Origin of the sequence: Paenibacillus sp. SAFN-054 (assembly GCF_051966755.1) — a bacterium.
In the GTDB taxonomy this organism is placed as follows: Bacteria; Bacillota; Bacilli; order Paenibacillales; family Paenibacillaceae; genus Paenibacillus_AQ.
The window spans coordinates 227,800-285,470 of record NZ_JBQCKS010000004.1; the positions used below are offsets into that span (position 1 = coordinate 227,800).

Here is a 57,671-nt window from a genome sequence, read left to right on the forward strand (position 1 = left end):
ATGGACTCGGAGGCCGCCTCGGGCAGCTTCAGAACACTCATCTGCTTTCTTATGTAGGCGCCCTGATCATTTACTTTATCCTGAACGTCTTGTGCATCGGCATCTACTATTACTTTATGGACCCAAGCGATATTTACCGCAAGCTGAAAGGGCTTCTTCAGGAGTCCGTGCTGGTGTATCTATGCATCCTGATCCTGTCCCTTGTGCTGACCATCCTGATCGTAAACAACGGCATGACCGGATTGATTCTGTTCCTCGGGATCAGCATCTTTTTGTCCCATCTGTTCAAAAAGCTGTTCGATATGTACCTGCAGCTTCAGGAAAAAGCCATCCGGGACCAGCGGACAGGCCTCTTTAACCACAGCTATTTTGAAAGCCTTCTCGAAAAAGAAATCCGAACGGCCCGCAGCGAAGGCACGCCTTTGTCGCTCGCGATGATCGATATCGATGATTTCAAGCGCTATAACGACCATTTCGGCCATTTGCAGGGCGACAAGCTGCTGGCCCTTCTGGGTACCGTTTTACAGGAGGTTGCCGTTCAGGCCGGCGTTACCGCCTCCCGGTACGGCGGAGAGGAGTTTACGCTGCTGATGCCCGGATACAACGAACATGAAGCGCTGCTGCTCGTGAACGCTCTGCGCAAAAAGGTAAACGATACCCCGTTCCTCGGCGTTGAAGTCTTACCTCATGCCTGCCTGTCCTTTTCCGCCGGAGTATCCAGCTTCCACATCGACATCCACGATAAAGCCCAGCTCGTGCTGCAGGCGGATCAAGCGCTGTATGACGCCAAAAAGCAGGGCAAAAACACCGCCTACATTTACGGCAGCTCGGTGCCTATGGAACAGGAAATCGAAATTGCCCAGGACGTGCGGGACATCGAGCAGCTGCTCAATCTGTTCCTGTATAAGGACATCAATACGTTCAAGCATTCGAAGCGGGTGTTCCGATATGCCATGGACATGAGTCTCCTGCTCGGGCTTGATGCGGCGGCGCGCAAGCAGTTCGTTCTGGGTGCCCTGATCCATGATATCGGTAAGCTTGAGATTCCTTGGGAAATTCTGAATAAAAGGGATACGCTGACGCCCGGCGAGTGGGAAGCCGTGAAAAAACATGTGAACTGGGGCAAGGAAATGGCCATGACCAACGATAAATTCAAAGCTCTGGCCCCTTATATCGAGCTTCACCATGAACGGTACGACGGCAGGGGTTATCCTCACGGCTACAAAGGGCCGGAAATCCCGATGCTGTGCCGCATGCTGACTGTGATTGATTCGTTTGACGCCATGACTTCGGAGCGGCCTTACCAGACCACCAAATCCGTTCAGGAAGCTGTCGCCGAGCTCCGCCTTTGTTCGGGGACCCAGTTCGATCCGGAGCTGGCCGAGCTGTTCATCGCCTACATCGAGGGCAAATCCGGGCTTGCCCCCTCCCTCGGGGAGCAGCAAGGAGCATGTCCATAAATTCAAAGGGGCTGCACCGCGGCGAGAAACATCTCTGCTGCGGGCAGCCCCTGCTCATTGCTTATCGAAAAGTTTACTGAAAGATAAAAGTCTTAATGATTTCCGTTCATTTCATGGGAGGTCTGGTGCAGTTCTTTGATCATTTGCTGCAGGAACAAGCTTTCCTGGCGGCTGATCCCGTGTTGGTTGTCCTGAATGAGCAATTGCTGGATGTTCTTCTTCAACAGCTCGCTGCGGCGTTCCAATACTGCTTGACTCATAAAATAAAATCACTCCTGGTCGTTTTTTGAACTTACCGGGAAGTTCTTTATCATTATAAAGCGTTATGAAAAATATTGAAAATGTTCAGAAAAAGCCTGATCCTGCCCTGACCCAGCTGAGCTTGCAGGAGGGGAATTCAGCGGTACCAGTCGAAAAGATCCTCCCGAATCCTCCGGTATGCCACCCTATTCAGCAAATTAGCCACCTATAATTTACCATTCCAATTTATATATGGGCGATATAAAGACCCTTTCCCGCTAAATTATCCAGGCATTCCTGCAAATAAGCCTCGTCATGCTCCGGATAGGCCGCCGCGAGATTGAGCGCCGCGAGCTCTTCATCCGGCCACGGTTCGCAAGCTTTGCCCCGGTACGACGCTTCCACCCATAAAGGATCGACATTATACGTTCTACGCTTCATTTCATCCATGATCAACCTGTGGTACCGCACAAGCATCATCGGACTATGTTCAAACACATAATTCACGGTAGCATGCTTTTTGCCCCAGCCGTTGCCGCGCAGCGCGCAGCATTCCCGGTGCTGTCCCAGCAGTTGCGGGCGGGGGAGCTTCGAAATCAACGCTTCATGCCATAATCGCATCTCATCCGCTCCTTTTGATTTGGATTGTCCTTATCCCATTATACCGAAAATCGCGGATTCGAGGGGCTTCTTCGCCCCTGCCGGACAGACCCCGTCCGCGCCGAATAGCCCACACGGGTCATTTTCATCTGCGGGCTGCAGCTATAAAATAATTTCTGGGCTCAAGCAATACACTGTTATTAATTTGATCCGCGTCCCATGCCTGCATATCGGGCATCTTAATCAAACAACTCCGGAAATTTGCAAAAGCAGCACGCGGACTGCTCCATGAATTTTGCAAGAGGTCCATAGAAGGTGATGAACAATGAATAACGATCATAAAATCCGGATTCTTCCGGTCTGGCTGGCCATGCTCCTGATCGGCCTGCTGCTCTACCCGGGCTTGGTATCAGCCCATGCCTATATCGTTAAAGCCACCCCAGCCGAAAATGAAGTGCTCGCGAAGCCGCCGGCCCAAACGGTCATTTATTTCAACGAACCGCTCCAGAAGGCCTTCCATTCGATAAAGGTGACCGATTCGGCCGGAAAAACGGTGAGTGTCGGCGAAAGCCGAATTCCGGACGGGGAAAATGCCGTGCTCGAAGCCGACCTGGAGCCAGCTCTGCCGGCCGGCGTCTATGCCGTCCAGTGGAAAATCGTATCCGCCGACGGCCATCCGGTCGAAGGCACCTACTCTTTTCAAATCGGGGAAGGCGGCAGCGCAGGCCACACCACGACCATCGCCTCCCCAGGGCTACCGGGCGCCGATCTGGTGATCATCCGGTCACTGCTCTATACCAGTCTCGCTTGCCTTGCGGGCATCTTCGGCTTCCAGCTGTTTCTGCTGCCCGCAGGGACCGGAAGCCGTCCAGGATGGTCACCCCGGAGCATCAGGCTGATGTGGGTCAGTCTGTCCGTGCTTGCAGTCAGCTTCCTGCTCAGCCTGCCGCTGCAGACCGGGATCGATGCGGGGGTCGGCTGGAGCGGCGTAGGGTCCAATCCGTCGCTGCTTCTCAAGATGCTTCGCATCACCACCTTCGGCGAGGTCTGGCTCGTGCAGCTCCTGCTGCTGATAGCCATATTCGGATTGGCCGTCGCCTTGCCGAGAATCAAGGATAAGGACAACGCGTACATCGCGGGTACCGTCGCTTTTCTGCTCCTTCTTGGCATGCTGCTGGCGAAGTCCTTTATTGGCCATGCGGCCGCTTCCGAGCACCAAGCATTGGGCATCGCCATGAATTTTCTCCATCTTGGCGCCGCATCGCTTTGGCTTGGCAGTCTTCTTGCTTTTGCTTTGCTTCTACCGAAAGAGGCTTCGCTGCCTGCGGCACCGGCAGACAGAAAACAGGGCTATTTTGCCGTCATCCGGCGGTTCAGCCTGTGGGGTACCGGTTTGGTCGCCTTGATTCTGATCAGCGGCATCTATGCGAGCCTGCAGTACGTGCCTACCTGGTATGCCCTGCTGCATACGTCGTACGGCAAAGTACTGCTTGCCAAAAGCGCGCTGCTTCTGATCATGCTCATACTCGCCGCCTGGAACCTGATGCGCGGAAAGCGTGCGGAGCATCAGCTTGGCGCCGGCGTATGGATCGAGCTCACGGCGGGTATCGCGGCCCTCGTTCTCGCAGCTGTGCTCACCAACATGCCTACGGCCATGGCTTCGCCCGGTCCGCTACACGTGAAGCAGGCGCTTGAGAATAACCGGACTATTTCGCTTCACGTTACCCCCAACGTGACGGGCGTGAACGATTTTGAAGTGATTGTTCAGGATAAGGACGGAAAACCGGTCCAGGGCATTCAGCAAATCAAGCTCACCTTGACCAGCCTCGACATGGATATGGGCAAATACGAAATCGTCATGCCGGGAGGAAAGGCGGAAGGCTTCAAGGCACAGGGCCTGATCAGCATGGCGGGCAAGTGGAACGTTCAGGTGCATGTGCTGACCGACAAGCTCGAGTCGTGGGATACCGATATCGTCATTCATGTCGGCAACCATTAATGGCATAAATATTGAATTTTATTAAAAATTCAAAGCATTGAGCATACAGAATCGATGAATGATTCGATACTAAAGGAGAGAAAACACATTGAACAAAATGATGAAAATAACGAAGCTTATCCCATTCGCGGCGGCAGGTTTGCTGCTGTTCTCGGGCATCGCCAGCGCGCACGTGAGCGTGAAGCCGGCAACATCCCAGCCCGGTGCCTGGGAAACCTATACCATTAAGATCCCGTCCGAGAAGGAGATTGCGACGACGAAAGTCACGCTGAAAGTCCCTGAGGGGGTCGAGCTCATGCAGTATCAGCCGACTCCGGACTGGAAAATCACGACCGAAAAGGACAGCGCCGGCAAAATCAGCAGCATTACGTGGGATGCGACGGGTGCCGGCATCAATGCAGGGCAGTTCCAAATGTTCAACTTCGTCGCCCATAATCCCGAGAAAGATATGGACGTTGCCTGGGATGCGTTCCAGTATTACAAGGATGGCAGCATTGTTGAATGGACCGGTGACGAGGGCTCGGATGCCCCCCATTCGATCACGAAGATTACGACGGCTGAGGGGCAGGCTCCGGCAGAATCCGGCCACAGCCATGACGCGGCTGCCGGTGAGCAGGCCAAGGGGCAGGCGGGCAGCGAGTCAGGCACTGCCGAATCAGCGCCTGCTGCAGCAGACAACTCGTCCACCAGTGGCGTACAGACAGCAACGCTCGTCGTATCCATTGCCGCTTTAGTCCTGTCCATTATTTCTTTGATCACCGTTTTTTCCAAGAAAAAGCATTGATATTCAAGGTCGTTCAAGCCCGTGCCTGGTCCAGGCACGGGCTTTTTCATGTCTATTCATCACGGACAAAACACTCACATCCGATGACAAATCAAGCATGATGGGATGCGTCCTGCAATATATTTTAAAAATGTATGCAGCGTCCAAGGTGTAAACAGCCTGTCAGAATCTCTTACGAAGGGAGGTCATCCACATGATTGAATTCAAGGGGGTAAGCAAAGCTTTTGGCAGTTTTGAAGTTCTCCGCGATATTCATCTCCGGATCGAGGAAGGCGAGGTTGTCGTCATCATCGGTCCTTCCGGCTCCGGAAAGAGCACGCTGCTCCGCTGCATCAACCGGCTGGAGTCGATATCCTCCGGCGAGCTGATCGTCAATGAAACGCCGCTTCATGGCAAGAAAGTGGACATTAACCGCTTCCGCCGCGATATCGGCATCGTATTCCAGCATTTCAACCTTTATCCCCATAAAAAGGTGATCGACAATATTACGCTGGCCCCCATCAAGGTACTGGGACTCAGCAAGCAGGAGGCCGAGGAACGAGCACTCTCGTATTTGAAGCGTGTCGGCATTGCCGACAAGGCGCAGCAATATCCTTCGCAGCTCTCAGGCGGACAGCAGCAGCGGGTAGCCATTGCGAGGGGGCTCGCCATGCAGCCGAGGATCATGCTCTTTGACGAGCCCACCTCCGCCCTCGATCCGGAAATGATCGGCGAGGTGCTGGACGTCATGCGCGCTCTCGCCCACGAAGGCATGACGATGGTGATCGTCACGCATGAGATGGGATTCGCCCGCGAAGCCGCAGACCGGATCGTGTTCATGGACAACGGGCAAATCGTCGAGGAGGCGACGGCATCCGCGTTCTTCAAGGAGCCGCGCGAGGAGCGTGCACGCCTGTTTCTCAGCCGCCTGATCAAACATTAAGAAGCGTAAGGGGACATTCTACATACGGAAAGGGGTACAAAAGATGAATAAACGTTCAAGGCTTGGTGCTTTGCTCATTTTGCTGGCAGTCTGTCTGGTGTTCGCCGGATGCGGGGGCAAAAAGGAAAAGGGAGGGACGCTCGAAGCGATCAAGGAACGCGGCAAAGTCATTGCCGGTGTCAAATACGACACGAAGCTGTTCGGCCTGAAGGACCCGTCTTCCGGCAAAATCGAAGGATTCGATATCGATATTGCCAAGGCGCTCGCCAAAAAGATCTTCGGCGACGAAAGCAAGGTCGAGCTGAAAGAGGTGACCTCCAAGACCCGGATTCCGCTGCTCCAAAACGGGGACATCGACCTGATCATCGCCACCATGACGATCACGGAGGAACGTAAAGAGCAGGTCGACTTCAGCGATGTGTATTTCAAAGCCGGACAGTCCCTGCTCGTGAAGAAGGGAAGCCCGATCCAAGGGCTGGACGATATCAAAAAAGGCGTCAAAGTATTGACGGCAAAAGGCTCCACCTCCGCGAAGAACATCCGCGAAAAGGCGCCGGACGCCACCGTGCTGGAGTTCGAAAACTATCAGGACGCCTTTACCGCGCTGAAAGCCGGGCAGGGAGACGCGCTGACGACCGATAACGCCATTCTGCTCGGCATGCAGAAGCAGGATCCGAATTATGTCGTAGTCGGGGGCAACTTCACCGATGAGCCTTACGGCATCGCGATCAAAAAAGGCGATTCGGAATTCGTCCAGGTCGTGAACGACCTGCTCAAAGAGATGAAGGAAAGCGGCGAGTACGACAAATTATACGAGCAGTGGATGGGCGTGAAACCGGAATAACGGTTCCCGGATAGGAAAGGGCAGGAGCGGTTAACCCCTCTTCTCCCCTTCTCTTCAGCCAACAGCCTATCTCCCTGAAAGGAGAGACACCGCGTGAGTGAGACGTTCGATATCCGGATCCTGTTCGATCACTGGGATCGTTTCCTGGAAGGATTCCTGCACACGATCGAAGCGAGCGCCATCGCCCTGATCGGCAGCTTCGTTCTCGGCACCATCATCGCCATCATGCGCATATCACCGGTCAAGCCGCTGAACTGGCTGGGCACGGCTTACGTGGAATTCATCCGCAACATTCCGCTGCTGCTCGTCGTCTTTTTCTTTTTTCTCGGTCTTCCTTCGCTGGGCATCCCGCTTGACGGCTTCACCTCGGGCACGCTCGGCCTGATGGTGTACACCGCTTCCTTCATTGCCGAAAGCATCCGTGCGGGAATTCAAGCCGTGCCCACCGGCCAGACAGAGGCTGCCCGCGCCACGGGGCTGACCTATCTGCAGACCATGAGGAGCATCGTGCTGCCGCAGGCCATCAAAGTCGTCCTGCCTTCGATCAGCAACCAGTTCATTAATCTCGTCAAAAACTCGTCCATTCTTGCGGTCGTGGCCGGTCTCGACCTGATGTACTACGCTGATTTGATCAATGCGGATACCTTCCTGCCGCTGACCGTCTATACCCTTGTCGCCCTCTTCTATCTGGTCCTGACCCTGCCGCTCAGCATGGCCGTGCATGCCATGGAACGAAGGTTTAGCTCCGCAGACCGTTAATCACCATCCAGGCGAGAATCTGAGGAAAGGAGGTTTAAGGCATGGATTTTGCAGGCGCCTATTCCTGGCCCAATCTTTCCTTTATTTTGCAAGGGTTCGGCATGACGCTACTTGTAGCGGCCCTCTCGATTCTATTCAGCTTTGTGCTCGGAACGCTGCTGGGCATTCTCCGTTATACGCGCGTTCCGCTGCTGAACCGGCTGCTTGCCGTCATCATAGACCTGATCCGGAACCTTCCCCTGCTGCTGATCATCTACTTCATGTACATCGTGCTTCCCCAGCTTGGGCTCAAGCTTCCGCCTTTTTGGGCGGCCATCGCGGCGTTGACCCTCTTCGAAGGCGCCATGATTTCCGAAATCGTGCGGGGCGGCCTCACCTCGGTGGACCGGGGGCAAATTGAGGCGGCCCGCTCTTCCGGTCTCGGATACGCCCAGACGATGCGGTATATCATTCTGCCGCAGGCGCTGCGCCGCATGGCCCCGCCGCTGGTCAGCCAGTTCATCTCCCTGCTGAAGGATACCTCGCTCGCCATCATCATTTCGCTGCCCGAAATCATGCATAACGTGCAGATCCTGCAGGGCCACAGTCCAAATTACGTCATCCCGGCCTTGATTCTGGCGGCGCTGCTGTACTTTGCGGTCAACTATACCCTATCGATCATTGCCCGCAGGCTGGAAGCGAGAAAGATTTGAAGTCAAGAGCAGGCCGAATGCCGGTTGAAACCAGCCCCGTTTATTTCTAGATTGTTCCGAAAAAAGCATGCGGCCGTTCCTGCTGTCCATCCAGAGGACCCGGCCGCATGTCTTTTCATTGGGGCAGCAGCGGCCGGCATGCTTCGATAGTCATTTCTATTTGCGCAGTCTGCGCAGAATAAAAGGGAAACGCATCATGAAAGACGAAATGGTATATCCTGATTGAAGCATCAAGGAGGAGATTAAAAATGTCTTTTGCCACCCGGCTCGAACAATACGCGGAACTGGCCGTCAAGATCGCGGTCAACCTTCAGCCCGGACAATCCTTATGGATAAACGCCCCGATCCACCAACCCGAATTGGTCCGTCTGATTTCGAAGCAGGCCTATCATGCCGGAGCCAAACATGTGCATATCGAATGGCAGGATGAGATCAGCACGCAGATCAAATATCAGCTAGCGCCGGATGAAGCATTCGAAGAATATCCGTCGTGGAGAGCACAGGCCGTACAGCAGTTTGCCGAGAACGGCGGAGCTTTTCTGTTCATCGAATCAGGCAATCCCGAGCTGCTCAAGGGCGTGGATCCGAAACGGATCTCCGCGAATGCCAAAGCCGCAGGCACGGCGCTGACCAAATGGAGGGAATACATGTCCGCCAACAAGATGACGTGGTCGATTATCGGGGCGCCATCGGAAGGCTGGGCCAAGCTTGTGTTTCCGGACCTCGACACGAATGCGGCTATAGAGGCGCTCTGGGAAGCCATTTTCAAAGCCGTCCGCGTCGAGCGGGAGAACCCGGTACAAGCCTGGCATGAGCACAATGACACGCTTCACGCCAAGAGGGCTTACCTGAACGAAAAGCAGTACAAGAAGCTGCATTACCGGGCGCCGGGAACGGACCTTGTGGTCGAGCTGCCGGACAACCATGTGTGGAACGGCGGTACGGCGGTAAACGAAGCGGGCCTTCCCTTCAACCCGAATGTTCCGACCGAGGAGGTATTCACCTCCCCGCGCAGGGAAGGCACGAACGGAGTGGTTTGCAGCAGTAAACCGCTAAGCTATCAGGGCAATCTGATTGAAAACTTCAGCCTCACGTTCGAGAACGGTAAAGTAACCGGGTTCACGGCCGAAAAAGGATACGATTCGCTGCAGGCCATGCTGAACATGGACGAATCCGCGCGCTATCTGGGCGAAGTTGCCCTTGTGCCGCATCATTCCCCGATTTCGGAATCGAACCTGATTTTCTTCAATACCTTATATGACGAAAATGCCTCCAACCATCTTGCGCTGGGCGAAGCTTTTCCGCACTGCCTGAAGGGCGGCACCGCGATGTCCCGTGAAGAGCTGGATCAAGCCGGACTCAATCGCAGCATCATCCACGTGGATTTCATGATCGGTTCGAAAGATATGGATATCGACGGCATTACGGCCGAAGGCCTGATTGAACCGGTGTTCCGCAGCGGCAATTGGGCATTCTAGGCGCGAAACGGACAAACTGAACGTCAAAAGCAATCTTCCTGCCTTGCCAAGGCCGGATGGATTGCTTTTTGTATACCCTCTCATCTCCGGCTTAGTTAGATCCGATCCGGTAAGAGATGCCGCTTGAAGCATGGCGCTTCAGCAGCTTTTCAAACGCCTGCACCGCCGCATTCGCCACCTCCATATCCTGCTGGCTTGTGCCGCCGCTAACGCCGACGCCTCCCACGATGACATCGCCGACACGCAGCGGAATGCCTCCTCCCAAGATGACGACTCTTCCCTGATTGGTCGTATTAATTCCGAACGAAGGGCCCCCAGGCTGGGCCGCCTCGCTCAAATTTGATGTCGGCATCTGCAGTGCCACGCTGGTCCAGGCCTTGTTCTGGGCGATGTCGATCCCCCCGATCCTTGCATGATCCATCCGGTGAAAAGCGACCAGATTCGCTCCATCGTCCACGATCGCGATATCTTCCGCCAGGCCCATCTCCTTCGCCTTCTTTTCGGCAGCCTCCAACAAATACTTCGCGATTTCAAGCGTCAATTTCATGATCTATCTACACCTCCGCCTATGTTAATCCACTATATGGGCATCTTCGCATGATTGTGTAAGAGGCGAATGAATAAAATGCGGATCATTGGTCATTTAACACAATATTTTATATTTATGAAATAACACTATTGATATGTATCGAATATTGCTGTATGGTTAATCCATCACATTTAAGGAATGGAGGATGCCCAAAATATGCCTTCTTCAATAACTTACGTCACCTCACCCGTATTCGAGCTGATCGCAGCCATGTTCCGGATACACGCCCACGAGTCGCTCTTATCCAATAAGTCCAGGGAAGTCGCGGGCAAGCCGCTGGAATTGACGCATTGGGTAGAGCAGAAGCGTGCGGCTTTGCCGAGGGAATTGACCGAGGAGCTCGCAGTATTTTTTGATCCCGAAAGCTTTTTCGGGCTGACGCTGATTCGATATGCGTGGGATAAACGGGTGTTCGAACATATCGATCCATTTTTGGAGACGCTGGAACAGGAGTCCGGGCTGACGCTTCTCTCCTATTTTTTGCAATCCGGTTACGGAGGGAACCTGAGACCCGATATTCACCTGCTCCCGGAGGTTACGCAATTCATCGATTCGAGCCGCTGGCCGCAGTCTGAGAAGTGGAAAATCACCTATCTTTATTTGCACCCGGAAGAAACGAAACAACGTCTGATACGGATGCTGAAACAATTCTATGCCTACTTAAAAAGTGAACTGGAAGAGTTGGCCGTCCAGCAGCAGGAAAGCATGGAGCAGATGAAATCCTTTATTGATGAACACGGAGAGAAGGGGCTGACACAGCTGCTGTCAGGACAGACTTCCACGGACTCTCTGGAGGAAATCGTCATCTCCCCTTCGATTTTTTATTATGACTGCTCCATGAACTCGGAATCCGAAAGCTCGCTTATTTTTTTGTACGGGACCAAGCAGTTCCAGCTTAAATCAGAGCTTGCCGTCGACAAGGGCAGGGTAATCAACGCCTTTAAGATCTTATCTGATGAAAAAAGGATACATATTATACGGCTTTTGCAGCAAAGTCCGTTATACGGCTACGAGCTTGCCCAGCTGCTGGATCTTTCGAGCTCGACGGTATCCCATCATCTTTCATCGCTGGCTTCAATCGGGTTGGTCCGGGCATCCCGGAAAGAAAACCGCGTTTATTATGAGGTACAGTCCCAGGAAATCGAAAAGCTGCTGGAGCAGATCAAAGTTACCCTAATTGAGCAGGATTAAGAAGACGCATCGACCGCCATGGGCCTTTCTTCAAAGGCCTTATTTTCCGAAATGACATTCGATCTATATAAAATAATACATTTTATTAATATAGGAGTTGATTGCAATGCACTTTCCCTTATTCAAAAACCGAATGTTCCTGTTGCTTACGGGCGGCCAAGGGATTTCCATCCTGGGGGACCGCCTCTACTCCATCGCCTTGATGTGGTATATCATTGATCGGACCGGGTCACCGTTATCGCTTGGACTCAGCGTCATATGCATGACGCTGCCCTCCATCGTAATCATGCCGTGGGCCGGTGTTCTGGCCGACGGCCATCACAAGAAGAAAATACTGCTCTTGACGGATGTTTGCAGCGGTGTGCTCATGTTCGTTCTAATGACCCTCACGCTGAATGACCGTGTCTCCATGCTTGCCATCAACCTTTGTCTTGTGCTTGTCTCGGCAATGAAAGCCTTCTTCTCTCCTGCGCTCTCTTCTTCCATTCCGCTGGTGGTTACGTCCGAGCAGCTATCCAAAGCGAATGCTTCCTTTGAGCTCATTCGCCAGATATCGAACATCGCCGGGCCGGCTCTCGGCGGTATGCTGATTGCTTTTATCCCGATATCGGCCCTGTTTGCCATCAACGGGATCTCATTCATGACGGCAGCTGTTTTCTCTGCCTTTTTATCCATACCAAGTACGGAAGAACCCAACAGGCCGGAAGGTTATTTCCGGCGGTTTACAGAGGGGCTTCACTATACTTTTCGCTTGCGGCGCCTCCTTATGCTCATACTGGTAGGCGGTGTCATCATCAACTTCTTCCTCGCTCCGCTAAACATATACTTTTCGTTCATCTGCAATCAGGTTCTGCATGTCGGCCCGAAAGGTCTCGGCTGGATCGAAACGTCCATTTCGATCGGGGCGCTGCTCGGCAGCGCCATCATGGCGAGCGGCAGATTCAAGAATCAAATCCTCCTCGCTGTCGTCGGCCTTTCCATCGAAGGAACGGCACTGATTATTGGCGGTTTGTCATTCACTTACGCCTCCATGATTATTTTAGCCGGGATGCTCGGATTCGGCATCTGCCTGGCGAGCGTCGGCATCGGTACCTCGATGCAGCAAATTGTCGATAAATCAAAATTGGGCCGGGTGATGAGCTTTACATCGATGCTAAACACCTGCACCGTTCCCTTGGGCATTCTAACCGGCTCCATCCTCATGACTCATTTGCCCCCGCAGGCTTTATTGGCGACATCGGGATTCATCGTTCTTCTGTCAGGTTTGTCGCTGCTGCGTCCTTTCAAGGAACATATCTTTCGATCTAAAACTGCCGTTCCACCGGCAGCATCCGACCATGGATAAAGGAAAGCCCTGCCAGCAAGGCAAACGATCTGGAACATTTGTGCAACATATTGCACAGCCTCCGCGTCTAGGACCATGAAGGTCAAGCATTTGAACCCTGACATGCTTGGCCTGCAACAACTCTAACCGTTCGTACAAGCTGCAAGATACAGGAGGAATGACAGATGAAGAAAATGTACAAAGTGTTAGCTACAGCATCCCTGATGGCCATGGCGGCCATGCCGGTCGCGGCAAGCGCGCAGGACGTTCCGGCCGCAGCCGCGCATAACGGACAAGGAATCATTCAAAACCAAGTTAAAGCAGTTCCCGGAACCATGGGCCAAATCACGGACTTCGTGAACGACCATACAGGCAAATTCATTACCGTTACCGGCCGCGGATTGGCTCCATCAGACCAAAGCGAGATCGTTCTGGGCATCACGCCGAAAACGAAAATCGTTGATGCCAAGGGCAAAACCGTAGCGTTGAAAACGATCATGGATGAGAAAAGGGTCGTCAAAGCCTTTTACAGCCCGAACATCACCAAAAGCCTGCCGGCGCGCGGCACCGCGCTGACGCTGGTCGTTCAGGATCACAGCTTTACCGCCATCGACGGCACCGTTTCCGAAGTACGGGACGGCAGCATCCTCGTCAAAGGCAAAGATCTGTATAACGGCAATGAAGATTCGATCATTCTGCATTTTGCCGAAAAGGCTACCATCCTGGATCAGGACGGCAAAGCCATCGAAGCAGGCGCTATTAAGGAAGGCATGAGCGTAAAGGCCTTTTACGGCCCAGCCGTTGCCATGAGCCTGCCGCCGCAATCGACGACGAACTACATTCGCGTTAACTCTAGCAATGAAACAGGTGAAGGTGAAGTGGGAAATGAACTCCATGCAGGAACCGAAGGTGTCATTACAAGCACCGAAGGCGGCAAAGTCACGCTCATCGGCAAACCGCATGAAAAGGGCGGCGTAAACTACGTCATCCTGACCGTGGACGACAAAACGCAAATCGTCGATGAAGACGGAAACGCGCTCACCAAGGACGCGCTGAAAACCGGACTTCATGCCGACGTATCTTACGGCGACATCATGACGATGATCTACCCGGCCCAGACGCATGCCGACAAGCTCGTGGTGAAAAAGGCCGAATCCGTCAAGATCGAGGGTACGATCGCATCTTTCGAAAGCACGTCGAAGGATCAAGTGTATGTCAATGTAGGCTCGGACGACTCGAAGACCAACGACGTGATTCTGAACATCTCCAAAGACACGCAGATCATTGATGATCTTGGCGGCGAAGGAGCCCTGCGCGCAGGCACCAAAATCGTCGCTTACCATTCGCCGATCATGACCAGATCCCTCCCCGGCATCACGAATGCCGAAGTGGTCATTGTCACCTCCATCCAGAACGCGATCCAGCCCCGATAAGCGAAGAACGCTGGATCGCCCATAACACTTTAAGGCACAGCAACCCGGCCAATCCGCATGGATCGCCGGGTTGCTTTTTTAAGCATGACTTGGTTAGCCTTGTATTCGTAAACCTATTTGTTTTCCAGCTTTGCCTGCTCTACTCGCTTTTGCGCGGCTTCATAGGTGTCGATCAGCTTCTGCACGCCAAGGCCGTTGATCTCCTCCACGTATTTATCCCATTCGCTCAAGTTTCTCGTACCCAGCACGAACTTGGAGAAGTTCTCTTCCCTGTACTTCTTCACCGCCTGCCCCGTTACCGACAGCACTTCATTCTCCGCATCCGTAAAGGCAGGCTTCGGCTGCATGGCCGGCGGATCGTATTTGGCTGCTTCCTCGTAGGCCTTCTTCAGATCCGGCGAGAACAGAGACAAGTGCGCGTCATAATCGATCCATGTATATGTCCCGCTCGTCTGCAAACCGGTCTGCTTACGCATCTCCGTGACGTCCGTGAATTCGGGCTTGAACTTCTTCTGCCCGCTCTCCTCGGTGTACGTTTCACCTTCCTTGCCCCAGCTGCTGAGCGTCCGTCCTTCCTCGCTGTAGAAGAAATCCATATACTTCATGACGTCATCCTTATGCTTGGAGGTCGAAGCGACCGTCAAGCCGCCTTCCAGGTAGTGAAAATACGGGTTCTGCGGCTTCATGCCGTCCAGTCCGGCCGGAGGAGCCATGAACTGCAGGCTGTATTCCGGGTTATCCTTTTGCATGGCATTATTGAAAAAGTCTACACGGCTGATATAGTCGATCGTAATAAACGATTGTCCGGTCGACATCACGTCCTGCCACTGCTTGGTTTGAATCGACAGGAAATCCGGCGGGATGAGCCCTTCCTTGTAGAAGGTATGCCACATGGAGACCATGGCCTTGTAGTTGTCCTCCGTCGGCCCGAACTTCCATTTCTTCTCGTCGAAGTTATAGTAGACGTCACTTCCGCTAGCAAAGTTGGTCGTCAGGTTAGCCATCATTTCATCGGGAATTTGGCCGAAGCGCATGGAGAGCGGGTAGCTGTCCGGATACAGTGCTTTCAGCTTCTTCAGCACCTGATGCAGCTCTTCGTAGGTTTTGGGAGCGGCGAGGTTATTTTTCTTAAAAATATCCTCGCGATACAGCCAGATCATGCGGTTTGTTTCCCCAAAGCCCTGATTCGGGAACATATACATTTTACCGTCCGCGGAGAGCGCAGCTTTGGCTTCCTCCGGGTACTGTTCCATCCAAGCCTTCAGATTCGGCATCTGGTCAACATGGTCAAGGATGTTCTCCAAAGCCCCCTGATCCCCGTACTTGTTGGAATCGCGGCGTCCGGACATGTACATCAGATCGGGCAAATTCCCCGAGGCCATGACCAGATTGAGCGTATCGCTCAGCTTGCCGGACGGCGTCTCCACGTTCAGCGACACGCCGGTTTGATCCTTGATCCAGCTCCAGACCGGCCACTCCTTGCTGTATGGAAACGTGGCATTGTTATCGAGCAGCGCCGTTAGAGTCACCTCGGCCGGCGCCGTGGTACCGGTGTTCGCCTCGCCTTTGGGCGGCGTGGAAGCCGCCGGTTTATCCGCGCCTGCCGAGCAGCCCGCTACCGCGAATGCGACGAGCAGCGCCGCGAGCAATCTTGTATACGACCTTGTTTTCCCCATGTGTACATCCCCCTTTGATTTCCTGATTCGATTCCACAACGAATGATTGGCAAGTGCAGCAAACGATCATATTCCCTATCCCTTTACCGCGCCGATCATGGAGCCCTTGACGAAGTACTTCTGCACGAAAGGATATAGTATTAAAATCGGCAGCGTGGAGACCATGATCGTAGCGTACTTGAGCGAGTCCTCCACGACCAGGTTATCCCCGCCGATCTGGGTCACCTGTCCGGAGCTGACGCTGCCGGCAAGAACCAGGTTGCGCAGGAGAACCTGCAGCGGAAACAACTCCTGGCTCCGCAAATAGAGAAGCGGGTAGAGAAAGTTGTTCCAGATGCCGACGGCATAAAATAAAGAGATCGTTGCAAAGACAGGCTTCGACAGCGGCACGATGATCCGGAAAAAGATCCCGATGTCATTCAGTCCGTCCATCCGTCCCGATTCCTCCAGTTCTTTCGGAATCCCGCTGAAAAAGGTGCGCATCAGGATGAGGTTCCAGGTGCTGACCGCGCCCGGCAGAACCATGCCCCAGATCGTGTCCACCAGTCCGAGCGAACGGACAATCAGGAACGTCGGAATCATGCCTCCGCCGAAGAACATCGTGAACACGATCATCAACGTAAATCCTTTATGAAACATCATGTCTTTGCGCGACAGCGCGTAAGCTCCCATCGACGTGATCAGCATCGCGATGGCCGTGCCCAGCAGCGTGTAGACGATGGTGTTCCGGTAAGAGCTCCATATTTTCGGATCGCCCAGCACCAGTTCATACATCCGCAGGTTGAAGCCCTTCGGCCACAGCGTCACTTCTCCCTTCATCACATACACGTCTCCGCTGAGCGATACGGCGAGCATATACACGAACGGATACAGCATGACGGCGGCAACCAGCAGCATGATGAACGTATTGATTACCGTGAACAGGCTGATGCGGCTGCGCCTGCGGCCTGTGGTCACCATAGGCTCGTTCCCCCTAACCGTCGGCTGATCGTATTCGCCGAGAATATGAATATAAAGCTGATGATGCCCATGAACAGATCGATCGCGGATGCATAGCTGAAGTTGCCCTGCTCCATGCCGACCCGGTACACATAGGTGCTTATAATGTCGGCAGTGCTGTATACGGCCGGATTGTACATCAGGAATACTTTTTCGAAGCCGATCTCCAGCACCTTGCCGATATCAAGGATCAGTATGATCATGATCGTCGGCGCAATCCCGGGCAGCGTGACATGCCAGAGCTTCCTCCACCTTCCGGCTCCATCGATGCCGGCCGCTTCGTACAGCTGCGGATCCACCGCCGTCAGTGCCGCCAGGAAAATGATCGTCTCCCAGCCGATGTGCTGCCATATTTCCGAAATGACATAGATGGGCCGGAACAGTCCGGGTTCCATCATGAAATTGACCGGTTTGCCTCCAAACGCCGTAATCAGCTGGTTGATGATGCCTCCCGTCGGGGACAGGAACATGATGACCATGCTGGCGACGATAACGTTGGAAATAAAATGCGGCAGGTAGCTGAAGGTCTGTACCCATCGCTTGAATACGGCGTTTCTCACCTCGTTCATGAGCAGTGCGAGAATAATCGGCGCCGGAAACCCGAAGAGCAGCTTGTAAAGCCCGAGCAGAAACGTGTTGCGCATCAGGATCCAGAAATCCGGATTGCCGAAAAACATGCGGTAGTACTTCAGGCCGACCCAATCGCTCGCCCAGATTCCCTTGAATACATTATAGTTCTTGAACGTGATGACCAGTCCGAACATGGGAGCGTATTTGAAAATCAAATAATAAAGCAGGCAGGGCAGAAACAGCAGCCACAAATATTTGCTTCGCCGAAAGGCCCGTGCCATCTGCCCCCTGCCAAGCCGCGCACGCCGAGGCGTTCTCAGGATCACCCCGGCGTCCGCCAATTCCGTATCCGCCGGTTTCACTTTCACTTCCGCACCTCCCTTGTCGTTCTGAATGGCCTTACCTGTACCGAAAGCATACCGGATCCTTCCGTGATAAATAAATCGGCATGTTTGCGGCGCCATCCCCTTTTTTTCGGGTGAGTGGAAAGGTTGTAGAGAATCCTGAAAAGGTGAATATTGTGTGAACGCGAAAATAAACCTTATGATATAGTCACTCTGAGGCAAGACGCTGCCGTCATCGGTAACCGACCAACAGAATATGGAGGTGTCCACCCGAATGTCGATCATTTTGAAGGAAAAGCTGGGCTTTCATACGCTGTTCACCAAGCTGCTTTCCGGTTTTCTCGCCGTCATCCTCATGCTCGCCGCGTTTAACCTCGTTTCCTTCTTCTATTTGAAGCAGCAGATCCACAGCGAAATCGTCAAGTACAATGAACTCGGCATGAACCACGCCGCACGGGGCTACGAAAACCAGTTCCGGCTGACCCGGGAGATGGTGCTCGGTCTGAATCAGGATCCGCTGTGGACGACATACGTCAATCAGCTGCGGCAGGTGAAGGACAATCAGGCTTACGGCTACGTCAATGATGTGATCGGGGAGATGAAAAGACTGTTCACAAACCCCTTTCTGGGTATGGACAATCTCATGATTCACTTTCAGAAGGACGCCTATGTCGTCGAGAAGGACGGGACAAGCAGCGCAAAATCGATGTTCGGCACCTACTACAGCAGTCCGTCCTATCCGCTGGCTTTTTGGGATAAGCAGTTTGGCGAAGCCTATGCCTTTCGCGTCTTTCCTGCCGCAGAATTCGCTGAGAACACGCTGGGAGCCTCACGTTCGAAAGGAACGCTTCTGCCCATCGTCATCAAGATGATGCCGTATAAGGACATGTACCTGATCGCCATGCTGAACACGGATCGTTTAGCCGGCAACCTGCAATCCGCCATGAACGGAGACTTTTATATCCTGGATGCGGACGGACACCCGCTCTATGAGCCCAGGCACGCACCGGATGCCGAATCCCTGCCTGCGTTCGAATCGCTCGATGACCGGCACTCGTTCGTGCAGACCGGAGACTTTTACTATTTCTATAAAAAAGGGACGGAGACCGGGTTCACCTACATCAGCAAAGTTCCGGTCCAGAGCATTTCGGCGCAGCTCCTGAACCTTAACCTGATTCTGCTCTCGCTCCTCGGCATCGTCGGCCTTCTGATCGTCCTCACGTTCTTGTTCAGCCGCCGGGTCCATCGGCCGATCCGCCTTATGGTCGACACCCTCCGGAAAGACGAACCCGAGCATGCTGCAGGGCCTGTCCGGGAAATCGAGCTGATCAGCCGGCGAGTCCAGCACATGCGCTCAACCCATCAGCGGATCTCTCATGATCTGGCCCGCAAAAATTCCATGCTCCGTCATTACGCTTATACGAACCGGTTGAAAAATATCCATATGAACCTCAGCGAGCTCAGGGATCTTGCCGATGCCAGCAGGCCGTACGTCATGATCGTGTATCAAATCATATTCAAGGACGGATATGCGCAGTATCAGCTGGAACCGGAAAAGGGGAGTTACTATCTGCGGGAGTATATCGATCTGGTCTGGCAGCAGGCCTATCCCGAATCGGTAACGATTCAGACCGAGCCGCACCAGGTGCTGTCGATCGTGTTCCTGCCGGATGAATCTAATGAAACCGCTTCAAGGCTTCACCATCTGCAGGACGTATTCGGTGCGGACCAGAGCGCTTATCTCGTGACGATGGCCAGCAGTCCGGTGCAGCCGGCGGGAACTGCCTTTACGGGCACGTATGCCAAGGTATCCGGCATGCTGAAGCAGCGCAGGCTCCTGGATCAGACGCAGTGGATTCGTCAGGAGGACGCGGGACATGGCAGGGAAGCCCGCTGCTTCAAGACGCTGTGGGAACAGGAATTCCACAACAGGCTGCTTAGCGGAAGCGAGGACAGCATGCAGGAATGGATCCTGAAAAGCCTCGCCGCGCTTGAAAAGAAACAGGCCCCTGCTCTCGAGTACCGCCATTTCGCCAAGGACGTGGCCGATGAGCTCGACAAACTGCTGCGCACCCTTAATTTAACCGCCGCCTATCACGCCGCTCAGGCGCAAGCGCTCGACAGGACCCGCAATTTCTACAGCGGGGCCCAGTATGAGGCCTGGTTCCGGGAGCTGCTGAATCCCGCGCTGCAGCTGATTCGGCGCAAAACGGAGAATCATGATCCCATCACTTCCTTCGTCATGACTTACATCAATGATCATCTGAATGAGGATATCAATCTCGACATGATGGCCGATAAGCTGAACATTACCTCCGGATACCTGTCCACGTATTTCAAGGAGAAGACCGGACAAAATTTCAGCGACTACCTGAATGACCTTCGCATCCGCACGGCCAAAGACCTGCTGCAAAATCTGGATCTGCGCATTCAGGACGTCGCCGTCCGGGTCGGATATCTGAACGTCAATTCTTTCATTCGCATGTTCAAACGACACGCGGGTATGACACCGGGCGAATTCCGGAAGAAGTATGCTTCCTGAGCGCTGCGTGAAGGGATGAACGCAAAAGGGGACTGTTCCCGGGCCATGTGCACACGGGACAGTCCCTCTTTGGTTCAACCACCGATACATTCACGCCTGCAGGTCCAGCCTGGCATATCTTCTTCTTCCCCGTTTATACGTCTCTTCCACACGGATCTGCCCGTCTATGAACGTAAAAACCGCGATGTCTGCCGGGGCACCGGGAAGCAGCCCGTCCCGGCCGGGTAGCTGCATAAGCCGCGAAGGCGCCGTGGAAGCCATATCCCATGCTTCCCTAAGGCTGCAGATGCGGGCGGATACCATATGCCCGATGCCGGAGGCAAGCGGCAGGGCCGATCCTGCCAGAAGTTCCGGCTGATCGGTCAGATGCAGCCGCCCCTGCCCGCTCAGCGTGACACGGCCGCCGACGGGAGCGACATAGGATCCCGGCGGCATGCCGCCAAGGCTTACGGTATCGCTGACGAGGATCAGCTTGTCGCCCTTCGCCTTGCGGGCCACCTTCAGGAAGGCGTCCGGAAGATGGAAGCCGTCCGCGATCACGCTGGCCCACAGCCGGTCCTCGGCCAGCTGATCCCAGATGTAATGGGGATGCCGCGGAAGCACCGGATGGGCGCCGTTGCCGAGATGTGTGGACAAACACGCTCCAGACGCTGCTGCCCGTTCAATCTGGTCGCCGGCGGCTGAGGTATGTCCGATGGCCACCGTTACGCCTTCGGCCGTGCAGCGGGCAATGAAGTCTTCGCTTCCCGGCCACTCCGGAGACAGCGTCACGATCCGAATCCGGCCCCCCGAGGCCTGCTGCCATGCTGCGAATCGTTCCGGATCCGGAGCTCGGACATATGTCCGGTTATGAGCGCCGCGCGGACCGTCCTCCGGAGAGATGAATGGACCCTCCACATGGATGCCCGCAATGCTATGCGCCCCATCCGCGCCGTGGCCGTGCTCTTGTTCGAGGCGGAGGCATGCCCTATGGATCGTTTCCAGGCCATGGGTTATCGATGCGTCATGGCCTGTAATAATCGTGGGATAGAACGAGGTAATTCCCTCCGTCCACAGACGCTCGACAAGCGCGATGACGTCTTCTTCCGCCAGATCGGGAGCGTTCATGTCCAGTCCGCCGTATCCGTTAATCTGCAGATCCACAAGACCCGGAGCGATCCATGGAAGCTCCTCAACATCCTCTGGGTTCCAAGGAGCTGCCGACGTTAACGGGCTGCAAGCCGTAATGACGGCTCCGTCGATCCTCAGCACTATGGCCTCGCCTGTCCGGTAATGCCTTCCTCGCAGCGTAAAACCGGACGGCTGATCACTGATTTGTGAATCCATCATATCCCGCCCCCTTGTCATTCCTGCTGATCGGTGACCGATCGAGCGGTACGATTGCCAAACAGAGTTCTCCCTCAAGGAACGTAAGACCCTCGCCGCTGCGGCTGGCGGCCAGTTGGCCTGCATGCCTTCTGCGCGGGTTCCTGGATTCGGCTTTACCTGTTCACACCCGTATCCTGAGGGCACGAATCCCGGTCCAGATACAACCGGCAGTCCGCATGCGTTCTGAGGATGGAAGCCGGGCATGCCGTGGATACCGGCCCTTCAAGCGCATCCCGGACCGCATTCCGCTTGGACGCGCCGGGTACGATGCAGAACAGTCTGGCGGCAGACAGCAGCGCCGGGATCGTCAGGGTGAGCGCCTGCTTTGGTACATCGATCAGACGCTCGAAGCATCCGTCATGAACCTGCTGCTGCCGGCATAGGAGGTCCAGCTCAACGCATTTCATCGCATACGGATCTTGAAAGTCGGCAACGGGCGGGTCATTAAAGGCAATATGGCCGTTTTCGCCGATGCCGAGACAGACAATGTCGACCGGCGCCTCCCGCAGCAGTGCGGCATATCGCTCGCATTCCTGCTCCGGGTCGGCGGAGCCGTCGATCAAGTGCACCGCGCCGGGCTTCACCCGGCTGAATAAGCTTTGGTTCAGAAAATGGCTGAAGCGCTGCGGCGCATGCGGTTCCAGCCCGATATATTCGTCCATGTGAAAAACCGTGACCCGCTTCCAGTCGATGTTCTCTTCTTCCGCCAGATCCCGGAGAAACTCATGCTGGGAAGGCGCTGCGGCGAACACCATCCGGACCGTCCCCTGCGCATGCAATATCTCTCTCATGGCCGCCGCCGTTTCCAAAGCGGCAGCCCTTCCCATCTCGTCCCTGCTGGCGTACTGCCGCGTCAGCAGCCGATCTTTCATCCACTGTCTTTCGGGTGACGGAGCTCTCATTCTAAGCAATCCTCCCTTACCAAATCCCTCCTCTAGTTGAAAGGAACAGGATATTAATAAATCTTCTGCCGGTGTTCTTTCATCAAATCGAGAAGACTGTCCAGGCACTGCCTTGTTGCTTCCTCCCCGCCTTCAGAGAACGCATAACCTGCCGGACGCTTCAGCTGCTCTTCTGTCAGTAAGGAAGCGAGCCGGTAATGCGTCTCGACGACAAGCCAGCCGTCATAACGGTCCGCCTTCAGCCTTGCCAGCAGGCCCGCGTAATCCACTTCGCCCTTGCCGATGGCTACCGCCTCCGTCTGATCCTCTCTACATATAGCATCCTTGAGATGAATATGACGGATATAGCCTTGAAGCGCCGCATAGCTGTCCGGATACGGGGTTTCTCGATCCGGATCCCACAGACAGTTGCCGGGATCGTACAGAGCCTGAATCCATGGAGACGACACGGAGCGCAATAGCGCGGCCACCTTGGCCCCATTGGTAGCGAATACCGAGGGATCTGCCTCCAGGATGAACTTCACTCCGAATTGTTCCAATACGGGCACAGCTTGCTGCAGTTCCCGGACAATCGCCGGGGATGCCGCATCCATATCGCCGTCGGCCCAGAAGCTGAACCCCCGGATGAACGGGGCCTCCAGGCGCCGGGCCAGCTCCGCATATCTGCGGAGCATGCGATGATGCGCGGCAACCTCCTCTTTGTTCTTCAGATTGCATTTGAACACCGGCGTGGATAACGCGCAGACCTGCAGCCCAGCGGCATGGATCATGGAGCCGATTTCTTCCACCCTCTGGTCGCTGAGGCGATGCAGCTGCTTGCCGTCCACCGACCGCAGCTCCAATCCTTCAAGGCCGTACGCCTTGGCCATCCGGATCGCTTCCTCGACGTTTTGCGAAATTTCATCTGTGATCACACCCAGTTTGAAGTCTGCCATGGCATGATGCGCCTCCTTCGCCGCTGCTCCGCGCAGCCATATCGAATAATTCCAACCTCATCTTTAACGGGCTTCCCCTGACGCCGGAAGCTTCAGCATGACAGGCTCCCCCGTCCTTCTGCTCTCATTCGCCGCTTCCAGAAAGGCGATCACCTCTATTGTCTCGCTCACCTCGATGGGTACCACCTTCGTTTGAAACATGCGCATTACCGCCTCTAGCATGCTGGCGTAATACGGCTTCTCATTCGCATAGATATCCACGAAATCCGTCCCACCTTCACGATGGAGCAAGGCTCCGAAGCGCTTGTTGCCCTTGCGGTTTCCGCGGATCGTGCCGATCCGGCCATCGGACCACCGGCCAACGGCCAGATCATGCTCCTCGCTGGTCGTGACCTTCACCTCCACGCAGCCTGGGCCCATGCAGCGATACAGCATATCGGCCATATGGATGCCATACCAGTAGAATCCCGGCTGCGTCGGCTGCAGTTCCATCGGGCCGCTGCAATCCGCTCCAATGACTTCTCCCTGCTCTCCCTTTGCAGTGGCAGCAGCCAAATTCTCGGCCCATCGGACCGATGAGCAGCTCATAAGCGGCACCTGATGCTGTTCCGCGATGCGGGCGATGGTCATGGCATCCCGGCTGCTGAGCGCAAACGGTTTATCGATGAATACCGGCTTTCCGTAGGGAGCCACCGCTCCAAACTGCTCCACATGCAGCCTGCCGTCCACGGTCAAAAGCATGATCGCATCAACCGTTTCCGCGACGTCCTCCACGCGATCAACCATCCGTACGTCATATTCATCGCGAATTCGGGCCGTATAATCCGGAACCCTGCTGATGCTCAGCGGAAAATCCGGCGAACCTCCGGGGAAAGCAGTCGTGACGGTTCCCCCGGGAACATGAAACGGGTGAGCGGTTCGATTGAGCATCTCCGCGAACAAGGGGGCATGCGACGTATCCAGGCCGATCATGCCGATATTCAGCTTCTTGGCTCTCATCGCTTCACGCCTCCCGCATTCAGCCGAACTTCCTTTCCGGTTCGGGCCGATTCGTAAATGGCCAAAATCAGGTCGACCGATTTGCGCGCCTCTTCGCCCGAGATCAGCGGCTCGCGGTTCTCCCTTGCCGCCCGGATCAGGTCATCCACCAATATATAGTGTCCGTCTGCCGAAATGGCGTGCGGATCATCGGTACCGTCAGCTTTCCCGCCAAGCCCGCTGCCCGGAGCTACATCTCCATCCAGCGTCTTCCATACTTTGAACCCGCTGTCTCCGTAGATGATGGACCCGTGCTCGCCATGAATTTCAAAGCGAGCCTCCTGGCCCGGATTGACCGTCGTCGTGCCCTGAATGACGCCGTAAGCACCGTTGGCATATTTGACGACCGCAACGGCCGTGTCCTCCACCTCAATGTCATGAATCAGCGGGGAGGCATAAGCAAACACGCTCTCGACGTCGCCCATCAGCCAGCGAACAATATCCACGCCGTGGACCCCTTGGTTCATCAGCGCCCCGCCGCCGTCAAGCGCCCACGTTCCGCGCCAACCGGCGCTCTTGTAATATTCGCGGCTGCGGTAGTATTTCAGGTAGGCGTCACCCAGCACCAGGCGGCCGAGCTTGCCTTCATCCACCGCCTTTTTGGTCAGGAGCGCTAATTCCGTCGTCCGTTTCTGGAACACGGTGGCCAGCTTCACGCCGTGCGTCCGGCACGCCTCGATCATTACATCCATATCCTCAGCCGTAATGCCCAGCGGCTTTTCGCAGAGCACATGCTTTCCTGCTCTGGCAGAAGCCACCGTAACGTTCCGGTGCAGCCCGCTCGGCACGCACACGCAAACCGCATCCACTTCCGCCTCCTTCAGCATTTGCTCCAGCGTAGTAAAGGTGGGCGGAGATCCAAACTCCTTGGCTAAGGCTTCGGCCTTCTCCGGTACCTCGTCAACAATCGCCGTCAGTTCCGCTTCCGGATGGGCCAGAATCGCACGTGCATGGAGCGGGGAAATGACACCCGCGCCGACAATGGCAAAACGCATTGTATTCGTCATTGCAACCTCCTTATCGGTGAGTGCACCATGGTTTACATCCCCATTCTAGAAGGGGCACATCCTTGCTGCCAATCCTCCGTTGCCCCGCTTTGCCTACACCTTTGCCTCAATCCGCAGAATGGAAGATGAATCTGTAAAGATGCATACACCGATGTATATGAAGCTTGCCATCCCGATTATCGCAAAAAAAAGAAGATGCATCCGGCATCTTCCCTGCTTCGCTCGCTCTATGCTTGTTTACTGTCTTGTTCTTGGGGCTGCTCCGCTGGGTTCCATCTGGCCGCCCAGCGCTCCATTTCGAGAAGGGCCGTCTTAAAATCCATCCCTTTCTCCGTCAGCGAATATTCCACCGTCACGGGTACCGTCGGGAACACCTGCCGGGATACGATGCCGCTATGCTCCAAATGGCGGAGCGCATTGGACAAGGACTGCGTCTTGACGATGGCCAAGTCCCGGCTGAGCTGATTGAACCTTCTCGGTCCCTTCGACAACTCTGCGATCACTAAAAAAGCCCACTTGGCCCCCAAAATCTGCAACACCGAGCAAATATTCGAAAGGTCTTCCTTATTGCCTTGCAGAGGCTGTTCCATGGGTCTAACAACTCCTTACTTTTGGAAAGTAACTCCATGCATTTGGATAACATCCAAATGTTTTGCGTTCTTACTAAAGGAATGTAACTTCATTATAATGCAATGGAGAGCTCTCCAACACCCCCGAAAGGAATGGTTATCATGAACCGTTTGTTCATATATATTCTGACGCTGGGCGTTTTTCTCACCGCCACCTCCGAACTTATCGTCTCGGGCATTTTATACGTCATTGCTTCCGATCTCCATATTTCCATTGCGCTCGCAGGACAGCTGGTTACGGTGTACTCGTTTTCTTTTGCCGCCTTAACGCCCGTAATCGTGTTCTTCACATCCCGCTGGGAACGCAAAAAATTGCTGCTCCTATCACTCGTCTTATTCATGCTGGGGAGCGCGGCTTCGATCGTTCCTCATTTCGGCGTCATTCTGGTTTCCCGGGCCCTTCTGGGCGTAAGCTCAGGCGTATACCTGGTGACGGCTTTCGCAGCCGCGGCCAAAATCTCCCCTCCGGATAAAGTCGGCTCGGCCATTGGCACCATCGTGCTCGGCTTCAGCTCGGCTATGATTTTGGGAGTTCCAATCGGCATCGCCATCACCAAATGGCTCAATTGGCAATCCATCTTTGCGATTCTCGGCGTACTGAGCCTGTTGATGGCCCTCGTCATCCTCCGGTTTCTTCCGCGCATGCCCGGCGACGAGCCGGCTTCATTCCGCCGGCAGTTCAAAGTGCTGGGCTCCGGCGTCATCGCCAGCCTGCTCCTGCTCAGCTTTTTCCGCGAGTCCGGAAACTCCGTTCTGTTGACGTATTTGACAACGTTCTTGAACGAACTGCTTCATTTGAACGCGGGGACGATCAGCCTGCTGATGCTCGTGCTTGGACTCATCGGCGCGCTGGCAGCCCGCCTGGGCGGCTCCGGAGCCGATCGTTTCGGAACCCGTCGCATCATTCTCGCCAGTCTAATCATCCATGTGTCGGCACTGCTCCTCCTCCCGCTATTCACGGGGTCGCTCGCCGCAGAAATCGTGCTCATCGGGTCTATTATGTTCTCGATGTTCATGGGCGGACCTGCTCTGCAAACCCATGTGATCAAGCAGGCTCCCGAGTCTTCCAGCCTCGTCCTCAGCCTTAACACGTCCATGATTCATTTGGGCCTGGCAGCCGGGGCCGGATCGGGCGGCATGCTGATCGAACGCACGTCGACTGCCCTGTACAATCCATGGCTGGCGGGTATCGTTGTGACGCTGGGTCTTGGGACCGCGCTCTTTAGCTTTACGCTTAGCAAGCGGCGTAACACACAAACCGCGTAAAAGAAGGTGTACCACCCCTCCAGTAGGAATAACCTTCAACGGCTGTCTTTGGCCGCATGCCTTCGAATCGTCCCGAGGTACATCGATCCGTGTCTGCCCCGCCTTTTTCGGATCTATAGGAGGGCAATAAAAAAAGAAGATGCCCTCGGCATCTTCTTTTTCTCTGTCATTCTTTCTGTAACCTTTGCTCATGATTGGTTATCGGACGATCTATTCCGCAATGCGCTCACTCCCTGCGGCCGTCCGCGTAAATCCATGATCCAGGGAAGCTTCTTCAATATCCCCGTAAGCCCAGTGATTGGACGGAGCATCCTTCCACGCCGGTACATTCATGCCTTCCAGCGGACCGCGCTTCAGAATGCGGTTCAGCACCGTCACGGCTTCGGCGCGCGTCAGCGGTTTGTCCGGACGGAACGTGCCGTCCGGCATGCCCTTCATAAGGCCTGCTTGAATCACCAGCTTCAGGTCCTTCTCGGCCCAATGACCCTGGATATCCTTCACATCGATTGCAGCAGGTGTTCCTGCTGCTTCCGCCAGTCCAAGCCAGCGGGTAACAATTGCGGCCATCTCCGCCCGGGTGATCGATTGTTCCGGTCCGAAACGTCCATCCGGGAAGCCCTTCATCAATCCCGTCTTGGTCATTTCCGTCACCGCATCCTTCGCCCAATGGGTGGCCGTCATATCCGGGTAATCCACCGGATTCAGGATCCCGGCTTTGCCGGTACCTATCCGCGACAGCATGGTTGCCATTTCTGCCCGCGTGAGGCTCTTCTCCGGTTTGAATGTGCCGTCAGGATATCCTTTGATATAGGCCCGGTGGCTGCCCTCGGCATCATCTGCCGAAGCGCCGGAGCCTATCGTTCCTGCCTGACCCAGGCTTTGGCCGTGATCCTTCAGATATTGGGCCAGGTTATCGATGTTGACGATGGTAAACGTGCTGAACTTCGTAATGCTAAAGGAAAGCCCCATTCGGTCTTCATCATAAGTACCGATCTCAGGCTTCACGAGAACCCGCTCACCATCGCTGTGCTCGATGAATACAGCCAGATTGGACATGAATTTTTCCCGCTCCGCGGCCCCCGATGGAATCGCGGACGGCTCCAGCGGCAGCATGATCGTCACGGCGCGGCTGCTCATGTTGGTTTCGATCGTCATCGGACGTCCAACCACATAAATATTGCCGCTGCCGAGGACTTCCCGCACCACTTTTTCCTGCTTGGCACGCGCTTCCACCTGCTTGCGTTCATCTTCCTTTTTAATCGGCACGACACGGAAATACAGGTCTTTAGTTAATCCCTTTAAAGATTCAGCAGGTAAATGGATTTGCGCATTTTCCGTATAGATGGCCAGATCCAAGCCTGCGCCTACCAGTTTTTCGATAGCAGCTTTGGAAATGTTGACATCGGTGGACGATACTTCGTCCTTCACGTCCGGAATGAACAAACGAGCCGTCGTCGAGCCGTTCGCTTGAGCCATTTTCACCGTTTCCTCCGCCTGGCTCTGCGTGTAATTGACCGTGTCCTTCTTCGTCTTGTCCGGCAGCGTGGTTCGGGTAATGGTCGTTTTAGCTGCGTTTTCGAACTGCGAGCCTTTGCCCACCTGGACATTTAACGTAATGGTCTCAGTCTCAGGCTGTGGGGTTGGGGTTGGTGTAGGATTCGATCCTCCAGTTCCCCCACCTGTGCCGCCTCCCTGGCCGTTACCCGGCGCAGGCGCCTCGGCTTTGACGATGAGCGTAAATTCCTTCGTTTTCGTGGTGTCTCCCTTTTTGATGGTCGCCTTCAAGATGATGGTCTGATCCCCTTGACCGCTGGCCGGACGCTTCACTTTTCCGGTTACCGGATCGACGTAGCCTTCCGGTTCGCTGGTCCATGTGATGTCGGTTCCATGGTCGCCTTGCTTCGGAAGCACGACGTCATTTAGCACATGATCCTTGTCTTCGCCTTCATGGTAGCCGATGTCGAGGACGGTTTCGTCCAGGTTAACGGCTTCTTGGTCTGTCATTGGCCGTGCGATGACGGTGAGATCGAAGGTTTTGATTACCTTCTCAATTCCGCATATAATCTCGGCTGTTAGTTTGACCGTTTGGTTCCCATCCTCTTCGCTCGGTCTGTTCACGTTACCGGATAGATCAATCACGCTAGGATTGCTCGATGTCCAAGTAACGGTGGAACCGTGCAAAGCGCCGGTTGGCAGGATGACGTCCTGGGTAACGCTGTCCTTCGAGTCACCTTCCTGGTAGCCGATTTCAACCGTGTCTCTATCAAGCTCTACGATGGTCTTGTCGCTAGGGATATCCAGGTTGAAGGTATTGGAGGTTACGTCGTTAGACGCGGGACCCTCGGTAGTAGCGATTTTATCCGCTGCGATCGTGACCGAAGCGTATTTGGAAGCCTCCGTCTTGCCTGCTGGCGTCCCTGTAAACGTAAGCTCCAGCGTGGTATCGTTGATTCGATCGACTACAAAGTCCATGCCTTCAGGGAGATTGTTCACGGTAATGCCCTCTTTAGAGCCATCCTGAACATCTTCCGTAAATATGCCGTTTTTCAGGGTGACGGTTAGTTTGGACCCCGGCTCATCCGTAATCAATCCTGGATTGACTTCGATCGCCGGAGGCGGGTCCCGGAACAAGATCGCAAAGCTGTTCGAAACTACCTCTGCCGGCTCGACCGGATCGACAGAGTACGCGACCGGATCTTCCGTTTGCTCTTTGGAAGACGTAACTTTACCGGACGGTACCGAAAGGTAAGCGTCATAGATGCTATTGTTATTCGCATGACTCAAAGCATTGCCCGTTAGGGAAACTGTGAGCATATCACCGGATACAGTGATGTCATGGATACTGAGTCCGTCCGGAAGGCCGTGTACAGTGACATCATCCTTTGTCAGATCATGGAATGTCCCGTACTTCAGCTGACCTTCGATCACATCAGTAATGCTGCCGTCATTATTGTCCGATTCGCGAATATCCTGTCCCTGCATCACGATATAAGGATCAGGATCGTTAAAGTTGATTTTGAACGTGTTGCTGCTTAGCGGGGCACCGTTGCTGCCCAGGAGCCCATCTGCTTTGACCTGCAACGATGACATGACATCGTTACTATTATCGTTTTGAACAGCACTACCATCAAAGGAGACCCTAATGTTTTGATCGTCCACATAGGTGACCATTGGCGCCAAGCCTTCAGGTAACGGATTGAGTTCAACATCTTGGTTTGTAATTGCTGGACTAAAGCTACCGTTCTCTATTCTGACCTGCAGCACGCCATCAATTTTTCCCGTTTGGAAATTTTCCTCGACAGCTTCGTTCACTTCGGTTTCCGTCACGCGAATCCGGGCCGGGTCCTTAAACTGAATGGCAAAGGATGGCGTAGATAAATCCATCGTAGCGCCATTCACGGCGTTTTTTCCAACGACTACGGAAACGTTGTTCGTTGAGAATTCCTCGCTGTGCTTAGACGCTTTTCCGTCAAAAGATAACGTAATGCTCTTACCGTCGTCGCTGCGGACGACAACAGGCGTTAAACCGCTCGGCAGGTTATTGATTTTCAGGTCATTCCCTGAAATATTGCTGCTGAAGGTGCCGCCAGTAATCGTAATCGTTTTTTGTCCGGCAATCGAACCGTCATTATTAGGCGACTCTGTCAATCCGGTTCCATCCATGTTCAGCTTTGGATTCACATAGGCGGGGATCGTCACCATTTTCTCGGTATACACGCCGCCCGGAGCTTCGATCCGTACCATGGTCGTGACTTGCTTATCCGACGCCAAATAGGTATATGCTTTTCCGTCAATCCCCGTCGTGACGTGATCCTCGACAATACGTACGTTGGGATTATCGACTTTAATCGTCAGCGGGATGTTCCCTGCAGGCGTACCGTTGACGGCCAGCGTGGAAATGTCCAGCTTGACGCGGCGGTCCGCTTCAAGCACAGGCGTAAACGATACGCTTTTCGGCGCTTCCAGGTACGTCTGGGAACCGACGTCGATCGGGCTGTAAGTATTGGAGAAATACCATTTGGTAATGTTATGCTCCTGCCAAGCCGAGCCGGTAGATGCCGTGAATCCGACATACACATCGTCCGACTGTAGAATGTTCGTCAAATCCAGGTTTGTTTTTTTCAGGACGTAGCCGGAAGGTCTGCGATCCGAATTGCTCATCCGCACTTCAAGCGTCTTGTCCTCCCCGTTATAGTCGATCCATGCATGCTGTGTAGCCGTATTTTTACGCATCCGGATGTCCGGGGTATTATCCAGGTTACGGTAATCGCCAACGAAGCCATTCGCTTGGGTGGCTTCTTTTTGCGCTAGATGGTTCACGTTCCCATTGATGTCGACAGCAGCGTGATTCGTATAAATGCTGTCCGAGGCGTTCGCTCCGAGACCTGCCGGGTCGCCAAGGTTACCAATGTCCGGACCGTTGCGGAACGTGTCGAACTCGACACCGACGCTCTTGCCGATTCCGGAATAGCCGAGGCCAAGACCTGCTCCGCCAGCCCCGTTGGAGGTCGTCTGAACGGTAAAGACCAGGCCGTCCGCCCAAGTCCACTGCTTACCGTTTACGTAGAGGCCGCTGCCGCTGTTCATATTGAATTCGAAATACGTGCTGAAGGACTTACTATTGGACAAGGAAATCCGGTTATTGTTAAACACGGTTCCCCATCGACTTTCCGCGCTCGGCGTCAGCTTCAGCACATTGCCCGCGATAGCCGAGTTGCCGTTCATTTTCAGTCTTCCGTCACTGTTAAAACGGTCATATTTAAACGTCAAATAATTCTGTGTGTCTGTTTGCGCATAACCGACAGAAACGAACAAATGACTCGCCTGCAGGCATACCAATGCAATCACTAACAAACAGGCAGTCAGCTTTCTCTTTAACATGTTTCGATCCCCTTTTACTATAAAAATAAAAATTTGTTCGGCGACAATGCGACCTTCCGATCAAAAAATGACTTTTTTGCGCACATCATACTCCTTTAAATGCTTCATAATACCTATCTATAAAGGGAATATAACAGATGTCACTGAACCGATTCTGGACATTTTTTGACATCATTCTACAAATTTAGACTCATTTAGTGGGGAGCTAAAAAATTACCCTTTCAAGAATTCCGATAGAACGCCACGCAGACTCCGTTCCGCAACAAAAAAAGAGAGCGCCCATGGCGTTCTCTTTTCGCTGCATCTGCATCCAAAGAATTTAATGAAAAGAAAAAAACTTCTCCTTAAATTCATCTGGAATCAAGGAGAAGTAAAGTAAAAGTTTTGTTCATTTTTATCTGGCTTTGGTCACGGTCAAAAAAATATTCAATGTTTTGATTTCGTACGGCGTCAAGGCGACCTCGATGTCCTGGCCCGCAAACGGCAGCGCCGACGGGTGCTCCTCCATCAGGTCGGTTTCCTCCGCGGAGTGAATCGCTCCGAGATACGGATCAACCGTTATGGCTGCCTTCGTCCGGATGCCGCCGAATTCGTACAGGCGCACGATCAGCGATTGGCCGTCTTCGGCTTTTTTGACCGTGTCGATCATGACGTTACGGGCATCGATCTTCAGCATGCCGAGCGTATCCGGATGAGCGGATCCGCCAGCAGCGGCAGCCGCCAGCAGCGGCGCATTCAGCTCGCATGCCGCCTGATGCGTTCCCGCCTCGTACCATCCGCCGCTGTGCGGATACAGGGAGTACGTGAACTCATGCAGGCCTTGGTCCGCATTGCCATCCGGATAGACGGCCGATTTGATCAGGCTGAGGCGAATGACATGGTTGCGGATGTCGTGGCCGTATTTGCAATCGTTCAGCAGGCTGACGCCGTATCCGCCCTCCGACAGGTCCACCCAGCGCTGAGCCACCGATTCGAAGCGGGCATAGTCCCAGCTCGTATTCCAGTGCGTTGGACGCTCCACGTTGCCGAACTGTATTTCATACGTTGCCTTGGTCGAACGGATCTCCACGGGGAACGCGGTTTTCAGCAGCTGCTGATGCTCGTTCCATTCGACGCGGGTCCGGAAGTCGATGCGCGGGCTGTCGCGGTACACCGTCAGCTCCTGCTCGATCGTGGAATTCTGATAGCCGTAAACCAGCTTCAGCACGCCGCGCAGCGGGCCGTCTTCGAGCACGGTCAGCTCCTGCAGCGTATCCACGACAGTCATTTTATCCTGGTAATAAATATCGATATCCCAGGCATCATGGGCCATCGGCTTATCCTCGAACACCTGGAGCACGTTGGCCGGCTGTCCCGGCTTCAACACTTCGCGCGCAGCCCGCTTGTCATAGAGGGAGGCGATTTGGCCCGCTTCATTTAAGCGGATGCTGTAGAACGGCGTTTCCAGGCGGTCGGTTCCGATGCTCCACGTATCGGAGCCCACTTCATCATTCTGCGTGCCGCCGGCCGCCAACCCAGCCTGTTCCTTCTCCTCACCGCTCCGTCCATATATCGTTACGTATCCATAGGCCGGCACGTTGTGAACCGACACGAGCACGTTATCCGAATCCGCAGCATCGTCCGAGGACGTCTGAACTTCCAGCTTCACGCCGTCTGCGGTATGCCAGCTGAGCTCAGCGGCACCGTCCAGCACAACCTCCGCCAGGAAGGAACGCGTCCAGCCAAGCGGATTAAAGATGCGGACCGGCGTTCCTTGTTCCGCTGCGCCGGAGGCCGCCCCGCCTTGCTGCCCCAAGCCGGCAAGCCCGTTCTCGATGGCGGCAAGCGCAAGCTTTTCCGATTCCTCGTATTCGATCTTGCTGTCCTCATACACTTCGTGGATGGAAGAACCCGGAATGATATCATGGAACTGGTTGCGGAGCACGATCTCCCAGCTTTCCGCCAGCTGTGCGGACGGATAGGCATGCTCCGGGTTCAATGCAAGCGCGAACGCGTTCAGGAATTCGGCGTTATGCAGCAGCAGCTCCATCCGGCGGTTCATCCGCTTGTTGTATGCTTGCGAGGTATACGTTCCGCGATGGTATTCAAGGTACAGTTCGCCATCCCATAAATGGAGCTGCGGCTGATCCTTGACCTGCTCCTCCAGCTGAACGAAGAACTCCTCCGCTCCGCCTGCTTTGACCTGCGGCGCACCCGGCATATCCTCATAACGACGCACGGCCTCCAGCATGTCGCGGGTCGGGCCTCCGCCCCCGTCGCCCCAGCCATAAGCAAGCAGCAGCTGGTCGTTGATGTCCTTTTGCCGGTAGTTGTTCCACAGCCCCTGCACGGACGCTCCGGTCACGTTGCCGTTATACGTATAGAACCAGCTGCCGTCATTGTCCGGCGTTGTAATGTAGTGTGTCAAAATTTCCGTCCCGTCGATCCCTCTCCATGTAAACGTATCGTAAGGGAAACGATTGTACTGGCTCCAGCTGATTTTGGTCGTCATGAAATAGTCGATGCCGCTCTTCTTGAGGATTTGCGGTAGCGCCCAGCTGTAGCCGAAGACGTCCGGCAGCCACAGAACGCGGTTGTCCACGCCGAATTCGTCCTTGAAGAAGCGTTTGCCGGTCAGCAGCTGGCGCACCAGCGATTCGCCGGAAGGAATGTTGCAGTCCGACTCCAGCCACATGGCGCCGGTCGCTTCCCAGTTGCCGCTCTGCACGCGATCCTTGATCTTCGCGTACAGCTGCGGGAAGTCTTTTTTCATATAGGCGTACAGCTGTGGCTGCGATTGCAGGAACACGTACTCCGGGAAGCGTTCCATCAGCGTCAGCACCGTCGAGAACGAACGCCCGGACTTCTCACGCGTATGCTGCAATCTCCACAGCCAAGCCACGTCGATGTGGCAGTGGCCCACCGCCGTGATCTGCGGGCGCGGTCCGCGCGGAATGGCTTCAAGCCGTGCGTGCAGCGTTTGACGAGCCGCCGCTGCCGAAGCGTAGAAAGCTTCCGAGCCCGGCTGGCTCCAGTCCAGCTGACGGAATGCTTCTTCAAGCGCGGTGGTGAGCTCATGACGCTCCAGCTGACGTTCGTGGAGCTGTTTCACGGTTTGCAGCATATGCAGCGACGTATAATACAAATCGTCCACGTCGGCGTCCAGAATGGCCATGCTCAGCGAATCGATCCGGTGATCGAACGGCGACCGTCCATCCGGCGCGCTCAAGCCGCTCCAGGCATAGATAGCCAGCTCGGCCCGTCCGGCAGCCACCGTTTCGGCCGGGAAGAAGAGCTCCGCGTGATTGCGGTCCAGCGCCTGCAGCGGCTCCCCGTTCAGGTATGCCTGCGCTTCATATCCCGTGCAGTTTCCTCCGCCGGTTTCCCCAAGCTTGAGAAGTCCGATGACGTCCTCCCCGGTCCAGCTGCGGGGGAACTCGATGTCCGTCACAAACCAGGCGTATCGGTCTCTGCCGCCCCAGTGGTCGCCCACCCGAACGACGGCGCCAGACTCGGCATGCCGCCGGGCCTCTTCCAGGCTTTTTACATCCGGAACGATATGCATCCGCTCCAATGCCATACCTTCACGATAACGAAGTCCGGCCAGCTCCCGGATGCGGTTTTCCAGCTTTTGCAGAACAAATCTCATTGTTTTACCTGCTCCCTTCCCGTGCTTTCTCCATTTTTAATATATATAATATATCATTTATGTATAATGGGAAATAAGAAAAACTTTATCGATGTAATTTCATTGAAAAACAGACCGCATACTAAAAAAGACGATCCGCAATATTTCATCATTGCGGATCGCCTTGTTTGCTGAGACTTGTGTCACGACGGTTATTCATGTAGGGCTGAAGATGGCGCACTCTTTCCGTTTCCCGCGAACCGTTCAATCGTCTCAAACGGCAGATGGTCGGTAATCAGCTCGCCATAATAAGCAACCTGAATAACGCCATTTTCGTCGATCAGAAACTCGGCCGGAATTCGGTTGAAATTGGAGCCCTCCTCCGGGATCAGCTTGAATCCCGCCGCTTCCACCAAGGCGGTTATTTCCTCATGGATCCCCGGTTTCGCCAAGGTCGCCTGCGCCTTGGCTTCCGAGGACTCCACGCCGTACGAGCTATATATGTCAGCGGCTGGATCGGCGATCAAAGGGAATGGAGCATCCTGCTGACCGACATACTTGCGAAGACTTGCTTCAGGCGATTCGAATAAGGCGATCACCTCCATCCCTTGCTGCTGCCAATCCGGGAAGCGCTGTATGAATTGATGCACTCTCAAATTGCATAAAGCACAGGCTGAATTGCGAAAGAAAGCAAGCAGCACTTTACGGCCACGAACGTTTTCAAGGGATACAGACTCGCCGTTCTGATCCGTGCTTTGGAATAAAGGGGCTGTGTCCCCGGCTTGAAGCTGGTGATTCATGATACATTCCTCCCGATCAACGTTTCTAGGCATCATTGCCTGAAACCAACTGTATCAGGAAAGCATACCGCACTCTGTGACCTAGTCACCGAACTCTGCTTCCAAGCTGCTTCTCCGCTCGATTCTCACCCATCCGCGTCCGGTCTCGATCCATCCCTGTCGTTTGAATCTCTGCAGCGATCGTGACACAACCTCCCTCACAGACCCGATCTGCTCTGCCAGCTCCTGGTGCGTCACACGTAGCAGCGGATGCCCCTCCTTGGTTCCGCGCAGCAGCGCATTGGCAAGCCGATTCTCCAGAGGTACATGCTGCTTTTCCTGCAGTGATTCGACCATCCGGAGCGTTCCCTCCAGAAGCCCGCCAAAAATCGCAGTGCGAATCGGCTCGTATTCCTGCACCCAGCGCATAAAGCTGCCTTTGAGCACGAACAGCACATCGACATCGGTTTCTGCGATCAGCGAGCCGGGATAATCGCGTCCGCTCAGTCCGCTGAGCACCATTAATGAACAGACCTCTCCCGCCGTCAGCCTATTGAGCACCGATTCATTTCCCTGTTCGTTAATGACTGTAATCCTGGCAGAGCCGCTTAGCAGAAACATGCTGTACGCCGAAGCGTGCTCTGGACGAAAGATGCTGGATTTTGAAGGGAAATGCTGCACGTACGGATGGGCTTCCGCCCAGTCCGCTTGCTTTACGACGCTTAGGCAGGGAAAAACGTCAACCCACCGCTTGTCTGTTGCATTTACAGTCATTTATCATCCATCCTCCCTTAGGGCCATTCGATAAGCTTTATTCGCAGCGAACGAAAATGACCATTCGCAGGTACTTCATATGTAACACATCCGGGACGGACCGACAAATAACGGAAGCGAACCCCTCACGGCAAAAAAGGCCCGTTATCCCTCGGAATAACAGACCCTTCAATCCATACACATGTTAATCTCAGGAAAGTACCGGCCCGGTCGTAGAATTCACGACAAGCTCCGGCTGCAGTACCGTCTTGCTGTACCTTGGCTCGCCTTCCGGATTCTCCAGGATGCGCAGCAGCCTGCTGGCCGCTTCAAAGCCCATCTGTTCCTCATTCTGGTCGATAAACGTGAACGTGCTGAACTCTTCCAGCATCGGACTCGGATTGTCGAAGGTGATGATGGAGACATCCTCGGGCACCCGCAGCCCGGCCTTCCGCGCCAGCGACCATATATGCACGCCGAGCCTGCAGTTGAGGGCGATGAAGGCAGTAGCCGTTCGATTCTTAACACATTGGTAAAGCGCGTAATCGTCCTTGTACGGGGCACTCTGGATGCTGAAATCCGTCAAAATCAGCGCCGGATTGATCAGCGCTCCCTGCTGCTTCAGCGCCTCGTTGTACCCCTGAATCCGCTCCTCCACCGTCACGGTCGGCATCGGCGTATCCGAGCAGATCGCAATGCTGCGATGTCCCTGATTCCACAGATGCTCCACTGCGAGAATAGAGCCCTGCAGCGGATCCGACAGCACGACGTTCGTCTCCACGCCCGGCAAATGGCGGTCCAGCAGCACGAACGGATAATGCTGCATTTTCAGCGCAATAATTTCTTCATTATATACTTCGGCATCGACCGGGAAGATGATCAGCCCGTCCACGTTCGGACGCAGCTCGCGAATCGCTTCCTTCTCCAGTTCCTTGGAATTGTAGGTAAACATCACGATCAGCGAATATTTGCTGTCCTTCAGGGCACTGCGGATGCCGCGCACCATCTGGATCGCAAAAAAGTCCTCGATTGACGGAAAAATGAGTCCGATTTTGGGCGCATGGCCGGCGCGTACCTCGGATAGGACGGCCCCGCGCGTGCTCTGGATGTAGCTTTCCGGAATCCCTTTGACATAGCTGCCCCGTCCAGGTATGCGATATATCCAGCCTTCATTCGCCAGATCCGCGAGCGCGTTCGCAACTGTAATCCGGCTGACCTGGAACTGGTCGATCAATTCCTTTTCCGTCGGAATCCGGTCGTCTTCGATCAGCTGCCTCGATGAAATCAACTGCTTGAAGTGGTTTTGGATCTGGATATAGAGCGGTTCCCGTTCCTGACTCATGAGCTTAATCCCCCAGTGATGTTTTGTCCTTCGCTTCATGCCGGTTTCTTTGTATTCCAGCATTGTTTATGTATGCATTATATCATCTTGGCCATGCGGCAAGTCAACGGACTGGAAACGTTTTCTGCCGCGCAGCTCCCGGGGCGTGCGGTTATACTTCTTTTTGAAAGCGCGCTCGAAGTGATTCAGCGTGCGGAATCCCGAGGCATAGCATACTTCCGTCACGGGCAGCTCCGTCAGCTTCAGCAGCGAGCAGGCGAATTGAAGCCGCTGTTCCTGCAGGAAGATCTGGAAGGGCACGCCGAGCTGCCGGCTGAAGCATTCGCTAAAATAACCCTCGGAAAGTCCCGCATGCCTCGCTACATGATGAAGCGTCAGCGCTTCCCTGAAATGATGCTGGATGAACGTAACGGCTGCCCGGATCGAGGGATGCACTTGCCCTGCCCCCGGATATTCGTGCCCGTCCGCGCCTCCTTCCCCCATGCGTGCCAGATCGATAAGGACCCGCTCCAGCGCTCCCTGAGCTACCCAACCGCTTCCCGGAAGTCCCTGTTCGCTCTCTTCCCACATCCGGTCAAACTCGGCGCGAAAGGCCGTCCACCTCTTAGGTTCCAGATCGTACACCCGTACACCGGAGTTCTGGAACAGCCACTGGAACAGCTCCTGCCGAAGCACATGCTGGGTGAATACCACATCGTATAACACGATGACGCTGCCCGGATCGGGTATGATCTCATGAAAATCGGCCGGTGTCACGAGGAAGAGGCTTCCCGGCGCAAGCCGCAGGCTTTTGCCATTCAGGACATGCACACCCGAGCCTTCGAGCACAAGCGCCATTTCGAAAAATTCATGCCAATGCACTTCGATCGCGCCGTCAATCCGGTGCCTGAAAATGCGAAAGGGATCGGACTCGGACAAGTAGTGCTCATTCATGAGCCGCTTCGGCTGATGTTCGTCCATGCATCCTCCCCCTTTCCTTTTTTCGTTCCTTCTATGGCTTACGCGTTGACGAATGGACTCCCGGCAATGTCCTTGCCGCGGGCCAGCCAAATCCGAAAACCCGGATTATTTTCCGGTATGACCTTCGCTTCCGTGGAAAAATAACGCATCGTGTATCCGCAGCGGCGATATGGGCTTGTATTCGGCTGGGCGCCGTGAATAATGCGTGAATCATGCAGCGAGCATTCCCCGGGCTCCAGTTCAAAATATACGGCTTGGGATTCGTCCACACCCTTAATTTGGGTGGAGAAAGTATTCACCTTGCCATCCACGTCTTCGTAGTCGGAAAAACCGTTGTCATGTGTGCCTGGAATGACGCGCATACAGCCGTTCTCCTTCCAGCTGCGGTCGATCGCCAGCCATACGGTCACGATTTTATCAAAACGGTCGAGGCGGCCCTGCCAATAGGCGGAATCTTCATGCCAAGGCGTCGCGCGTCCCGTGTAAGGATCCTTGCAAATAAAATGGCTCGACCAGAGCCCGATATTCGGCCCGATGATCGGTTCGACCAGATCCAGCACTTCGTCGCTCATCAAAAAATTCAACAGGCGTTCATCCCGAAAATGCGGGGTATCAAGCTCGTCGGACAGCTTATTTCCCTTTTCGGCCAGCTGTTCCTCGAAAATTTGCTTCAGCTCGGTGAATCTCTCGGGGCTAAACAGCTGTTTCTTGTATAGTGCATATCCGTCTTTACGGTAATCCTGAACCTGTTCCATTGTCAACTTTGCCTGATTCATACGCGTTTCAACCTCCCGGCGGGATGTGATATTTGTTACACCTCTAATGGTACGCAAAGCGCCGAAGGCCGCGCTTCGTTTATTGCCGGGAAAAGTGTGCATATTTTCGGATTGTTGCCACGAACCCTGCACTCTAACCACGTGTGAACAAGCCATGTTTACAGGTATAATATACATAGTGACGAATGACAACGGACAGGCAGGAGTTGACCTCATGATTCATATATTAGTCGCAGATGATGATGTACATATTCGGGAGCTGCTCAGGCATGTCCTGCAGCATGAAGGATACGCGGTGGTCGAGGCTGCTGACGGAAACGAAGCGGCCGGGGTGCTGTCCCGGGAACAGATCCACCTGGCGGTGATCGATGTCATGATGCCGGGCAAGAACGGCCTGCAGCTGTGCAGCGAGATTCGGCAGGACTACGGGATTCCCGTCATTTTGCTGACGGCCAAGGATCAGCTGCCCGACAAGGAAAAGGGGTACACGGCAGGCACCGACGATTACGTGACCAAGCCTTTCGAGCCCAAGGAGCTGGTGTTCCGGATCAAGGCGCTGCTGCGCCGCTATCAGATGGTGAATGCGCAGGTCATCCGGCTGAACGATACGGTGATCGACGCCAAAAACTACATGGTGCATTGCGGGGACCATATGTTCATGCTGCCCATGAAGGAATTCGAGCTGCTGACGCAGCTGGCCAGCTTTCCTGATCGCACCTTCAGCCGAGAAGAGCTGATATCGCTGATCTGGGGCGCGGATTTCGAAGGCGACGACCGGACGGTCGACGTCCATATCAAAAGGCTGAGGGAGCGCTTCGCGGAGCTGACCGATGATTTCAGCATCCGCACGGTGCGCGGCGTCGGCTATAAACTGGAGGCGGCCAAAAAGTGAAATCGCTGTATATGCGGATCGTCCTCACCACGATCGCCGTCATGATGCTGAGCAGCGTGCTCGCGTTCGTGGCGGCCAATATCTTTTACCAATACGAGCTTAAGCCCGTAAATGACAGCAAAGTCACGAAGGTGGCAGAAAGCATCAAGCATTTCTACGAAAATAACCCCGTCCAGGAACGGGAGCCTTACCTCGAAAATATAGGCACGCTCGGCTATCAAATCTATGTCGCGGACCCCCGCGGCAGCGGCTCCTTCTACGGAGGGACGTTCCGGAGCGAGGATCTCTCGCCCTCCATCGTCGAGCAGGTACAGGCAGGCGAGGTATACCACGGCATCAAGCATTTCCCTTCGAAGGCGTTCATCACGGGATTTTTTGATAATACGCTGATCAATACGATCGGCGTTCCGCTCCAGAACGGGTCTGAGACATATGCGCTGTTCGTGCGGCCCAATATCGATATGCTGTTCGGCGAGCTGCATATTTTCCTGGCGGTCATCGTCGTGCTGATTATTCTGCTGAGCATTGTGCTTGTTGTGATCAGCACTCGGTTTATCGTCCATCCAATCACGAAGCTGACCGAAGCGACGCGCCTCATCTCGCAGGGAACCTACCATTTGAAGCTGAACGTGAGCCGCAAGGATGAGATCGGACGGCTGGCAAGCCACTTTTCCCAGATGGCGAAGGGACTGGAGCAGCTTGAGGCGATGCGCCAGGAGTTCGTATCCAACGTATCGCATGAAATCCAGTCGCCGCTCTCCTCCATTCAAGGCTTCTCTCAGACGCTGCAGTCCGGCGAGGTAAACGAGGAACAGCGGAAGCACTACTTGTCAGTCATCGAAAGCGAAGCGCGGCGCATGTCGCAGATGAGCAGGCAGCTGCTCATGCTCGCCTCGCTGGATAAGGAAGATGAGGCGCTCGAGAAGACTGTCTTCAACGTCGCCGACCAGATCAAAGAGGTGCTGATGACGACCGAATGGAGCTGGCGCGAGAAGGAGCTCGCGTTAAACGTGCAGCTGCCCGAAGTGAATATCACCGCGGATCAAAAGCTGATGCATCAAGTCTGGGTCAATCTGATGACCAACAGCGTCAAGTTCACCCCGGAAGGCGGCATGATCTCGATCCGTCTGCATCAGGACGAGCATCACTGCTACGTCGACTTCAAAGATACGGGCATCGGCATTTCGGAAGCGAATCTCCCGCATATCTTTAACCGCTTCTACAAGGCGGATAAAGCCCGCAGCCGCCGCGAAGGCGAGACCGGCAGCGGGCTGGGGCTTGCCATCACGCACAAAATTATCACTATGCACGGCGGATCGATTACGGTGGAAAGCCGGGAAGGTGCGGGCACTGCGTTTCATATTACGCTACCCAAGCTGTGACGCGGGCCCTTTCACTCCCAACCGGATGATCAGGCAGCATGAACTCCGAGCCAACGGATGATCCTGGAATCCAATCACAGGGTGAACAACACGCTGGCGCGCAAGTCACCATTGGTCGTTTACGTCGCACTCGTCGTATCTGCCACCGGAGTCCCCGGCTTCCCCTTGAGGCTGGCCTCCCTGGAGATTCGGCACACCAGCCGCATCAGCTTACGGTGCAGCGCCGGAAACAGGATGAAGAAGACGTCCATGGTGCGGCGCATCGGCATCGGACAGATAACGGCCTCATGACGGTGAATTTTGGCAAAGGCAATCTTCGCGAACTGCTCCGGACTCATCGACTTTTGCTTGCCCACCTGCTCGTTGATCTTATCCTTGTCCATGCCGACGGCATCGGCTGAGGCATAAATCGGCGTGTCCACGAATGCCGGGCATAATGCGCTGACATGGACGCCGTAAGCCTCGGCTTCATAATGCAGCGAGGTGGTCAGCCCCACGACGGCGTGCTTGGTGGTCGCATAAGCGGAGGTCATCGGCGCCGGTCCGAGCCCGGTGGCGGAAGACGTGTTCACGATATAGCCAAAGCCCTGCCGCTTCATCAGCGGATAGGCCGCATGCGTTCCGTGGATTGACCCCCACAGGTTGATGTTCATGATTTTATGCCACAGCTCAAGCGACATGTCGCACAGTTCCCCATACATCGCGATGCCGGCGTTGTTGAACATGTAGTCAAGCCTTCCGTAGGTGCGGAATACCCGGTCAACGAGCTCCTGAACGGCCTCGGCGCTGCTCACGTCCAGTTTTTCAAAATGGGCTTCGCCCTGTCCAGCCGCTTGGATTTGCCGAACCGTCTCCCTGCCGCCTTCTTCATTGATATCCGATACGATGACGACCATCCCCCGGGCTGCAGCTTCCGTGCATAGCGCGCGCCCGATGCCGGATGCTCCTCCCGTGATGATTGCTATTTTCCGATCGCTTGCCTGAAGTGTCGTCTCCGCTGCCCCATCTGCTGTCGTCCGTTGATTTTCCATAGCCGTTTTCTCCCCTTCTGAATGTGATCGATCGATTGGTTTTCATGTGGATTGTCGTGTATGCAATTAGAACTTTTAGAACAATCGTTCTAATGTGAATGGCGGAAAGCACGCCGGAACAGGAATTACCTTTTCCGTATGCCTCCCACAAATATGGTCACCGACTGCTGAAACAAACGCTGCAGCGGCTCCCCTTCCATCGTAAGCGTAAACTGGCACAGCGTCCCCATCCAGCTGCCGAACAAGAGCGTCGTCTCCTCCACGTTGTCGATGTCGAATTCTCCGCTCGCCACCCCTTCGCGAAAGATGGCCGCATAGGCAGCCATCGGCGTGACGGCCAATCCCTGCAGCGCCTGCAGCGTCTCGGGCGAAGTGTTCGGATTCATCGCGAGCTCCTGCCCGACCGGCAGCAGTGGCGTCTTGTAGTTGTTCATGACGAAATGGGCCATGCCGTACAGCTTCTCGGTCGCCGTGTTGTACGAGCCTGCAACCGCCTGCCACTTCTCGCCCCAATGCCGCATCGTCTCCAGGGACAGGTGCACAAAGAGCTTTTCTTTATTCTCGAAATGGTAATAGATATGCCCCTTGCTGAATCCCGATTCCCGCGAAATGTCCGCGACCGACGTTCCGGCAAATCCCTTCTTGGCGAACAGCTGCGCCGCCTTCTCGGCGATGACCTGGCGCGTTTCCTCGCTGTTGTAATGACGTTTATTCACACAAAACCCTTCCAACTTTTCAAGCTTTGAAGCTCCTTATTTGAACGATTGTTCTATTCTGAGTATATTTCAAATTTTATCCATCGGCAACCGGAAAGGTGTAACGATTCTGTGTCGGGCCTACATGAAGGGATGTCCCCTCGATTTGCATCGCCTTATCCCATTGAACAGACTTTTCTCCTTTAAAAAAAGAAAAAGCAGCTGCGCGGCAGGCCTCGGAAAGGCCAACCTTGCGCACTGCTTTACCTATATTTGAAGCCGGTACCCATGCCTTAGGAGAATCAGGCAGGTTCACCCGCTTTGTTCTTCCGGACTTCATGAAGCACGGCCCTACTGGACCAGGCTCGTAATCCGTTTGTTTTTCCAGGAGAACCAGTAATACGAATACACGAGTATCATGCTCACGATAAATGCCGCCGGATAGCCCAGCCAGATGCCGCGGATGCCCAGACTCGTATGGTAGGAGAGGTAGTAAGCAACAGGCACCTCGACGCACCAGATGGAAATGACGCTGAAAATCATCGGCCACAGCACGACGCCGCTTGCGCGCATGGTCGCCGCGATAATCTGCACATGCCCGAAAATCAGGTAGCTCCACAGCGTGATCACCAAGAGCTGATGGGCGATATCCAGCGTCTCGGGGCTGGTGATAAACCAGGACAAAATATTTTTCGAGAAAATATAGATGGGGATCATCAGCAAGGCGCCAATGATATAGTTCAGGACGATGCCCGCACGGATGACTTCCTTCAAACGGCCATTCTGCTTGGCGCCGATGGACTGCGCGGCCAGGACGGACACCGTCATGCCCAGGCTGATTGCCGGCATCTGCACGTAGCTTACCACTTGGTTCACAGAACCGTAAGCCGCTGTCGCATTGGAGCCGAACCGGTTCACAAACACGATCACTGCAATTTCGGATAGCGATACGAGAATCATGCTGACGCTGGACGGTATGCCCAAGCGGAGCAGCAGCTTCAGCATCTCTTTATTCATGCCCAAATGCTGGCGAACGGACGCGTCCAGGCGAAGCGGGCTCTTTTTCCAGTGTGTGTACATCAAGAGAAGAATGAACGTAATGACGGTCGAAATCAAATTGGCGTACGCCGCTCCGTAAATGCCGCATTCCGGCAGGCCCAGCCAACCGAAAATCAGGACCGGCAGGAATGCCAGATTCAGCACTGTGCTGACGATCAGGGAGTAAAAGGGCGTTTTGGAATCCCCGGTTCCCCGCATGAATGTCGTATAGACCATATACAGGAACATGACCGGCAGGCTCCAGAACATGATGCGGGCATAGTTCACGGTAACATCCATAATATTGGACGGCGTACCGACCATGCGCAAAATATCTTCCGTGAAAACTCCGCCTACCACCGCCAGCACGATGCCGAGCAGAAAGGTAAAGGTCAGCGTCGTGCCTACGATCGTTTTCAGCTTCTCTTCATTGCCCGCTCCGAACGCCTGACCGATCAGGATGGCGCTGCCCGAACCGATCCCGATCACGAACGACACGAGCAGAAAAAAGAGCGGGAAAAAGGCGGATATTGCCGCCAGGGCGTCAACCCCGATCCAGCGTCCGACAACGATCGTGCCGACCAGCTGGCCAACGGACTGCAGGACATTGCTGAGAAGGAGGGGGATCAGAAAGGCGATCATGGCGCGGTACACGCCTGTCTGGACTTGGGAATTCACCTGGGGCGACGCACCAGGCCTTCGGGAATCGGCCGCATGCTCAGCGGCTTGATGGGACGAACTCATGTAAACATCTCCTTTTGGGCCTATCGATGAACTAAAGAAAGACGGATGGACGACAAAATACTCCTTAATTCATTTTTAATAGACAATTATTTTATGTGTTTGATAATTACTTAGACATTATATTTTAATGTTTATTAAAATTCAATATATAATAAAAAATCCGGAAAGAAATATTCCTCCCGGATCTTGATCTGCTATGAATCGAGCTATGCCACGAACAATTATGAAGTACCTTCAGGAGCTTTAATGGAGTAATGATAACGGAATGGTTCGCCTACGTATGTCGGCTCGCTTTCGCCTTCTTCGCCCCTAATAAACCACCGACCGGTCAGGTCATATTCCCCGAGTTCCGGCATGAACCACACGAGCTTGAAGCCTTCCTCCTCCGTCTGATCCCCTTCGGCTACAGGAGCGTTCAGTTCGATCATCCCGTCATCGTCACTTACACTGTAGCCGATGATTTGACCGCGGTATTGCAGCTGAAAATGCTGTCCTGTCGCTGCTTCGCTGTTATTCTCCTCGACTTTCCGAAGACTCAGCTCCAGTCGCAATTTAGCAGGATCCTCGCTCGCTGGGGGTGCCAATTCGTGTTCCAACCTATCTTGACCTGCGCTACCCTCAATCAGGGGATACCCTTTTACGTTAAACGAGCGCGTGTAGGAACCCAGGGACGTTTCCGTTTCCCCGGCTTGAATAAGCTCGATCTTAAAGGTGTATTTGGCAGGCGTGCTCCAGATGGTGCGAAGAGATATTGGACTTTCCGCCAGTTCGCGAAGCGTGAAAGGCTTGCCGTCGTCATCGAGGGTTACGCCATCGGCGCCAATATTGCCCATGAGGTTTTTGTCTCTATACGTATAGTAGTAACCAATGCCCTCAAAGCTGATATCCCGATCCGGTGTATAGGTCACCTTCACCTTTACCTTCGTGTCCGGATCGATCTTCTCCGAGGTAACGGTAAAGTCCAGGTTATGATTCTCTCCAACCATACGCTCTCCCGTAGGATCTCCTTCAAAATTCAGTTTGAAAGCCAACGCTTCTACAGGAGGATTTACCGGCGGACTCGGTGTGTAGTCTCCGCCCGATGAAGGGCTTGGCGAAGCTGGCTGCGGCGCGGAAGCCGGTTTAGGCTCCATGCGATTTTCATCCTGCTTTCGCTTTTCCTCTTCCTGCGCGAACTGCTTTTTCTGCTCATCCGTCAGCTGCTTCAGCAGCTGTTCTTTCGCCTTGTTTGCCGCTTCCTCCTGCGCCTTCTTGTTGGCTTCTTCTAGCTTCTGCTTCTGCTCTTTCAGCTTGTTCAGCTGATCCCCCAGCATTTTTTGTTTCAGCTCTTCCTGCTGGCGCTTCTTCAGCTCTTCTTCCTGCTTTAGCTTCAGCCTCAGAGCTTCCTGCTGTTTCTTGGCCTCATCCAAAGCGTCCTTAGGCAGCTCGAATGCAGGGATATGATTGAGATCGATCTGCTTGGAAGGATCTTTGATCTGTTTGTTGGCCTCATCGATCATTTTTTGCAAATCGCTATTCGATATCTTCCCTTGTTCCCCTGCCTGTTTGGCGATATTTGCGATCAACGCATACAGGTTCTGCATCATTTTCGAAAGATCTTCCTGATTTTTCAGTTGAAGCATAGCGTTCTGCGCTTCCATCGCACTTTCCATATAATTGTTTATCATTTGTTGGAGCACTCTCTCGTTTTCTTCATTGATCGCCGCCATGTTTTTCAATATAGCCTGAATGATCTCGGGCGACGCGGATGATACGATCGTGGAAGGATCCATATAGGTTATCTCCGGCCGCTCCATGGGCCCTGGAACGGAAGGCAAAGAAATTTGCTGGCCGGGATAAATCAGTACACTGCCGGATGGGTTAATCTGATTGCTCTGATTGCTTTGATTGCTTGGATTGCTCTGCGGGATTGCCTGCACGACGCCTCCGGCAACCATTACCGTAGACTGCCCTGTGACCGGGTCTACATGCACGTAAAACTGGGTCCCTTTAATCTCCAGCTTTTGGTCCGGAGGGCTAAGCTCAAATACATCCTTGGACCGGGTAAGGTCATGGACCTCCGTAAAAGCCTCACCGCGCAGCAGCTGCAGCTTCGTGGCCGAGTGCCCGCCCGATTCGTTCAGCAGCAGCACGGCAAGTTCGCTATTGGCCGCAAGCGTGATTTGATCCCCCTCATCGGGTATGGATAGCGTGATGCCGCCGTTACCGCTGATAATGCGGTCCCCGGCTCTCAGCTCCATGCCTGTATAAGCACGGATTTGCTTGGCCCCGCCATGGCTGATATATGCCGTGCCTTTGATTTCGCCGATGACAATCACGCGGCCATCTGCGGCGGAAGCCGAAGCAGCGCCTCCAAAAGCCGACAGCCCGAGCAGAAGCGCGGCTGCCGAGGCGGTCATTTTAACGCTTAAATGATTCCTTTTCATTCTCATCCTCCTTATCCCCCTACTTATCCCGAATCAGGATGACCCGCTGGGCCTGCAGCCATTCCGTATCCTTGCCGAGACGATCCGCCAGCAGGCGAATCGGAACATAGAACTTATTATCACGCGTATAGGTTCCGGCTGCCGCTTCGAGCACAACTTGATCAGTCCCTTGCTGCAGTACGATCCCGTCTTTGCCAATGGTGGAAACCGTATAACCCAATTCCGCAGCAGCATCTCGCAGAGGCACCATGGACACGCCGTTATTCGGCTCGATCCGGGTCGACAGCCACCGGGATTCATAAGCTATAGCCGTCCCGGTGTTCGGGCGGTTTGCCGGCAGATTTACCATACTCCAGGTACGGGTTCCATTGCCCGTAATCCATCCGCTTAATCCGTCCGCAGCCACACTCACGCCTTCCGGATGATCCAGCCTTGCGCTTTTTTCTGTGCCGTCCGCTTTGCCCGTTTCGCCCTGAAGCGACCCGAGCAGGGTATGTACTTGGCCGTCCTTCATCACGCGAATGACGCCGTTGTGGGAATCCGCTACATACAACTGCTGCTGCTCCTGAACCCAAGCGATGCCTTTCGGGAAACGGAACTGCGCCTGAAGTACCGCTCCATCCTGATAACCGCCCTCGGCGTAGAGGGCCGCAGCGTTGTTCACGTAATCCGGATTCACTCTGCCTGCGATCGTCGTCACTTTGTCCGCGCTGAAATCGATATACCGGATCACCTGATTGCCCGTATCGCTGACGAACAGGTTCCCTTTGTCATCCAGCGCCAGTCCGGAGGGCTCATTGAACAACGCCTGTGCCAGCGCCCCGTCCCGGTAGCTTCCGGCAGCGGATACCACGCCCGGGTAAACCTCGGCCGCGCGATCAGAAACGGCATTTAGCGTGCTTACCTCGCCACTCGCCGTTATTTTACGAATCGCATGGTTCAGCGTATCCGCGACGTAGACCGTGCCGTCTTTGGCGACCGCCACATCTTCTGGAGCCCGAAAGCGCGCTTCTGAGCCCTTTCCGTCCTGTAAGCCCTGTACGCCGCTGCCTGCAATGGTTGTTACCTGTCCCTTCGTGTCGATCCTGCGGATCGCATGATTCCCCGAATCAGCGACGTAGACGTTCCCCTCAGCGTCCATGGTCATACCCATCGGCTTGTTAAAATAGGATTTGCCTGCCTCACCATCCCAGAAAGACCCCAGCGGCCGGCCTGCCCCATCATAACCAAGCGGAAGCTCGAGTCCGGCGAAGATCGATTTCTGACCGTCTTTGATGCTCCATATCACATGATGAACCGCATCTGTCAGCAGGACGCTACCATCCGGTCTTGCCAAGGAGCGCTCCGTGATCCGCCATTCCTGCGGCATCAGATCCAGCCCGCTGCCCGTTCCGGAGGCGGTCGGCAAGTCCGGCAGCGTTTTCACATCTGCCCATGCTTGTTCCGGGCGGCTCCCCTCTCCCAAAACGGCTGTTGGCGCACTCAGTGCCAGCAGCAGCGAAAGGGCGGCAGCTCCTGCCCCTATTTTTCGGCTTCGTTTTTTCTGCAATTCGTTGTCCTCCATTTTCTTAGAATTCCGATCCCTATAGTCCGTTCTAGATGCTAGATAAATCATATATCGGATGTCCCACACGAAAAAGTAAATAATTCCTATATATGTTTGCAATGAATTTAAAAAGCTTAAATTTTTTCGTTTTTTGTGCAAACTTCGACATGAAGCCAAAAAAGGCCCGCCTTAACAGCGGACCTTTAATCAATTCTATGTTAACAAGATAATCGCTGTCAGCTTACAGCGATTCGGCGATGCCCCGGGCAATCCAGACGCCGGCGGCTCCTGCTTGGGCAAGGCCGCGGGTAATGCCTGCACCGTCCCCGCCGCAATAAAGTCCGCGGATTTCCGTCTCCAGCGTCTCGGACAGCTTCGGACGGGCCGAATAGAATTTCGCTTCGACCCCGTAAAACAGGGTATGCTCCGAGGCAATGCCCGGCGTAACCTGATCCAGGGCCTGCATCATTTCGACAAGGCTCTTCATCGTGTTATATGGCAGCACCAGTCCCAAGTCTCCAGGTACGGCTTCCTTCAGCGTCGGTTCCAGGAAACCTTCCTTGATCCGTGCTTCCGTGGAGCGTCTGCCGCGCAGAATGTCTCCGTACTTCTGGACGATGATGCCTCCGCTGGATAAGTCATTGGCCCTTTTGCAAATTTCGCGCGCATATTCGTTCGGCTTGTCGAACGGCTCGGTGAACTTATGCGATACCAGCAGGGCAAAATTCGTATTGTTCGAGCCGAGCGCCGGATCCTTGAAGGAATGGCCGTTGGCAGCCATCGCTCCAGTATGGTTCTCTACCACGACGTGGCCGGAAGGGTTGCTGCAGAAGGTTCTAACCCGGGTGCCCACCGACGTGTTAAAGATGAATTTGCCCTCATAGAGATGCTCATTGATTTCCTGCATGACCACGTCCGACGTTTCCACGCGGACCCCCACGTCCACCTGATTGTTATACATTTTCAGGCGGCGCTTTTTGAGAATCGAGGTAAGCCACCCCGATCCGTCCCGGCCGGGTGCAATCATGATCCGATCCGCCTCGTAAGTCTCCCCGTTTTTGAGTACGATGCCGTGTACCGTATGGGTACTGCCGTCCTTGGTCGTCACGATGTCCTCGACTTCGGCCTTAAACATCATGTCGATGCGCGTTTTCAAATGCTCGTATATGGATTTCAGGATTTCGAGGTTTTGTTCCGTGCCCAAATGCCGGACCTGCGCTCGCAGCAGCTTGAGTCCGGCAGCATAGCCGCGCTGCTCAATGCCGCGGATCACGTCCGTCGTCGGATCGGTAATATTCGTCGTTGCGCCATGCTCCAGATTAAGCCCATCGACATAACGGATCAGATCGATCACTTTCGAGGGTGACAGATAGTCCGTCAGCCAGCCGCCAAACTCGGTGGTAATGTTGAACTTCCCGTCACTGTAAGCGCCGGCCCCGCCGAAACCTGCCGTAATCGAGCAGGCGGGCACGCAGCCGGCAAATTCCTTCCGGCCCCCGGCAGGAGGACACAATTTGATTTTGTCCTCTAGTATCGGACAGCTGCGGCGGTATATATCATGCCCCTTATCCACCAGCAGCACCTTCAAATGCGGCGCCTTCAGCGCAAATTCATAACAGGCAAAAATACCGGCCGGACCGGCTCCAACAACAATGACATCGTATTTATTCATCATGAACCTCCTGAAAATGGTGAGTGGTTTGCACAAAAAAAATCCCTGACAAGTGAATAGGTATGCCAATAGCAGCCTATTCGTAGCCAGAGATTTACGGTCTCTTGTAGAAACCCTCAAACCATATCAATGAGGATATACGAACAATAACCAACATATAATCAACAACACAGGTAAGTTTACCGGACAAAAGCGAATAAGTCAACATGATCACAAATAATAATTCGTGTTTAGCGGTAAAATAATTAATATAGGAATAATAATATATTATTTTATAAGAAAAAGACGAACATTACTTCAAATAAGCTCAATGCTTGCGATCAGAGCGTCACGGCGCCCCCGGATCATTTATCCTTGAATTTCGCTCCGGCCTTGATTACGATGAATGCGTTACCAATTCAAACCAAGACCCATTACAGGAGGTTATCCCATGATCAAACGAATCGGACATTTGGCACTCGACGTGGCGGATATGGAGCAATCCCTGCATTTTTATTGCGGCATTCTCGGCTTCAAGAAGGCATTTTCTATCGAAGATGATCAAGGGCAACCCTGGATTGAGTACATCAAGATCACCGAAGGCCAATTTATCGAGCTCTTTTATGGCGGGCAAAACAAGCCGGAGCGCACCGACCACCCGATCGGATTTTCGCATCTCTGCCTTGAAGTCGACAGCATTCAGCAAATTGCCGGGCATTTGAAAGCATCCGGGGTCACGCTGGATGTCGAGCCGATGCAGGGCAAGGATCACAACTGGCAGTGCTGGGCCAAGGACCCCGACGGCAACCGGATCGAGTTTATGGAAATGCATCCGGATTCGCCGCAGATAAAGGCGTAGCAGCACAGATAAAAAAGAAAAAGAGTGTCCCTCACCGCATTTTGGATGAAGGACACTCTTTTGGCGTTTCGGCCTGATTATTTTTTACCACTATCCTGCGTATTGTTCAGATTGCTATCCTGTGTATCATTCGTGGCAGCGCCTCCCGCATCGCCCTCCGTGGAGCTCTGCGAATCGTCCAATGAGCTGTCCGGGGGCGGTGTCTTGCCTAGCTCGTCTTCCGGAATGATCGTATACGCCACGTTATCCACGAGGACCTTGTCCACTTTGGAGGTATCCAGCTTCTTGATGAGCTTGAGCGTCACCGTACTGGTATAGGCCTTAGCTCCATCCAGCTCGTCCGGGGATGTGCCTCCAGCTGCGTCGCTGCCTGAATCGTTTCCTGCAGCCGCTTCATCCGACGATGCTCCGCCTGCGGCACTCGTTCCTTGGGCATCGCCGCTGCCTGCGCCGTCAACAGCACCCTCGTTGCCGGTCGAACCGTCCTTCGCTGCGCTGCCATTCGTGCCTGCATCCGTTCCGCTGCCGGAACCTGCGCCTTGATCCTGGACCGGGTCGGCCGCGCACTGCTGAACGAATTTCGGCGTCGGCACCTCCAATATAATGCTTCCGTCTTTCCCCATCACGGTGACTTCATCCGCCTTAAAGTCACGGCATGCCGCCGGCTGCTTGAAGTGAAACACCAGCTGGGTCACCCGGGTTTTGTCGGCGTTCTTCAGCGTTTTGGAGGTAAGCACAGGTACTTCCGTCTCCTTTACCGGCTCAACCGGCGGTGCTACGGTTTCCTGCGGCTTTACAGCCTGGGCCGGCGGTTTCACCGGCTCCTCCTTCACGAATCCGCCGTTCGCCTTAATGACGATCAGCATGCCTCCGATCACGACAATGGCCAGGATAAGCACGGAGCTGAGCCGGAGGACCCTTGGATTGCCGCGCAATAATTTCACAAGCGGGGAAGCCTGCTCGCTTCTCACTTTGGCATAGACCGGCTTCAGTACCGGAGCTGCCGTATCAAAATATTTGCGGACATATTCTTTATTTCTGAAAGCGGTCGGATCGTCATTTTTAAAATAGTTCACGATCGCCGTCGCATAAGCCGGTACGAGTCCGCGCGGACGTACGAACGCTGGCTCTGCCGCCGACCATTGGAAAAATTCGTACACCGTTTCCGGATTCGGAGCATGCTTGTGAAGAAAATCCACCAGCCCGTTATAGTCCACCGCTTCCGTTTCCACATCATAATAAAAGGCCATCGTAATGCTCGGGAAGCGGGAAGGGCCAACCTCCAGCCGCAGCCAATTTTGCGCCAGCTTCTGTACCTCATCCCGCTCGGCCGGAGAGAGCTCCTTCAGAATGGAGAGCTCGGGCTGCGGATTCGAGAACCATTGATAGGCCGCCAGCATGACCTCGCCTTTGGAACGCGTGCGGGAATCGAACCTGGATATCCAGGATCGGAACTCCTTCGGTATGTTCAAAAAGCCGATTTGCAGCAGCTGTTCCTTCGTCAGCTTGTCCACCTGGATGTCCTTGAGCAGGAACAGGTTGGCCGCGTACATTAACCGGTCCACAAACAACGATCCGCCCTCCACCATAGCAAAACCATGATGAGGATCCTGATCAAGCTGGTCCAGCATGTCCAGCACCTGATTCACCGCCTTGACGGGCTCCGCTTCTTTGCGGAGCTTGTCCGCCAGCTGCGACTCCGCAAGCTTGGTGAAAAATTCGCTTTCCAGCACGACCGGATGGTTAAAGACCCAGCGATGCAGCAGTTCAACGACATCCCGCGCCTTCGGCGCCTTTTTCAACCGGTTCTCGATGTATGGATCAAAGAGCAGCCTTGGCAGCCCCGGACTTGCCAGTACTCTGCCAAAAAAGGCCCGGCTCAGCTCGGAATCGCTCTCGATCATCGCATAGATGGCTGAGAGAAGATCCTGGCGGTTTTTGGAGATGGCGTTATTCAACGTCCGGATAAAATATTCAACAATCTTCCGTTCGCTATGCTTCTTATCGATCCGGTAGTAGTCCTTGATGCATTCCATGACCTCCAAGTCCGGAATTTCGCCCAGCTTCACTAGGTCAAATTCCAGGTCAAAGCTCGCCAGGAACAGATCATTCAGGCGCATCTTGGCGGTGAGCGCTCCAGCTGGCGCCAAATAATCCAGCATGGCCCGCAGCACGGGCAGCTTGCCGCTCTCATACAGCTTCACATTGCCCTCTTCCATCTGAAAAAGAACCGCAAGCTCATGATAGCTGACAATCGCGATTTGGCGAATCGGCTCCATATCCTTCAGCATCTGCGCGGCGAACTGATAGAAGCGCTCTGCACGCTCCGGATTGCCGAGATTATCCCATGCAAAATCAAGATACGGCTGATCATCCCAATCGAGGTCGGCGTTAAACACCCGTCCTGCGGCCAGCTCGAACAGAAAATCCTTCTCGATGCTGCGGTCGTTCAGACGCAGGCCGCCCTTTTCCACGAAGGTGATCTGGATGCCTTTCTTACTCAGCGGCTCTTTCGCGTAGGTCACGAATCCGAGCTGACGGCGGATACCGTAAGGCAGGCTGGCAAAGAGCAGCGCCATAAGCTGTTTGGCCTTCGCAGACAGTTCTTCAATCGCCACATCCAGCACGATATAGACCTTCTTCTTGCCGGCCACGGACGCCATCGCCGCAAACAACAGCTGCTTGAACACCTGCTCATCGATGCGCAGTTCCTGCAGCAGGCCGAGCGCCTCGTCCCGTGTGAGGCTTCCGCTCCGCTCCCTGGAAGGAATCGCCTCCAGCTCCGGCAGCTCCATGCCCTGCTCGATATCATAACGTTCCGCAAAGGCAGCATTCAGCCATGCGAGATAATCCGTCTCCGGCGAATCCTTGAACTCCGCGGGAATCACGTAATTATGCGTAAAAAAGGCGCTGCGCAGGCCTGTAAAATCCGCCGGCTGGTACACGCTCCGGCCGACGATCGTCTCCCCGCCTTCGGTATGGATGACATGCAGCGCATCCGGATACTCCTGCCCTTCTTTCTCGGCACGTGCCATGAGCTCGGCCGGAGCATCGTAATGGCATAGCGGATGCAGCATTTTTTTGATGTAGGAAGGATCCAGTCCCGGTGAGCGCGCAATCGTATCGAAGCCCTCCGTCGTACGGAAAATGCCGCGGCGCTCGCGCGTATACATCTGCTGCTGGACCTTATTCGGGGTCAACATCACGCTTCGTCTCTCCCCTCAATATACTTCAATTTATACATTAGCCAGATGAACGGCTCATCGACGCGGATCGGGCTGACGACGGACTGCATTTTCTGGTTTACAGGATTGCTGCCCAGTGCCGATACCGCAAAGTATGCCGTATTGGAAAAGTACACGTCCATCGTGCCTTTGAACGGACGGTCGACCTTCTCGATAAAGCGGCGGATTTCGCCGTCGATATTCTCGAATTCCGTCAGGTTCAACGCTCTGCGGTGAACCATATTGTTAAACACGTTGCTGTTGGACTTGATGTACTCTCCATCCTCGTCCTTCAGGGAATGGAGCATATCGCTTTTGGTCAGCACGACCGCAGTGGGGATGTCGGTCTTGCCCTTATCCTCGTACGCGATAAAGTCGCCGAACATGGTCAGCACCACGTCGCGCGGCTCGTCATACTGCGACACCCATTCGCCCGGCTCGGCGCCCATTTGAATGCGGATTTTGTCGCGGATGGAACGGATTTGCAGCGGGTCGACCATGAACAGGATGCCCGCAGAGTTCTTGATATGCTGTCCGTGCAGGCCGAGGTAGTCCTCGTCCACCATGCCTTCGCCGGCGACGTCGAAGAACACCAGCGTAAGCGGCGGCTTCGTCTCATCCTTGAACACGAACTGGAAAATGAACGGCTCCTGCATCCGTTCCTTCTGCGTCGAAGCCAGCAGATCCCCGCGCTCGAACAGCGGCTCCTCGTACATCGTGCGGAACTTGCGGCTGATCTCCGCGTTCAGCGGCATGCAGGCCGCATTGAAGTGGTCTGCCGTCGAATGCTGAAGCGTATGGATCAGCGAGGTCATGTACACTGATTTGCCGACCTGGGAGGCGCCGATGATCGAAATGATATTGCTCGGCACCTTGCCGGAGGTCACCGGCAGCTCGTTATGGCATTTCGGGCACAGCCGGTGGCGCGTGACCACGCCGTAACGGTCGTTCAGTCCGACCAAGACATGGTCGGAATAAATATGATGCTCCTCCGGAATATCGCCTGGCCGCAGGATGGCCTCCATATCATATACCGAATCCAGACCAAAGCGGTCACGATAACGATTCAGCGCCTCGTCTTCCTGCAGCGCATAATCCTCATCGTCCTCGCGGCTGTGCGCCGCGCGGAATACGACCTCGTCCGGCGCGAATTTGCTGAAGCAGTACGGACATACAATATCGTAAAAAAGCGGCCTTGGCTCGGCCATCGTTTTCTTTTTGAACATATCGAAAATGCCCATGGGTTTCTTTCTTCCCCCTTAAAATGGGTTATGCATAGGAGGCGCTGCAGTGACGGATCATTCGTTCTTGCGTCCGCTGCGCTGCAGTGACGGATCGTTCGTTCTTGCGTCCGCTGCGCTGCAGTGACGGATCGTTCTTCCGATCGCTGTTGTCTCCAGATTTCTTGATTGAGTCCCTGTAAGGGGAGAAATCCGGAGACAAAGGCGAACGCTAACGCTTCTTCAGAACGATTCCGTCCCCTCCGCTTCGCTA

The 57,671-nt window shown here is 54.4% G+C and carries 45 protein-coding genes and 1 riboswitch (1 of these 46 running past the window's edge); of the genes, 16 read left to right on the plus strand and 29 right to left on the minus strand.

The window, feature by feature from the left end; translation table 11 throughout:
* Positions 1-1,460, plus strand: the 3' portion of a protein-coding gene (locus ACTHPM_RS19755; protein ID WP_440397061.1) for a bifunctional diguanylate cyclase/phosphohydrolase. It extends 397 nt beyond the left edge of the window; 1,460 of the gene's 1,857 nt are visible here — the last part of the coding sequence; its start codon lies off the left edge, out of view; it ends in the stop codon at positions 1,458-1,460.
* A 92-nt stretch (positions 1,461-1,552) separates the two neighbouring features.
* On the opposite strand, the gene ACTHPM_RS19760 is transcribed toward ACTHPM_RS19755, so the two are convergent.
* Together ACTHPM_RS19760 and ACTHPM_RS19765 are read right to left on the minus strand one after the other, a co-directional pair.
* Entirely contained in the window at positions 1,553-1,720 is a 168-nt protein-coding gene (locus ACTHPM_RS19760; RefSeq protein ID WP_440397060.1) for a hypothetical protein, read from the minus strand.
* Between the two features lie 226 nt (positions 1,721-1,946).
* Entirely contained in the window at positions 1,947-2,321 is a 375-nt protein-coding gene (locus ACTHPM_RS19765; RefSeq protein WP_440397059.1) for a TIGR02328 family protein, read from the minus strand.
* 304 nt (positions 2,322-2,625) lie between these two features.
* Between ACTHPM_RS19765 and ACTHPM_RS19770 the strand changes: the two genes are divergently transcribed.
* The 7 genes from ACTHPM_RS19770 to ACTHPM_RS19800 all read left to right on the plus strand — a co-directional run bounded on the left by ACTHPM_RS19770 (position 2,626) and on the right by ACTHPM_RS19800 (position 9,778).
* The gene (locus ACTHPM_RS19770) at positions 2,626-4,299 is read left to right on the plus strand and encodes a copper resistance protein CopC (RefSeq protein ID WP_440397058.1); all 1,674 of its coding nucleotides are present in this window, start codon (positions 2,626-2,628) and stop codon (positions 4,297-4,299) included.
* Positions 4,300-4,396: 97 nt separating this feature from the next.
* A complete protein-coding gene (locus ACTHPM_RS19775; protein ID WP_440397297.1) occupies positions 4,397-5,083 on the plus strand; it encodes a YcnI family copper-binding membrane protein in 687 nt (228 codons plus the stop codon).
* Between the two features lie 193 nt (positions 5,084-5,276).
* On the plus strand, positions 5,277-6,005 hold the full coding sequence (locus ACTHPM_RS19780) for an amino acid ABC transporter ATP-binding protein (protein ID WP_440397057.1): 729 nt from the start codon (positions 5,277-5,279) through the stop codon (positions 6,003-6,005).
* Positions 6,006-6,048: 43 nt separating this feature from the next.
* Complete coding sequence (locus tag ACTHPM_RS19785) at positions 6,049-6,849, plus strand: ABC transporter substrate-binding protein (protein ID WP_440397056.1); 801 nt, start codon at positions 6,049-6,051, stop codon at positions 6,847-6,849.
* 93 nt (positions 6,850-6,942) lie between these two features.
* Entirely contained in the window at positions 6,943-7,608 is a 666-nt protein-coding gene (locus tag ACTHPM_RS19790; protein ID WP_440397055.1) for an amino acid ABC transporter permease, read from the plus strand.
* A gap of 41 nt (positions 7,609-7,649) precedes the next feature.
* Positions 7,650-8,300: an amino acid ABC transporter permease gene (locus ACTHPM_RS19795; protein WP_440397054.1), complete on the plus strand. Its 651-nt coding sequence runs from the start codon at positions 7,650-7,652 to the stop codon at positions 8,298-8,300.
* Positions 8,301-8,548: 248 nt separating this feature from the next.
* Positions 8,549-9,778 (plus strand): aminopeptidase, encoded by a 1,230-nt coding sequence (locus ACTHPM_RS19800; RefSeq protein ID WP_440397053.1) that lies wholly within the window; start codon positions 8,549-8,551, stop codon positions 9,776-9,778.
* A 91-nt stretch (positions 9,779-9,869) separates the two neighbouring features.
* Here the strand turns inward: ACTHPM_RS19800 and ACTHPM_RS19805 are convergent, their stop codons facing one another.
* Complete coding sequence (locus ACTHPM_RS19805) at positions 9,870-10,328, minus strand: GlcG/HbpS family heme-binding protein (protein ID WP_440397296.1); 459 nt, start codon at positions 10,326-10,328, stop codon at positions 9,870-9,872.
* A 195-nt stretch (positions 10,329-10,523) separates the two neighbouring features.
* Between ACTHPM_RS19805 and ACTHPM_RS19810 the strand changes: the two genes are divergently transcribed.
* The 3 genes from ACTHPM_RS19810 to ACTHPM_RS19820 all read left to right on the plus strand — a co-directional run bounded on the left by ACTHPM_RS19810 (position 10,524) and on the right by ACTHPM_RS19820 (position 14,315).
* Complete coding sequence (locus ACTHPM_RS19810) at positions 10,524-11,558, plus strand: ArsR/SmtB family transcription factor (protein WP_440397052.1); 1,035 nt, start codon at positions 10,524-10,526, stop codon at positions 11,556-11,558.
* Positions 11,559-11,664: 106 nt separating this feature from the next.
* Positions 11,665-12,903 (plus strand): MFS transporter, encoded by a 1,239-nt coding sequence (locus ACTHPM_RS19815; protein ID WP_440421641.1) that lies wholly within the window; start codon positions 11,665-11,667, stop codon positions 12,901-12,903.
* A 164-nt stretch (positions 12,904-13,067) separates the two neighbouring features.
* A complete protein-coding gene (locus tag ACTHPM_RS19820; protein WP_440397050.1) occupies positions 13,068-14,315 on the plus strand; it encodes a peptidase in 1,248 nt (415 codons plus the stop codon).
* 113 nt (positions 14,316-14,428) lie between these two features.
* Here the strand turns inward: ACTHPM_RS19820 and ACTHPM_RS19825 are convergent, their stop codons facing one another.
* The 3 genes from ACTHPM_RS19825 to ACTHPM_RS19835 all read right to left on the minus strand — a co-directional run bounded on the left by ACTHPM_RS19825 (position 14,429) and on the right by ACTHPM_RS19835 (position 17,841).
* Positions 14,429-15,991: an extracellular solute-binding protein gene (locus ACTHPM_RS19825; protein WP_440397049.1), complete on the minus strand. Its 1,563-nt coding sequence runs from the start codon at positions 15,989-15,991 to the stop codon at positions 14,429-14,431.
* A gap of 75 nt (positions 15,992-16,066) precedes the next feature.
* Positions 16,067-16,951, minus strand: coding sequence for a carbohydrate ABC transporter permease (locus ACTHPM_RS19830; RefSeq protein WP_440397048.1), 885 nt, complete (start codon positions 16,949-16,951; stop codon positions 16,067-16,069).
* Entirely contained in the window at positions 16,945-17,841 is an 897-nt protein-coding gene (locus ACTHPM_RS19835; protein ID WP_440397295.1) for an ABC transporter permease, read from the minus strand. The genes ACTHPM_RS19830 and ACTHPM_RS19835 overlap by 7 nt, the downstream gene beginning before the upstream one ends.
* 337 nt (positions 17,842-18,178) lie before the next feature.
* On the opposite strand from ACTHPM_RS19835, the gene ACTHPM_RS19840 reads away from it, so the two are divergent.
* Positions 18,179-20,446, plus strand: a complete 2,268-nt coding sequence (locus tag ACTHPM_RS19840) for a helix-turn-helix transcriptional regulator (RefSeq protein ID WP_440397047.1) — start codon at positions 18,179-18,181, stop codon at positions 20,444-20,446.
* A 90-nt stretch (positions 20,447-20,536) separates the two neighbouring features.
* Here ACTHPM_RS19840 and ACTHPM_RS19845 read toward each other — a convergent pair whose 3' ends face one another.
* The 6 genes from ACTHPM_RS19845 to ACTHPM_RS19870 all read right to left on the minus strand — a co-directional run bounded on the left by ACTHPM_RS19845 (position 20,537) and on the right by ACTHPM_RS19870 (position 26,286).
* Positions 20,537-21,772 carry an N-acetylglucosamine-6-phosphate deacetylase gene (locus tag ACTHPM_RS19845; protein ID WP_440397046.1) on the minus strand — a complete coding sequence of 412 codons (1,236 nt, stop codon included), beginning with the start codon at positions 21,770-21,772 and terminating at the stop codon, positions 20,537-20,539.
* A 155-nt stretch (positions 21,773-21,927) separates the two neighbouring features.
* Positions 21,928-22,716, minus strand: coding sequence for a glucosamine-6-phosphate deaminase (locus ACTHPM_RS19850; RefSeq protein ID WP_440397045.1), 789 nt, complete (start codon positions 22,714-22,716; stop codon positions 21,928-21,930).
* Positions 22,717-22,769: 53 nt separating this feature from the next.
* Entirely contained in the window at positions 22,770-23,651 is an 882-nt protein-coding gene (locus tag ACTHPM_RS19855) for a sugar phosphate isomerase/epimerase family protein (protein ID WP_440397044.1), read from the minus strand.
* A gap of 63 nt (positions 23,652-23,714) precedes the next feature.
* Entirely contained in the window at positions 23,715-24,650 is a 936-nt protein-coding gene (locus ACTHPM_RS19860) for a Gfo/Idh/MocA family protein (RefSeq protein WP_440397043.1), read from the minus strand.
* Positions 24,647-25,696, minus strand: coding sequence for a Gfo/Idh/MocA family protein (locus ACTHPM_RS19865; RefSeq protein WP_440397042.1), 1,050 nt, complete (start codon positions 25,694-25,696; stop codon positions 24,647-24,649). Before ACTHPM_RS19865 ends, ACTHPM_RS19860 begins: the two co-directional genes overlap by 4 nt.
* 227 nt (positions 25,697-25,923) lie before the next feature.
* Positions 25,924-26,286 carry a winged helix-turn-helix transcriptional regulator gene (locus tag ACTHPM_RS19870; RefSeq protein ID WP_440397041.1) on the minus strand — a complete coding sequence of 121 codons (363 nt, stop codon included), beginning with the start codon at positions 26,284-26,286 and terminating at the stop codon, positions 25,924-25,926.
* Positions 26,287-26,427: 141 nt separating this feature from the next.
* Here ACTHPM_RS19870 and ACTHPM_RS19875 point away from each other — a divergent pair, with 141 nt between their 5' ends.
* On the plus strand, positions 26,428-27,591 hold the full coding sequence (locus tag ACTHPM_RS19875) for an MFS transporter (RefSeq protein ID WP_440421643.1): 1,164 nt from the start codon (positions 26,428-26,430) through the stop codon (positions 27,589-27,591).
* Between the two features lie 210 nt (positions 27,592-27,801).
* Here the strand turns inward: ACTHPM_RS19875 and ACTHPM_RS19880 are convergent, their stop codons facing one another.
* The 7 genes from ACTHPM_RS19880 to ACTHPM_RS19910 all read right to left on the minus strand — a co-directional run bounded on the left by ACTHPM_RS19880 (position 27,802) and on the right by ACTHPM_RS19910 (position 40,689).
* The gene (locus ACTHPM_RS19880) at positions 27,802-32,439 is read right to left on the minus strand and encodes an immunoglobulin-like domain-containing protein (protein ID WP_440421645.1); all 4,638 of its coding nucleotides are present in this window, start codon (positions 32,437-32,439) and stop codon (positions 27,802-27,804) included.
* A gap of 427 nt (positions 32,440-32,866) precedes the next feature.
* Entirely contained in the window at positions 32,867-36,100 is a 3,234-nt protein-coding gene (locus tag ACTHPM_RS19885; protein ID WP_440397038.1) for an alpha-mannosidase, read from the minus strand.
* A gap of 191 nt (positions 36,101-36,291) precedes the next feature.
* Complete coding sequence (locus tag ACTHPM_RS19890) at positions 36,292-36,879, minus strand: peroxiredoxin family protein (RefSeq protein WP_440397037.1); 588 nt, start codon at positions 36,877-36,879, stop codon at positions 36,292-36,294.
* 81 nt (positions 36,880-36,960) lie between these two features.
* Complete coding sequence (locus ACTHPM_RS19895) at positions 36,961-37,632, minus strand: Crp/Fnr family transcriptional regulator (protein ID WP_440397036.1); 672 nt, start codon at positions 37,630-37,632, stop codon at positions 36,961-36,963.
* 190 nt (positions 37,633-37,822) lie between these two features.
* A complete protein-coding gene (locus ACTHPM_RS19900; protein WP_440397035.1) occupies positions 37,823-38,953 on the minus strand; it encodes a GntR family transcriptional regulator in 1,131 nt (376 codons plus the stop codon).
* 66 nt (positions 38,954-39,019) lie between these two features.
* A complete protein-coding gene (locus ACTHPM_RS19905) occupies positions 39,020-39,913 on the minus strand; it encodes an AraC family transcriptional regulator (RefSeq protein WP_440397034.1) in 894 nt (297 codons plus the stop codon).
* Positions 39,914-39,951: 38 nt separating this feature from the next.
* A complete protein-coding gene (locus ACTHPM_RS19910; RefSeq protein ID WP_440397033.1) occupies positions 39,952-40,689 on the minus strand; it encodes a phytanoyl-CoA dioxygenase family protein in 738 nt (245 codons plus the stop codon).
* A 214-nt stretch (positions 40,690-40,903) separates the two neighbouring features.
* On the opposite strand from ACTHPM_RS19910, the gene ACTHPM_RS19915 reads away from it, so the two are divergent.
* Positions 40,904-41,581, plus strand: coding sequence for a response regulator transcription factor (locus ACTHPM_RS19915; RefSeq protein WP_440397032.1), 678 nt, complete (start codon positions 40,904-40,906; stop codon positions 41,579-41,581).
* Entirely contained in the window at positions 41,578-42,963 is a 1,386-nt protein-coding gene (locus ACTHPM_RS19920) for a sensor histidine kinase (protein WP_440397031.1), read from the plus strand. Before ACTHPM_RS19915 ends, ACTHPM_RS19920 begins: the two co-directional genes overlap by 4 nt.
* A 119-nt stretch (positions 42,964-43,082) precedes the next feature.
* On the opposite strand, the gene ACTHPM_RS19925 is transcribed toward ACTHPM_RS19920, so the two are convergent.
* The 7 genes from ACTHPM_RS19925 to ACTHPM_RS19955 all read right to left on the minus strand — a co-directional run bounded on the left by ACTHPM_RS19925 (position 43,083) and on the right by ACTHPM_RS19955 (position 52,115).
* Positions 43,083-43,994, minus strand: coding sequence for an SDR family NAD(P)-dependent oxidoreductase (locus ACTHPM_RS19925; RefSeq protein WP_440397030.1), 912 nt, complete (start codon positions 43,992-43,994; stop codon positions 43,083-43,085).
* 125 nt (positions 43,995-44,119) lie between these two features.
* Positions 44,120-44,710, minus strand: coding sequence for a TetR family transcriptional regulator C-terminal domain-containing protein (locus ACTHPM_RS19930; protein ID WP_440397029.1), 591 nt, complete (start codon positions 44,708-44,710; stop codon positions 44,120-44,122).
* A gap of 76 nt (positions 44,711-44,786) precedes the next feature.
* Positions 44,787-45,029, minus strand: coding sequence for a hypothetical protein (locus ACTHPM_RS19935; protein ID WP_440397028.1), 243 nt, complete (start codon positions 45,027-45,029; stop codon positions 44,787-44,789).
* Positions 45,030-45,040: 11 nt separating this feature from the next.
* Positions 45,041-46,369, minus strand: a complete 1,329-nt coding sequence (locus tag ACTHPM_RS19940) for an MATE family efflux transporter (protein WP_440397294.1) — start codon at positions 46,367-46,369, stop codon at positions 45,041-45,043.
* 323 nt (positions 46,370-46,692) lie between these two features.
* Positions 46,693-48,897 (minus strand): FecR domain-containing protein, encoded by a 2,205-nt coding sequence (locus ACTHPM_RS19945; RefSeq protein ID WP_440397027.1) that lies wholly within the window; start codon positions 48,895-48,897, stop codon positions 46,693-46,695.
* A 19-nt stretch (positions 48,898-48,916) separates the two neighbouring features.
* Positions 48,917-50,446 carry a stalk domain-containing protein gene (locus tag ACTHPM_RS19950; RefSeq protein WP_440397026.1) on the minus strand — a complete coding sequence of 510 codons (1,530 nt, stop codon included), beginning with the start codon at positions 50,444-50,446 and terminating at the stop codon, positions 48,917-48,919.
* Positions 50,447-50,684: 238 nt separating this feature from the next.
* Positions 50,685-52,115 carry an NAD(P)/FAD-dependent oxidoreductase gene (locus tag ACTHPM_RS19955; RefSeq protein WP_440397025.1) on the minus strand — a complete coding sequence of 477 codons (1,431 nt, stop codon included), beginning with the start codon at positions 52,113-52,115 and terminating at the stop codon, positions 50,685-50,687.
* Positions 52,116-52,178: 63 nt separating this feature from the next.
* A riboswitch (purine riboswitch) is annotated at positions 52,179-52,278 on the minus strand.
* A gap of 267 nt (positions 52,279-52,545) precedes the next feature.
* Between ACTHPM_RS19955 and ACTHPM_RS19960 the strand changes: the two genes are divergently transcribed.
* Positions 52,546-52,953: a VOC family protein gene (locus tag ACTHPM_RS19960; protein WP_440397024.1), complete on the plus strand. Its 408-nt coding sequence runs from the start codon at positions 52,546-52,548 to the stop codon at positions 52,951-52,953.
* A 77-nt stretch (positions 52,954-53,030) separates the two neighbouring features.
* On the opposite strand, the gene ACTHPM_RS19965 is transcribed toward ACTHPM_RS19960, so the two are convergent.
* From ACTHPM_RS19965 to ACTHPM_RS19975, 3 genes are read right to left on the minus strand one after another with little or no spacing between them, the layout of a single operon-like run.
* Entirely contained in the window at positions 53,031-56,156 is a 3,126-nt protein-coding gene (locus ACTHPM_RS19965; RefSeq protein ID WP_440397293.1) for a GAP1-N2 domain-containing protein, read from the minus strand.
* Positions 56,156-57,418 carry a hypothetical protein gene (locus ACTHPM_RS19970; RefSeq protein ID WP_440397023.1) on the minus strand — a complete coding sequence of 421 codons (1,263 nt, stop codon included), beginning with the start codon at positions 57,416-57,418 and terminating at the stop codon, positions 56,156-56,158. The genes ACTHPM_RS19965 and ACTHPM_RS19970 overlap by 1 nt, the downstream gene beginning before the upstream one ends.
* Before the next feature lie 28 nt (positions 57,419-57,446).
* The gene (locus ACTHPM_RS19975) at positions 57,447-57,620 is read right to left on the minus strand and encodes a hypothetical protein (protein ID WP_440397022.1); all 174 of its coding nucleotides are present in this window, start codon (positions 57,618-57,620) and stop codon (positions 57,447-57,449) included.
* Positions 57,621-57,671 lie beyond the last annotated feature (51 nt).

What these genes read in the sequence shown, in the direction of transcription:
- ACTHPM_RS19965 (WP_440397293.1), bottom strand. Translation starts at nt 56,156, where the DNA reads ATGTTGACCCCGAATAAGGTCCAGCAGCAGATGTATACGCGCGAGCGC.
- ACTHPM_RS19865 (WP_440397042.1), bottom strand. Translation starts at nt 25,696, where the DNA reads ATGACGAATACAATGCGTTTTGCCATTGTCGGCGCGGGTGTCATTTCC.
- ACTHPM_RS19960 (WP_440397024.1), top strand. Translation starts at nt 52,546, where the DNA reads ATGATCAAACGAATCGGACATTTGGCACTCGACGTGGCGGATATGGAG.
- ACTHPM_RS19870 (WP_440397041.1), bottom strand. Translation starts at nt 26,286, where the DNA reads ATGGAACAGCCTCTGCAAGGCAATAAGGAAGACCTTTCGAATATTTGC.
- ACTHPM_RS19760 (WP_440397060.1), bottom strand. Translation starts at nt 1,720, where the DNA reads ATGAGTCAAGCAGTATTGGAACGCCGCAGCGAGCTGTTGAAGAAGAAC.
- ACTHPM_RS19875 (WP_440421643.1), top strand. Translation starts at nt 26,428, where the DNA reads ATGAACCGTTTGTTCATATATATTCTGACGCTGGGCGTTTTTCTCACC.
- ACTHPM_RS19925 (WP_440397030.1), bottom strand. Translation starts at nt 43,994, where the DNA reads ATGGAAAATCAACGGACGACAGCAGATGGGGCAGCGGAGACGACACTT.
- ACTHPM_RS19955 (WP_440397025.1), bottom strand. Translation starts at nt 52,115, where the DNA reads ATGAATAAATACGATGTCATTGTTGTTGGAGCCGGTCCGGCCGGTATT.
- ACTHPM_RS19890 (WP_440397037.1), bottom strand. Translation starts at nt 36,879, where the DNA reads ATGAATCACCAGCTTCAAGCCGGGGACACAGCCCCTTTATTCCAAAGC.
- ACTHPM_RS19765 (WP_440397059.1), bottom strand. Translation starts at nt 2,321, where the DNA reads ATGCGATTATGGCATGAAGCGTTGATTTCGAAGCTCCCCCGCCCGCAA.
- ACTHPM_RS19970 (WP_440397023.1), bottom strand. Translation starts at nt 57,418, where the DNA reads ATGGGCATTTTCGATATGTTCAAAAAGAAAACGATGGCCGAGCCAAGG.
- ACTHPM_RS19830 (WP_440397048.1), bottom strand. Translation starts at nt 16,951, where the DNA reads ATGGTGACCACAGGCCGCAGGCGCAGCCGCATCAGCCTGTTCACGGTA.
- ACTHPM_RS19900 (WP_440397035.1), bottom strand. Translation starts at nt 38,953, where the DNA reads ATGAGTCAGGAACGGGAACCGCTCTATATCCAGATCCAAAACCACTTC.
- ACTHPM_RS19820 (WP_440397050.1), top strand. Translation starts at nt 13,068, where the DNA reads ATGAAGAAAATGTACAAAGTGTTAGCTACAGCATCCCTGATGGCCATG.
- ACTHPM_RS19895 (WP_440397036.1), bottom strand. Translation starts at nt 37,632, where the DNA reads ATGACTGTAAATGCAACAGACAAGCGGTGGGTTGACGTTTTTCCCTGC.
- ACTHPM_RS19800 (WP_440397053.1), top strand. Translation starts at nt 8,549, where the DNA reads ATGTCTTTTGCCACCCGGCTCGAACAATACGCGGAACTGGCCGTCAAG.
- ACTHPM_RS19815 (WP_440421641.1), top strand. Translation starts at nt 11,665, where the DNA reads ATGCACTTTCCCTTATTCAAAAACCGAATGTTCCTGTTGCTTACGGGC.
- ACTHPM_RS19795 (WP_440397054.1), top strand. Translation starts at nt 7,650, where the DNA reads ATGGATTTTGCAGGCGCCTATTCCTGGCCCAATCTTTCCTTTATTTTG.
- ACTHPM_RS19780 (WP_440397057.1), top strand. Translation starts at nt 5,277, where the DNA reads ATGATTGAATTCAAGGGGGTAAGCAAAGCTTTTGGCAGTTTTGAAGTT.
- ACTHPM_RS19915 (WP_440397032.1), top strand. Translation starts at nt 40,904, where the DNA reads ATGATTCATATATTAGTCGCAGATGATGATGTACATATTCGGGAGCTG.
- ACTHPM_RS19850 (WP_440397045.1), bottom strand. Translation starts at nt 22,716, where the DNA reads ATGAGAGCTCCGTCACCCGAAAGACAGTGGATGAAAGATCGGCTGCTG.
- ACTHPM_RS19845 (WP_440397046.1), bottom strand. Translation starts at nt 21,772, where the DNA reads ATGGATTCACAAATCAGTGATCAGCCGTCCGGTTTTACGCTGCGAGGA.
- ACTHPM_RS19785 (WP_440397056.1), top strand. Translation starts at nt 6,049, where the DNA reads ATGAATAAACGTTCAAGGCTTGGTGCTTTGCTCATTTTGCTGGCAGTC.
- ACTHPM_RS19840 (WP_440397047.1), top strand. Translation starts at nt 18,179, where the DNA reads ATGTCGATCATTTTGAAGGAAAAGCTGGGCTTTCATACGCTGTTCACC.
- ACTHPM_RS19935 (WP_440397028.1), bottom strand. Translation starts at nt 45,029, where the DNA reads ATGAAGTCCGGAAGAACAAAGCGGGTGAACCTGCCTGATTCTCCTAAG.
- ACTHPM_RS19910 (WP_440397033.1), bottom strand. Translation starts at nt 40,689, where the DNA reads ATGAATCAGGCAAAGTTGACAATGGAACAGGTTCAGGATTACCGTAAA.
- ACTHPM_RS19810 (WP_440397052.1), top strand. Translation starts at nt 10,524, where the DNA reads ATGCCTTCTTCAATAACTTACGTCACCTCACCCGTATTCGAGCTGATC.
- ACTHPM_RS19905 (WP_440397034.1), bottom strand. Translation starts at nt 39,913, where the DNA reads ATGGACGAACATCAGCCGAAGCGGCTCATGAATGAGCACTACTTGTCC.
- ACTHPM_RS19770 (WP_440397058.1), top strand. Translation starts at nt 2,626, where the DNA reads ATGAATAACGATCATAAAATCCGGATTCTTCCGGTCTGGCTGGCCATG.
- ACTHPM_RS19835 (WP_440397295.1), bottom strand. Translation starts at nt 17,841, where the DNA reads ATGGCACGGGCCTTTCGGCGAAGCAAATATTTGTGGCTGCTGTTTCTG.
- ACTHPM_RS19885 (WP_440397038.1), bottom strand. Translation starts at nt 36,100, where the DNA reads ATGAGATTTGTTCTGCAAAAGCTGGAAAACCGCATCCGGGAGCTGGCC.
- ACTHPM_RS19825 (WP_440397049.1), bottom strand. Translation starts at nt 15,991, where the DNA reads ATGGGGAAAACAAGGTCGTATACAAGATTGCTCGCGGCGCTGCTCGTC.
- ACTHPM_RS19860 (WP_440397043.1), bottom strand. Translation starts at nt 24,650, where the DNA reads ATGAGAGCCAAGAAGCTGAATATCGGCATGATCGGCCTGGATACGTCG.
- ACTHPM_RS19945 (WP_440397027.1), bottom strand. Translation starts at nt 48,897, where the DNA reads ATGAAAAGGAATCATTTAAGCGTTAAAATGACCGCCTCGGCAGCCGCG.
- ACTHPM_RS19940 (WP_440397294.1), bottom strand. Translation starts at nt 46,369, where the DNA reads ATGATCGCCTTTCTGATCCCCCTCCTTCTCAGCAATGTCCTGCAGTCC.
- ACTHPM_RS19855 (WP_440397044.1), bottom strand. Translation starts at nt 23,651, where the DNA reads ATGGCAGACTTCAAACTGGGTGTGATCACAGATGAAATTTCGCAAAAC.
- ACTHPM_RS19775 (WP_440397297.1), top strand. Translation starts at nt 4,397, where the DNA reads ATGATGAAAATAACGAAGCTTATCCCATTCGCGGCGGCAGGTTTGCTG.